Source organism: Peribacillus sp. NPDC101480, from assembly GCF_050277335.1.
In the GTDB taxonomy this organism is placed as follows: domain Bacteria; phylum Bacillota; class Bacilli; order Bacillales; family DSM-1321; genus Peribacillus.
In genome coordinates this window covers 634,387-692,057 of record NZ_JBNNSB010000002.1, presented here as the reverse complement: position 1 = coordinate 692,057, position 57,671 = coordinate 634,387, and the positions used below count along the sequence as shown (strand labels likewise).

General features: G+C 34.1%; 32 protein-coding genes, 3 pseudogenes and 1 riboswitch (2 of these 36 only partly in view). Of the genes and pseudogenes, 31 read left to right on the top strand and 4 right to left on the bottom strand.

What is annotated here, in order from left to right:
- Nucleotides 1–109: pseudogene (locus ACQKMF_RS10735) on the bottom strand (tyrosine-type recombinase/integrase) (its annotated part extends 98 nt beyond the left edge of the window); the annotation flags it as partial.
- Between the two features lie 1,509 nt (nt 110–1,618).
- Between ACQKMF_RS10735 and ACQKMF_RS10730 the strand changes: the two are divergent.
- The 3 genes from ACQKMF_RS10730 (at nt 1,619) to ACQKMF_RS10720 (ending at nt 3,078) form a co-directional block, all read left to right on the top strand.
- Entirely contained in the window at nt 1,619–2,290 is a 672-nt protein-coding gene (locus tag ACQKMF_RS10730) for a hypothetical protein (RefSeq protein ID WP_427573037.1), read from the top strand.
- 315 nt (nt 2,291–2,605) lie between these two features.
- Entirely contained in the window at nt 2,606–2,764 is a 159-nt protein-coding gene (locus ACQKMF_RS10725; RefSeq protein ID WP_427573035.1) for an SEC-C metal-binding domain-containing protein, read from the top strand.
- A gap of 32 nt (nt 2,765–2,796) precedes the next feature.
- On the top strand, nt 2,797–3,078 hold the full coding sequence (locus ACQKMF_RS10720; protein WP_427573033.1) for a RyR domain-containing protein: 282 nt from the start codon (nt 2,797–2,799) through the stop codon (nt 3,076–3,078).
- 99 nt (nt 3,079–3,177) lie between these two features.
- Here the strand turns inward: ACQKMF_RS10720 and ACQKMF_RS10715 are convergent, their stop codons facing one another.
- Both ACQKMF_RS10715 and ACQKMF_RS10710 read right to left on the bottom strand, forming a co-directional pair.
- A complete protein-coding gene (locus ACQKMF_RS10715; protein ID WP_427573031.1) occupies nt 3,178–5,022 on the bottom strand; it encodes a TIR domain-containing protein in 1,845 nt (614 codons plus the stop codon).
- A 27-nt stretch (nt 5,023–5,049) separates the two neighbouring features.
- A complete protein-coding gene (locus ACQKMF_RS10710; protein WP_427573029.1) occupies nt 5,050–6,957 on the bottom strand; it encodes a hypothetical protein in 1,908 nt (635 codons plus the stop codon).
- Between the two features lie 813 nt (nt 6,958–7,770).
- On the opposite strand from ACQKMF_RS10710, the gene ACQKMF_RS10705 reads away from it, so the two are divergent.
- From ACQKMF_RS10705 to gloA2, 26 genes and pseudogenes are all read left to right on the top strand, one after another.
- Nucleotides 7,771–11,181, top strand: coding sequence for a tetratricopeptide repeat protein (locus tag ACQKMF_RS10705; RefSeq protein ID WP_427573027.1), 3,411 nt, complete (start codon nt 7,771–7,773; stop codon nt 11,179–11,181).
- 965 nt (nt 11,182–12,146) lie between these two features.
- The gene (locus ACQKMF_RS10700; protein ID WP_427573025.1) at nt 12,147–12,716 is read left to right on the top strand and encodes a toll/interleukin-1 receptor domain-containing protein; all 570 of its coding nucleotides are present in this window, start codon (nt 12,147–12,149) and stop codon (nt 12,714–12,716) included.
- Nucleotides 12,717–12,755: 39 nt separating this feature from the next.
- Nucleotides 12,756–13,211 (top strand): hypothetical protein, encoded by a 456-nt coding sequence (locus ACQKMF_RS10695; protein WP_427573023.1) that lies wholly within the window; start codon nt 12,756–12,758, stop codon nt 13,209–13,211.
- A gap of 795 nt (nt 13,212–14,006) precedes the next feature.
- The gene (locus ACQKMF_RS10690) at nt 14,007–14,237 is read left to right on the top strand and encodes a hypothetical protein (RefSeq protein ID WP_427573021.1); all 231 of its coding nucleotides are present in this window, start codon (nt 14,007–14,009) and stop codon (nt 14,235–14,237) included.
- 789 nt (nt 14,238–15,026) lie between these two features.
- Nucleotides 15,027–17,477, top strand: a complete 2,451-nt coding sequence (gene dpdA / locus ACQKMF_RS10685; RefSeq protein WP_427573019.1) for a tRNA-guanine transglycosylase DpdA — start codon at nt 15,027–15,029, stop codon at nt 17,475–17,477.
- Between the two features lie 199 nt (nt 17,478–17,676).
- On the top strand, nt 17,677–18,495 hold the full coding sequence (locus ACQKMF_RS10680) for a hypothetical protein (protein ID WP_427573017.1): 819 nt from the start codon (nt 17,677–17,679) through the stop codon (nt 18,493–18,495).
- 100 nt (nt 18,496–18,595) lie between these two features.
- On the top strand, nt 18,596–19,507 hold the full coding sequence (locus tag ACQKMF_RS10675) for a queuine tRNA-ribosyltransferase (RefSeq protein WP_427573015.1): 912 nt from the start codon (nt 18,596–18,598) through the stop codon (nt 19,505–19,507).
- A 75-nt stretch (nt 19,508–19,582) separates the two neighbouring features.
- Complete coding sequence (locus ACQKMF_RS10670; protein WP_427573013.1) at nt 19,583–20,338, top strand: hypothetical protein; 756 nt, start codon at nt 19,583–19,585, stop codon at nt 20,336–20,338.
- Entirely contained in the window at nt 20,319–23,057 is a 2,739-nt protein-coding gene (locus tag ACQKMF_RS10665; protein WP_427573011.1) for a hypothetical protein, read from the top strand. The genes ACQKMF_RS10670 and ACQKMF_RS10665 overlap by 20 nt, the downstream gene beginning before the upstream one ends.
- Nucleotides 23,058–23,702: 645 nt before the next feature.
- Nucleotides 23,703–23,879: a hypothetical protein gene (locus ACQKMF_RS10660; RefSeq protein ID WP_427573009.1), complete on the top strand. Its 177-nt coding sequence runs from the start codon at nt 23,703–23,705 to the stop codon at nt 23,877–23,879.
- 278 nt (nt 23,880–24,157) lie between these two features.
- Nucleotides 24,158–24,463 (top strand): annotated as a pseudogene (locus ACQKMF_RS10655) (ATP-binding protein); the annotation flags it as partial.
- Nucleotides 24,464–25,080: 617 nt separating this feature from the next.
- The gene (locus ACQKMF_RS10650) at nt 25,081–28,386 is read left to right on the top strand and encodes an SNF2-related protein (protein ID WP_427573007.1); all 3,306 of its coding nucleotides are present in this window, start codon (nt 25,081–25,083) and stop codon (nt 28,384–28,386) included.
- A 1-nt stretch (nt 28,387) separates the two neighbouring features.
- On the top strand, nt 28,388–30,949 hold the full coding sequence (gene dpdF, locus ACQKMF_RS10645) for a protein DpdF (RefSeq protein ID WP_427573005.1): 2,562 nt from the start codon (nt 28,388–28,390) through the stop codon (nt 30,947–30,949).
- Nucleotides 30,950–30,976: 27 nt separating this feature from the next.
- Nucleotides 30,977–31,810 carry a hypothetical protein gene (locus ACQKMF_RS10640; RefSeq protein WP_283917771.1) on the top strand — a complete coding sequence of 278 codons (834 nt, stop codon included), beginning with the start codon at nt 30,977–30,979 and terminating at the stop codon, nt 31,808–31,810.
- A 5-nt stretch (nt 31,811–31,815) separates the two neighbouring features.
- The gene (locus ACQKMF_RS10635) at nt 31,816–34,971 is read left to right on the top strand and encodes a hypothetical protein (RefSeq protein WP_427573002.1); all 3,156 of its coding nucleotides are present in this window, start codon (nt 31,816–31,818) and stop codon (nt 34,969–34,971) included.
- Nucleotides 34,958–35,614: a hypothetical protein gene (locus tag ACQKMF_RS10630; RefSeq protein ID WP_283917773.1), complete on the top strand. Its 657-nt coding sequence runs from the start codon at nt 34,958–34,960 to the stop codon at nt 35,612–35,614. Before ACQKMF_RS10635 ends, ACQKMF_RS10630 begins: the two co-directional genes overlap by 14 nt.
- A 27-nt stretch (nt 35,615–35,641) precedes the next feature.
- Nucleotides 35,642–40,147, top strand: a complete 4,506-nt coding sequence (gene dpdJ / locus ACQKMF_RS10625) for a protein DpdJ (RefSeq protein ID WP_427573000.1) — start codon at nt 35,642–35,644, stop codon at nt 40,145–40,147.
- Nucleotides 40,140–40,655 (top strand): phospholipase D-like domain-containing protein DpdK, encoded by a 516-nt coding sequence (gene dpdK, locus ACQKMF_RS10620; RefSeq protein WP_427572998.1) that lies wholly within the window; start codon nt 40,140–40,142, stop codon nt 40,653–40,655. The genes dpdJ and dpdK overlap by 8 nt, the downstream gene beginning before the upstream one ends.
- A complete protein-coding gene (gene dpdD / locus ACQKMF_RS10615; protein WP_427572996.1) occupies nt 40,640–42,931 on the top strand; it encodes a protein DpdD in 2,292 nt (763 codons plus the stop codon). Before dpdK ends, dpdD begins: the two co-directional genes overlap by 16 nt.
- 153 nt (nt 42,932–43,084) lie before the next feature.
- Nucleotides 43,085–43,127, top strand: a riboswitch (PreQ1 riboswitch).
- A 34-nt stretch (nt 43,128–43,161) separates the two neighbouring features.
- Nucleotides 43,162–43,842: a 7-cyano-7-deazaguanine synthase QueC gene (gene queC, locus ACQKMF_RS10610; protein ID WP_427572994.1), complete on the top strand. Its 681-nt coding sequence runs from the start codon at nt 43,162–43,164 to the stop codon at nt 43,840–43,842.
- 3 nt (nt 43,843–43,845) lie between these two features.
- Nucleotides 43,846–44,328, top strand: a complete 483-nt coding sequence (gene queD, locus ACQKMF_RS10605) for a 6-carboxytetrahydropterin synthase QueD (RefSeq protein WP_283917778.1) — start codon at nt 43,846–43,848, stop codon at nt 44,326–44,328.
- Nucleotides 44,321–45,049, top strand: coding sequence for a 7-carboxy-7-deazaguanine synthase QueE (gene queE / locus ACQKMF_RS10600; RefSeq protein WP_427572992.1), 729 nt, complete (start codon nt 44,321–44,323; stop codon nt 45,047–45,049). The genes queD and queE overlap by 8 nt, the downstream gene beginning before the upstream one ends.
- Before the next feature lie 134 nt (nt 45,050–45,183).
- Nucleotides 45,184–45,723 carry a VUT family protein gene (locus ACQKMF_RS10595; RefSeq protein ID WP_427572990.1) on the top strand — a complete coding sequence of 180 codons (540 nt, stop codon included), beginning with the start codon at nt 45,184–45,186 and terminating at the stop codon, nt 45,721–45,723.
- Nucleotides 45,724–47,098: 1,375 nt separating this feature from the next.
- Nucleotides 47,099–51,058, top strand: coding sequence for a DEAD/DEAH box helicase (locus ACQKMF_RS10590; protein WP_427572988.1), 3,960 nt, complete (start codon nt 47,099–47,101; stop codon nt 51,056–51,058).
- Nucleotides 51,059–51,074: 16 nt separating this feature from the next.
- Complete coding sequence (locus tag ACQKMF_RS10585; RefSeq protein ID WP_427572986.1) at nt 51,075–52,904, top strand: phospholipase D-like domain-containing protein; 1,830 nt, start codon at nt 51,075–51,077, stop codon at nt 52,902–52,904.
- A gap of 1,317 nt (nt 52,905–54,221) precedes the next feature.
- Nucleotides 54,222–54,608 (top strand): SMU1112c/YaeR family gloxylase I-like metalloprotein, encoded by a 387-nt coding sequence (gloA2, locus tag ACQKMF_RS10580; RefSeq protein ID WP_141995014.1) that lies wholly within the window; start codon nt 54,222–54,224, stop codon nt 54,606–54,608.
- A gap of 244 nt (nt 54,609–54,852) precedes the next feature.
- Here the strand turns inward: gloA2 and ACQKMF_RS10575 are convergent, their stop codons facing one another.
- Nucleotides 54,853–56,070 carry a cytochrome P450 gene (locus ACQKMF_RS10575; protein WP_427572983.1) on the bottom strand — a complete coding sequence of 406 codons (1,218 nt, stop codon included), beginning with the start codon at nt 56,068–56,070 and terminating at the stop codon, nt 54,853–54,855.
- A gap of 374 nt (nt 56,071–56,444) precedes the next feature.
- On the opposite strand from ACQKMF_RS10575, the pseudogene ACQKMF_RS10570 reads away from it, so the two are divergent.
- Together ACQKMF_RS10570 and ACQKMF_RS10565 are read left to right on the top strand one after the other, a co-directional pair.
- Nucleotides 56,445–56,726: pseudogene (locus ACQKMF_RS10570) on the top strand (VOC family protein); the annotation flags it as partial.
- Between the two features lie 602 nt (nt 56,727–57,328).
- Nucleotides 57,329–57,671, top strand: the start of a protein-coding gene (locus ACQKMF_RS10565; RefSeq protein WP_427572981.1) for a DUF1796 family putative cysteine peptidase. Its footprint extends 350 nt past the window's final position; 343 of the gene's 693 nt are visible here — the first part of the coding sequence; it begins with the start codon at nt 57,329–57,331; its stop codon lies beyond the right edge, outside the window.

The following is a 57,671-nucleotide window of genomic DNA, read 5'->3' as shown; positions in this document are numbered from 1 at the left end:
CTGAATGCCCTAATCTTTCTTGAATCTCCTTTACGCCTGCCCCAGATTTAATGAGAAGGGATGTATGAGTATGTCTAAAGCTGTGGGGGGTAATATGTTTGTCTACATCCAAATGAGGCATCAGAAAAATTTATAGCTTTGGAAGTTGGGAAACAACAAATAGTAAACCTTGCAAGAATTCTTTATTATACTCCTGATGAAAATATAGTTATTAAAGAATTGATTAGAATTGATCCAGACTTTTTATTATTAGCACAAGAAATGTTACGACCCAGACGGTAAAAGGCTGTAAATAATGTTCGCAGCATGAGGGATACATATGCTGTATGTACCCTCATGCTAGTAATACTATTACAAACCTTGCCAACTAATCAAAGGGTACCCACAATGTGAGACCCCTTTCCCCAACAATAAATAGAGTTGTCACACCGTTATAGTGGATGATTATTCTATAATTAAGAGATTCGATAAAAGGGGTTTCTTACCAACCGGATTTAGCTAATTCTATGAATTATTTAAAATAGTTAAAAAATTATAATTTAGAAGTAATCTTAAATGATGAATCCGTTTTTAAAGTAGAAATACCAAAAATATATGAGAATTCAGTTTCTATACCTATTATTTCAACTACTAATGAGTAGGAAGGCGATATTTATTGTATTATTTCGAACTCAGATAAAATAAACCTTTACAAAAAGTTCAAGAGAGAAGAGATACATTACTTTAAAGATGAAATACTAGGATAGGCAGTTTAATAGGTTCTTTCTAACAATCGTGTTATCGAAGTTATGATTGCACAATTTGAATGGAGATAGGTGTGTCCAATTGACCGCTCCTCCTACTTATTTCCAAATCTCATATGCGTCCTAAAAGAGAATTTGAAGGCAAAAGTCTGACGTTATAATCCTGAATTGTTAAAAGAAACAGATATAAAAGTTTGTATCATATAAGAAAGTCACTTAAAGTTCCCTATGAAAAAGCTTATTAATAGTACAAGAGGGTATAGCAGGAATAGTTCATCAAATTCTAATTCATAAGTTATACGGTAAATATGGTGATTCTGTAAATCATATAATTCCAAGGTAAAAGGGGGAATTTCAAGTTTTAAAAATTGTGTTTGTGCATGTAAAAGGTGTAACAGTATAAAATCTAATTTAACTCTTGATGAATTTTATCATTATAATGAACCAGCAAATGGAAAAATAAATATTCAAGAGTTGTTTCAATTACAATTTATAACAAGAATAGTAAGTTTAGCAAAAAATATGTTGATTATAATCAATGCTTATCTCCAAGTGAGGTTGGAAACATTAAAGCATGGATAGCAGACTTCGCTGTAAGCTTTCAAGGGTTGAAAAATAACATATTACATGTTTGTGATGGAGCAACAGGAAGCATGCACTAGCTTGTTATATAAAACCAATAATCTCATAAACATTATATTTTTTAGAACTTGGGAGAAAAGTCTCTCTTTTGTTAGTTTTATATTGACGAAAAGAAAAAGCAGATTGTATATACGGTACATTAAACCAGGTTCAAAAGATTAAGAACTATCTAATATCTCTCCTGCTAAATTATTTAAATTAAACACCAAAAATATTATAAGGGTGTGTTACAAATGACAAATTTTGCAATTAGGATTCCGAGTGCTATAAATAAAGTTATAAATAATTACCTTCATTTCTTTGGTAAAGAATATGGCTATGTTTATTCTAATGTTTTATTTAGAGATGGGACAACTTTTGTAAATGTAGATCATTATGGAAGAGTAGTTGTGCGTCAAGAAGAAGCCATTGAAAATGATAATGAAACTTATAGTTTACCATCTGAGTTACCTGTTGATGGAAAAGAAGTCAAGTATGCGTATTCCATAGTCTCTTCGCATAGAGCAGAGTGGGGGTTAATATATTTAAAGTTTTATGATAATACATCTATTTTATTTCAAATGTGGGGTGACCAAGAAGAATTACCTAAAGAAGAATATTATTTAGATGTTGATCATAATGAAGTACTCTTTGTGGATCTAGTTCTTGGTGTTTATGGAATGGAAATAGTGAACCAGAACCTTTTGGACATAACGGTAGAACTGACTCTCGGTGATAATACTATTGTTCGAGTTATTATACCAACTGATAGTGAAGCAAATATAAAGGAAATTACAATTAATTCTATAAGTATTGTTGAAAAAGGACATACTTTTAATCTTATTGAGAATGATATAAGTTTTAAAAACTTTGAACATTGGATTCAAGACGAATTAAATTATCTTGTAAAAAAAATAAGATCTTAAGCGTTTTTCCGATAATTATTCCTAATATAGAGCCGATATACAATATTATAGAGAAGCAAAAGAAAAAGCAATAGAAATAAAAAATTCGATCATCTATACTGATTGTTCCATTGGTGAAGCTTATATCTATTTATTAGAAAAGGATGAGCGGACTGTTATTAAACTGTATGAAGAAGTATTGAAGATTCTTCAAAATACGAAATCAGTAGAATTGAACATTAACACTTTACCGGTCCTTCTTGACTTAATGAAAAAACAGGAGATGTGGTCTGACGTACTAAATATTCTTGAAACCTGGAGAAGTAATTTCTCAGAATGGGGGAAAACTCTTACGTAACATGGTGTGAGCAAAAATATCAAGAATATTTAAAAAAATCTTACGTAGATTTTATGAAAAAGAAAAAAGGAAGAAATGATTTATGTTATTGTGGAAGTAGGATAAAATTTAAAAGATGCCAGGGAAAAATTATTTAATATCTTGCCTTAATATGAGGGGATTTGATTTGATGAGTTATCGCCCAAAACCAATAGACACTAGTAAAGTTACTTTATCGGAGGAAATACTAGAATTAACAGAACATTTAGCAGAACATACACATGATATTTGGGCTCAGCAAAGAATGGATCAAGGCTGGACTTATGGTGAAAAAAGAGATGACGATAAAAAGCTTCACCCGTGCTTAATACCATATGAAGAACTGCCGGAGAATGAAAAGAACTATGACCGAAATACTTCATTAGAAACATTAAAAGCAATATTAGCTCTGGGATATCGGTTTGTAAAATAATTTGATTATATAAATTCCCCCTTGGAATAAAAGAGTTTTGGTTTCTCCGCTACTCTTGATTCAAAGGGGGGGTATTGTATTTTAATTGGCTCTATCCCCTTAATTTATAGCAAAGTGATCATGCATATCAAATAGGATTGGTAGTCGAATCATTCTGAAATTATCCTCTATTTCCATCCTAATCTCAAAATCAATATGAGGATATTGGATCACTTCTTCGTAGAATTCCAGTAATTCCATTGATTGGCCAGCTTTAATTTTTGCAATTATAAACTGTTTATCGGCTAGCAAATCTTTTAAGGTCGTCCAATCTTCATTTTGAAGGAGATGCTGATGGAAGTGAGCTACCTGATAGTCTAGTAATTCTTTTGTTCCTTCAAGATATTGTTTTTTACAATGCTCCATAAGTTTCTGTTGGCCATTTTTTTCAACAATCCAATAAGGGTAACTCCACTTTTTATCAATCAGCCAGTCCTTGATACTTTTATGAAATGGCTCGATGGTGTCTTCGTTTGAATAGAATAAGCTACCAATTCCCTCCAAAATCTCTGCTTCTTGATACTTATCCCAGTTAAGTATTATTCTTGGAATCTCAATAGGAAGCGGACCCAGTGCAGCCATGACTAATTCAAGGAGTGGGCGGTAATCTCTGTTGTAAACAACTTTGTCTGGAAATTGCCGCTCAAAGAAATTTAAGTAAATCATCTTTAAGCCAGTCGGAAAAGTATCAAGATTGTCTAAATGAAGGTTCCCATTCTTTAGTTCCTTTATTACTTCCGTTATGTAAAGGAATACTCCTTCACTTTTCTCGATTAATTTAGCGATTTGGGTTTCATTATACTGGAGTCCATTCATCTCTAAATTTTTCTTTAAATAGGATTCAATATCGTTAATATTGTTTGTATCCATTGTATCTAATACAAAAGGCTTAAGGTTGCCTAGACGACGAACAATATCCGTTTCTGGTCGACTGGTAATAACAAGCCCTAACCAATTTGGGATTTTATCAAATTCTTGTCCAATCACATGCAACAATTCAGAGATTTCCTTAGCTTCATCAAGTGCATCAAGAATTAATACACAACGTTGCTTTTGAGGGGCAATGTTGTTCAAAGGCTCTATAAACAGATAGTTGAAAAGTCCGACAGTATTTTTTTCGGCAATACTGTCTTGCCTTAAGTTTGGAATACTCTGGAGTTCCTCCATATACTCCGGTATCTGGGTGGCTAAGTAATAGGCTAACGAACATAGGGCACGTTTGGGATTCCTGCGGTCGCTGTCATTATGCTTGAAAAAGTGAACTCCGACAACGCTTTTCGATTCTAGAGATAATTTTGCAGAAAACGCTGATTTACCTACACCCGCCTGTCCTTTTACCCAAAAGACGCGAGACTCATTTTGGTTTTCCAACCAATCCTGGAATTGATTGTACAGCCAATCGCGCCCTATAAATCCTTCCATATGCCTACCGATTTCACCCTTATCGTCCATGGCAGCTAGAATGTCTCTTAAATGTGTAAGTTCACCTTCGAAGCCTAGTTTATAATTTCCATTTAACACTTTGCAGAGCTCTTCAAAGCCTTTTTGGTATTGCTCTTTCTGCTGATAACTTTGTAAATCCAGCCATTGAATTCGTGCAATTGGAAGAGGGGGTTGAATTTGCTGGACCATAATTGGCACAATATCTTTCCCTTGAAATCTTGCATAGCTGATTTCGTCTAAACAAACACCATCTGGTCGTCGCATTGAATGAGGTGTCATTAAGACAATAATCCAGTGAGATTGACCAATCCCCTTTTCGATGGAATGGTCCCAATAATTCTGCACTTTTATTCTTTTTCCATCAATCCAAACATTAAAACCGACTTTTTCTAAATCCACACTTAACTGTTCTGCTAAACATGCATGCTCATCATGTCCATAGCTTATAAACACATTTTTCATTTTACTTCCCCCAAGAACCGTTCTTTCTTATTCTTTTATTAAATCTTTTCCTTGTGAATTGTAGAAAATTTTTAAATATCTAATGTTGTCTCGATTAAATTTCTTATAATCCTCAGAAAGCTCATCCCATGGGATTAGAACCTTATGTAATTTTAAGTTTTCTAGTTCATGTTTAGGTAAAGGGTTGTCTATTGCTGTGACTTTCCATCCTCTTAAGAAATGAAAATCCTTCCATCGTTCATGCTCTACGATTGCTAGTGAATCAGGCTTGATATATGTCTCGATATACTCAGCAAACCCAGCATCATCAAGGATTTCATTTTGATGTCTAGGGTCTTGTTTTGGTACAGATTTTAGGCCTAATAACATCAACTTTGTATCATTATGGAGCATTTGGTATCGGTTTGACTCCTGTTTAAATGCATTAAGTTCTTCCCAATCCTTGTCCCATTGAGTTCTTTTCCCTTCATCTTCTTTTCTTTTCAGATATTTGTTATGGGCTTCTTTTGCTAATTTCTTAAGTCCTTCATTTAAAACATAATCACTATTTAAGACTTCTCCAAGCATTGCATATCGTTTTACCTGTTTATAGGTATCTATATGCTCATCCAACCAGTTGCTTATTTTATTATCGTCTTTCATCTTCAGAAAAATAGGGACATTCGGGATTTTCTCCATTAATTCGATTCCTTCGATCATATCAATGAAATCATCCTTTAGGGAAAGATAGACATGAGTAATGGGTACATCTATTTGATTTAACTCATTTAGTAATCCTTGATAGATTAAATCTACCTTTTTAAACTGAATGTTCGCCAAATCACGAGACTTCTTCGCTAAAAAATTCCATTCTTTTTCTACCCTTTCAATATTGCGATCCAAAATGGTAAAATGCATTTTTTCTTTTGTTAGGAAGTGGCCAAGATTCAGAATATGGAAGGCAAGGTGTTGATTTCTTTTTCCAAAACCTATAAATAAAACATGCAAAGGTTCTCCATCTTCTTTTCGAAGTTGGGTTTCATACCCTATGTATAAAGGATAGTCACTTAACATTTTTTCAGCAATTAACATGGAAGTAGAAAAATTATTGGATTTTACTTTATACCCACCTTCTTCTAAGAGTAAATTTTCGTATATTTGCAACGTTTTGGCATGCTCTAAATGCAATAAAATCGGTAGTTGTTTACCATTTTTTGGTTTGGCGATGGAACGAACTGAAAGATAGTTTTCGAGGTTTATGGAATCATCCTCATCAAATAAAATAAGATAGCTAGCTTTGTTGATGCTGTTTTTATATTGAAATTCTGATGATTCGAATGAATCGATTTTTATTATTGGTACACCGAGATCGAAGAGTTCCTTTTTGTTTTCCTCAGAAAGGGATTGGTCGACTACGATTACTCGATGTCTATCTTCTTTTAAATTTTTTATAAGAATGTAAGATTGATAGTTATACCCAAAAACAAGAATATGGCCACCAAAATTTCGGTATAGCATCCCTTTTACTGATGTTCCAAAGTATTTTACAAACAATTTAGTAACGGTTGCAAAAGAAAATAAAAAAGCTGTCCAACGTGCAATTTCAATAGGTAGCGGGACGTTTCCAAACTTATTGGCTGCTGTGTTAAAAACCGTATCATAATCTAGGAAAAAGAGCCTGATTGTCGAATAGACTGCATTGAATCCTGTGTGTTTATAAGGTGGTACTGAATACTCATAAAAACCATAGATTCCATATGCTAATGTAAACATTAACATTGTTCCTTGAAAGAAATACTGCTTTAAGTACCAATAAAAGAATGTAGTTGACCAAGAAAGGCCTATAAAAATTAAAATAATTGTATTATTATCAAACCAATTTTTACAGAATCCAATGATTCCCACGACTGTTAAAATAATTGCTAAACTAAAGTGATATATCTTAAACTTCTCCAAGTTGTATTCCCCACTTATTTAATTTTTTTATCATTCTAAAGGGCTATATTTTTTTATGTATATCCTAGATCAATAATTGTTCAAGGTCACCATAGCGGTATTTCTGACATAATCTTTAACCTGTTCTATTAGAGGATCATAGGGAACTAGATTAGGATGTTCCTTTTTCCGGTCATTCCGCTTGGGTCAAAAGTCCGACCATTTATTCTTTGTTGTGACCATATTTCATCGATGTTTTTTGCAATCTATTCTCATAATTCCAAAAATTCAAAGGTTTAGGTTTATAGTTCATAGTACTCGAGGAGTTCCTTCCCATATTTATATATGTGAAATTATCTCATATTTCACATATATAAATATGGTTTTTTTGTATTTTTAGTATGCAAGACTTAGCTTAAGTATCACCCTTTTAATGAGTGTTTACTATAATTTAATATCACTTCCATAGGGACGTTTCCAAGAACAGTGAATATTAACCATTGATAGAGGGAGTATAACATGAGTACACTGGCAGAAATGCCTATGACATGAAGCACCGATAATATCTGACACAACCGAACCAATTTTGATGTTGGCTCCTTCTAGGACTTCCTGAATCAATTCACCAGAAATTAGAAGGTTATGAATTTTATTTGATATTTGTTAATTGAAAAGCTAAAAACCTATTCCTTGAACGGTATAATTGGAAAAGATTTTATAATAGGGGATAAATGGATTTCACCGACATGATCGTAAAAATGATTGATAGTATTATAACCGTGGGGCTATTGTTTGAAAGTAAAGAAAATAAATAAATAATAAGGGGCAGCAACCGTGCATAATTCTAATTTAGTTAGAGTGTTTATTAGTTCCACATTTAGTGATTTTGAAAAAGAGAGAAATGCCTTACAAGATAATGTGTACCCACGCCTTCAAGATCTTTGTGCTCAAAGAGAGGCAAAATTTCAAGCTGTAGACCTTAGGTGGGGGGTAAGTGATAGGGAAGCTATTTCCCAAAAGACTATGAAAATTTGTCTGGAAGAGTTAGATCGGTGTCAAAAACTTTCACTGCGCCCCAATTTCCTGATGTTGATCGGTGATAGATATGGGTGGCAGCCGATTCCTGAGGAGATTCCATCCAAAGAGTTAAAAGAAATAGGAACAATTATTAGTAAGGAAGATCTATCACTGCTTCAACATTGGTATAAGCAAGATAAGAACTATGTACCTTCACTACATATTCTTCAACCCCGAGCAAAAAATGATACAGATAATCCAAATTGGGATGAAATTGAACAAAAACTCAGAGATATTTTACGGCATGCAATAAAAGACCTGGGATGGCAGGATAATGATGAAAGGTGCCTCAAGTATTTTGCTTCGGCAACAGAAATGGAAATTGTAAAAGGGGCATTACAACCCATGGATGCTTCTCAACATGTTGTTTGTGTCATGCGTACAATTCAAAATTTAAAAAACGTCGAGAAAACAGATTCTGTAAAGCAATTTATTGATTTAAATAAAGAGACAGGAAAACATGACAGTTATGCCAATTTCCGTTTATCTGAGTTAAAAGAAAGGATAGAACATAAGTTTTCAGATCGTATTCTTAGATATAATGCTAAACGGAGTGGAAAAGGACTTACAAAAGGGCACCTAGATCAAATGTGCGATGAAGTATATGAACAAATATCCCATATTATAATCTCACAATTAGAACTAAAAGGAAAAAAAGGTGATACACCTAATGAAATAGAAATAGAAATGCATAACAAATACGCCCAGCAACAGGCTCAAGATTATGTAGGCAGGGAAGTTTCTCGCCAATTTATACAGAAACATATTAATGAAAATCTAAACCCGTTAGTCATTTCTGGATCTAGTGGAACGGGGAAAACTGCACTAATGGCAAAAGTCAGTGAAGGGGTTAAAACTTCCTTTAAAGATACGATTATATTACGTAGATTTATTGGGGTGAGTCCATTATCATTTGAAACCAATGCATTGCTTGAAAGCATATATCAAGAATTAAAGCAGGTGTATTCTCCACTTCTTAACAGCATTAAAGAAAACAGAGAAAATATGGATTGGGATGAATGGTTAAAAGAAATAAGAAAACTAATCACAGCGCATTCAGAAAAGCGTGTAGTGCTGTTCTTGGATGCTGTTGATCAACTACACCATTCATTAGAGATTCTAAAGGGAATTTCCTCAATTACTAATTTGAAGGTTGTATTCTCCATTACACCAGACCTAATTAAATATATAAAAACCCTCCTCCCTGATGTGTATCTTTATAAATTAAAGGAGATGGGGAAAAAAGATGGAGAACTTTTGCTAGACCACTGGTTACAGAAGTCACAAAAAATGTTACAACCTCAACAGCGTTTGTACTTGCTTCAACAATTTCGTCATTGCCCAACACCCCTATATTTAAAACTGGCTTTTGAACATGCAAGTAAATGGCATAGTTGGGAAAATGAAAATAAGATTGAACCATCAGTCCATGGAATCATCAATGGTTTTTTAGAGCAGTTAGAAAACAAACATGGAGAAGTGTTAACTTCAACTGCGCTATCACTTTTAGCGGTATCCTCTCAAGGATTATCAGAACAAGAATGGCTATCTCTCATATATAAAAACAGAAAGATCATACGAGAATTTAAAGAGAGATATCCTCTTTCTCCTAAAACTTCTGCATTGCCATTTCATGCATTTTCAAAATTATATTTTGATCTTCAGCCTTTCTTAATAAAGAGCGATGAAGTGGCACTACATAACTTTATCCATTCACAGTTTCAGGAAGCGGTAGAGGAAAAGTATTTAAAGGATAAGAAAAAAATTCGAGCTATCAGGAAGAAGTTAATAGAATTTTTCCTTATTAATGGGATCACCGATCGAACTGTTTTCGAATTACCTTATCTTTTAAAGAAAAATGAAGAATGGGAGCAACTTGCCGATCTACTAATCGATGAAAAATATATAAATCAGATTAGTGATCAAGGGAGATTCTATAGCGTATTACATGACTGGAAGGATCTTGAAGAAAACTCTTGGATACAAAGGGAGGAATACTTCTCAACAATCGTAAAAAATGTGGAGAACTATCAAGATGAATATTTAAAATTTTATGCTGATATCTTTTTTTTCAATGGCTCTTTTGATGAGACCTTGTTACTATACGACAAACTAATTAAACGTCAGGAAGGTAGCGAGAATAAAAAAGAACATGCTACTTTATTATTTAAAAAAGGGATGGTTTACAAAACAAGTGGTGGGGATCTTAATCAAGCGTTGTCATTGTATGCAAAAAGCTTGGAGATTTCTAGAAACATAGGGGATCAAGAATTAGTAGCCGTATGTCTCAATAATCAGGGAGAAATTTATAGAATAAATAATCCGGAAGCAGCACAGAAAATGTATGAAGAGGCTCATGCTATAGGGGTAGATATAAACGATAAGGAATTAATAGCTGTAACTTTAAATAATCGGGCATTAATCTTCCATGAACAAGAAGAATTAGATAATGCCCTCCTTTTATATGAAGAAGCGATAAAAATAGTATTGGAGATAAAAGATCCCGATAAGTATTGTACATATTTATATAATTTGGGATGTGTTTACTATTTAAAAGGAGATTTAGATCAGGCACTAATTCTTTTTCAGCATTCTTTAGAAATCATGAGCGAAATCGGCTTAGGGAATCCCTTTCAAGTTTTGGAACGTCTGCGGCATATTGCTATAGTATATAGAGAAAAAAAGCAATGGAAAGAAGCATTAAAAATAATTGAAATTATTGACCACGTTCTTCTTGAAACAGAAGACTTTGATTTATATATTACTTGCCAGTTTGAAAAAGCTGATTTTTATATGGAACTAAGAAGATTAGAAGATGCTTTAGATTTATATGAGGATTTAGAAGAAGTATTAGAAGAACAAGAGGAATGGGATACATTGGTGAGTTGTTTGTGTAAACAAGCACAGATTTACGCTCAACTGGGAAAAATGAAAAAATCTATGGATGCATTTTTGAAGAGGCAAAAGATTATACCAAAAATGGGTAATCAACAGATTCGTGATTCATTTTTACAGGTGACTCAAACTCCTTTAGAAGGACGCATTATAGGTAAAAAGCAGAATATAAAGTCGAGAAATATAATTCAGTCACCTATTGGTCGAAATAAACCATGTCCTTGCGGTAGTGGGAAAAAATATAAAAAGTGTTGCTTTCTTATAGGAAAATAAAAGAGTAGGTATATTGATGAATTAAGTATTTCCTTCAGGAAATTAAAAATAAACCCCAAAACGAAATTCCTGAAAATAGTTTGTTATTAAAGTATATTGATTTAGCTCCTTTTGCTAGAGTAACTTTTACAATAGGCTTATTATCTTTAACTGGAAAGAGGAGGTTTACTTAAACCTCCTCAATTAGTTGTTTTCTACTTAAAAAAACAAATCATCTGGTCACATGGTCACAGATTAAATGGTTTTATATTTAATTAGATGAAATTAAATGATAAATAATTTGTTAAAAAGTGCATTAAATCAATACTTTCGGCATTTTATATTACTTAATGTAATCAAAAAAAGAAATCTTTCCGCTTACTTCAAAACTGCTTGAGTTTTGAATACGTTCATTATTGGCTGGAAAATGAGTTGATAAAGTCCCGAAACCGTTTTATAGTTGAGCTAAAAATGGGTGAAGATATCTTGATCCACAATTATCGTTCTGCCATGAAGCCAGCATAGAATTTGCAACTAATGTTAAATAAACTTAGCCCTCTCTCCATTATTTATGAAATTGAATGGGCGACATGATGTAATGATTCAAAAAGACAAAACCAGTCACACCAGTAACTTCGCACGACAGCATAATATCCTCCTTAATTATAACGAGTGGGTTGATTTGCATTGCCATCTTTATAACTTAACCACTGCTATATCAAGCATATATTATAATTACTTATATGGATTATGGTTCGCAAGTATTTTTATAAGAAACAGTAGCCGACTTAGATTCCCTACTTTAATGAAAAATCAAAATTTTTAAATGGTGGTATATTGGTTTGGAAAATCCAAAAATAATTAAAGTAGGTTGTCCCAGTTTAATGTATGAATACAAATATCAATATCTTATAAAGTCCCAACTTGGCTAATAGGTATTACTAGAATATAATGGTAATAGATTAGAATGAATGAGAGGGATACTTTTGACTGCCAAAATTGTAGTAAGCCATGCGACAGCAGACAAGCCTATTGTTGAAGCTTTTGTGGAATATCTTAGGCTAACATTAGACTTAAAGAGAAATGACATTTATTGTACATCTATTTCAGGAACAATTCCTACAGGTGTAAAATTTGTTGAACACATCAAGGATCATATAGAGGGAGCACAAATAGTTCCACTGTTGTTGACTGAGAACTACTTCAAAAGCAGATTTTGCTTAGCTGAACTTGGGGCTGTATGGATGATAAACAAAAATATTTATCCTATCCTTATGCCACCTTTAAACTTTGATGTTCTTGACAGTACCCCCTTAGCTGGGATGCAGGCTAAGCGTATTAGTAGTCCTGATGATCTGATTGGGATTGCGGACGAGTTCTACAATATGGGGATTATGGAGACAGCACCAATAGTTACTTTAATATCCCAAAAGGCTAGAGAATTTTTTGGAAATATTGATGGGATAATGGCTCAAATTAAAACTAAAGAGGAGCAAACAGTCTCACAAGAGGAATATGAAAAGCTAAACCAAGATAATGAAATGCTTCTAAAATGATTAACTGAGCAATCAGTACAGTATGAAAAACTTGAAGATATGCTTGAACAAATCAAACAGGCTAAAGACAAGAAAGAAATAGCAGAAATCGAAATGAATAATATGCCTTTATGGAAGCAGTTTGTGCATCTGAAGGATGATACTAGAGCAGTTCTACAAAAATTGGATAAAATTGTACAAAGCGCATTATTCTATGATGTTCGTGGTGAGGAATATTGGCCTCCGATGCCTACATATAAAGAAGAAGTCACACAACTAGAGTCACGCGAAAGAATCTTTTTTGACTACTCAGGTGGTGGAGTCACAGCTAATGAAAAATACCCCGACATTGGTAATGCAGTCGGAAAGATTAATGCTTTAGTTAGTTTCATAAAAGCTAATCATGATATACTTGAGGATACATTTCTACAAGAATATAACATACCTTTGAGTCATAAGTCTGCAGACTTTTGGGAAGATGTGTTACATGCGAGCATTGTTTTAAGGGATAGATAATTGTGTCTTATCAAAAAATATTTAAGGTTGGGTTTCTTTGCAACTCGCCTTAAATTTATGTAAAGTCAAGTGCAATATATTAAGGAAGTACAAATAGGATGTTATTAAGGATCAACAATTATTAAGTAAATTAAAACAGCTTACCAAAAGAAAAATCTTTTGAAAGCTGTATGAAGAAGGATGCTGATTAAATTCAGCTCCTTTTTTTAGGCTTGTTAGTCCATGCAGATCCACCTGTCACCACTCTAAGCAGTATAGCTGGTAACAAATAGAAGAATAAAAAGGAGAGTCAGGTGATGGACAGGAGTTAAAGCAAAATGAAAAAGATGTAGTAACTTTTATTGTCAAGGAATTTGCTGTTACTATGCGAGAACCTAATTTTGAAATATGGGAAAAGAAATTGCTTGATAACCTAACACTAACTGAGTTATTTTGTTATTTAGGTAATAGAACTTTGTTATGGATTTGTTCGGATCCCCAATTTTCATAAACTGGAAGATCTAATCTGTGTTAGTTCCCTAATGTGTCTGTATTTTGGCTAATAAGGGGCAGTTTGTCCCATTAGCTCAGGTGGATAAAGTATACGCCTTCTAAGCTGTGGGTTCGAATCCCTCATAGGTCATCTGAACGGCGGAAGCATTGTTAAACAATGTTTTTGCCGTTTTTAAATACCCTCAAAATATGCTAAAAAGCAAGCGGGGGAAGGATACGTTGCATCTCAAGGGAAGAGGTCACCTTTAAAGTAGTTTTAAACTGTTGTTTAAATATGTTTAAAATATTTTAGGGGGCTTTTTTATGTCTAGAACAGCTAAAAGAGGACAAGCAAAATTAACTCGGAGTAATGTAGATACAATTAGTAAAGGCGAAATCTCATATGAATTATTCAATATTTATACAAGAAGCATTACTCACTTATCCAAAGGAATACACTTCATTTCATTTCCAGATGAAGTGAATGATACAATTAGAGAATTGATGAACACTTCAAAAAGGACCAAATTCAGCACCAGAACAATCCTAACGTGAAGGATAGTGAAAAAGGTGAAAGGCGTGTCTATCGCCACTGTAAACTCCATTCTTAGGCATATGAAGGCATTCTACTACTTCCTTATTGATGAGAAATATGTTGGAAGCAATCCATTGCTTAATATCAAAATTTAAGGAAGTAAGCGAAATTAAATCACTCAGTATCTAGAACAGCCCGTCCAACGCTCATATGCAGGGTTTAGGATACGTCATGATATTACTTTTACTTGATACAGGTATGAGTTTTAGTGAAGCGATTGGTCTTAGAATAGAGGATATAGTCCTCAAAACGAATGTGATTGAATTAAAAAGTGCTACTACGAAGAATAGAAAACAAGATATGTTCCGATTACTCAAAAAACAAATAAGATAATTAGAGAATAGCTTGCTGAAAAAGAAGAATTTTTCAACGCAAGTATTGAGATGGTAAGGAAATATGTCAACATTACAGACAAGAACATCTTTTCTCAACATAATATTTAAAATATAGAAATGGGTAAGAGTTACATTTCCAGAATAAATACCATAAAATTATTTTACTTTGGTTAGCCATAATATGAATTTTTTATAATCCCATGCAATAACATATTTGCTTTTAATTCAATTTTTTAGTAAAATAGATAATTCATTTATTTTTCATGCAAATAATTTAAGATTAGTTTCTTGAATTTTATATCATTGTTAAATAAATTTAAAATTAACATGTATGTTCACATAAGTTGGAGTAATACTAAATGTGGGATATAATATTTAAGTTGAAGATGTCTACTACAAATGAGGTTACGCACTATGATAAAGAATATCCTTAAAACATTGATAATTACTTCATGTACTGGTGAAAAAAGATTTAAACCAGAGAATGAATTAATACAAGATGATTTTAAAACAAATGAAACATTATCCAAAAGAGAAAAAGAACTAGAAGAATATGAATCAAATGCATCTGACTTATACACTGGAATGCAACATTTAAGATTAATGGAAGGGATTGACTTGTTAAGAGAAAATTATGGAAATGATATAGTTGATTTATCCATTATATCAGCTGGTTATGGATTAATTAATGAAAAGAAAAAAATAGTTCCATATGAAGTTACTTTTAACAATATGAATAGTAAAGAAATTAAAGAATGGTCTGACCATTTACAAATCCAAAATTCAGCGAGTAATGAATTTAGTAAGTATGACTTAATCATATTTTTATTAGGTGATAAATATATAAGGTCGCTTCAACTTCCAATTAAAGGGTTAAGTGTAAATCAAAAACTAGTGTTTCTTGCTAGTAAAACCAGTAAAAAATTTATTCCTGATAGTAATCCATACTACTTTTTAGAAGTAGGACAAAATGATGCAAAAGAATTTAGTTATGGTTTAGTTGGACTAAAGGGGTTTTTGTTTAAACTGTTATCTAAAGAGATAGTAACCCACGGAAAAGATTTTCTAAATGAAATCTATAATAATCCAACAGTAATCATGGATGCCTTAAATAAGTACAGAGTAAAAGATAATAGTAACCATCAGCTATCTTTATTTAATGAAAAAGAAAATGATATACAATCCTCTAACAAGAAAATGAAAGATAAGAAAAAGAAAGATACCCAATTAGCCCAAGTAAATATTTCTATTCCCGAGTCTCAATATGCTAAGAACTATGGATTACACAATCTTAAATTCTTTATGCCTGAAAATGATGATAGAGTGGATCCTAATTTTAATTTTATTACAGAAGAACATACAAAAGATAGAGACCCTATTTCTGATGATGTTTATGCACATGAAATATATGATAAACCAAACTATGATGGAGTCCTTATTTCTAAAATAAATATAGATCAGACAAAAACTAGAAAAGAGCAAATATTAAATGCTGGTGGATTGCATAAATTCTTGAGACTTCCTAATAACATTCCATTATATGGTGATTGTGGCGCATTTAGCTATATACAGAAAGAAAAGCCACCATATGAAACAGATGAGATTCTTGACTATTATGAACAGATGGGTTTCGATATAGGTACAAGTATTGACCATTTAATCATAGGGAAAATTGCTGATAATGAGGAAATGAGAGAATTCCGTTATCAATTAACATTAAAAAACGCCAATGATTTTATTGAAAAACATAAAGAAGGTAATTATACATTTATTCCATCAGGAATTGCTCAAGGGTGGGACGTTGAATCATATCGTAACTCCTTTACAGAACTAATTAAAATGGGCTATCGTCATATCTCCCTTGGGGGACTTGCACTTGCAAAATCGGAGGAAATATTAGAAATCTTACATGCGATTGCACCAATTGTGCCAGAGTATCTAGAAATTCATTTGCTCGGTGCTGCAAGATTAGATTATCTTGATGTATTCCATAAACTTGGAGTAACTTCTTTTGATTCTACCGCTTTCTTAAAGAAAGCTTGGGGAGGAGCAACTGGAGGAAATTATTTTACTCAAGATAAAAATAAATACGCGGCTTTACGTATCCCACAGGCTGATGAAAAGAAGAATGCGCGTGTTAAGGAACTTGTAAATAGAGGAATTGATACTATAGATGGTTTTATTAAACTTGAACAAAAATCTTTAGGGAATGTGAGAGAATTTGATTTAGGAAAAATAGACATAACCAGTACGGTTGAAACTGTACTTGAATACGATTCCTATTTTGAAACATTAAAGGACTATAAACAAAAATATAAAAAGGAAAAAGCCATAAGAGATAAATATATTTCTGAGAATTTAAATATAAGTGAGCAAGAATTAGATCGTATTGAAAAGGACTTATTAAAAATATTGAAAGAAGTAAACAAAAAGAAAGAAATCATCGGAATGGAGGAATATCTTTTAGGAGATGTAAGCTTCCATTCACTTATTAGTAGGAATGAAGCTCTCTTTAAAGATGCTTTAGATAATGTAACTTTAGAGCATATGAATAAACTTAGAATTGTAGAAAAGGAAGCTATAGAGGTAAAGAATTTGCCTTTATTAGAAGCAACATTAAAGGATTTCTTTGTTGAAAATTTTGATCGTATATATTCAACTAATAAATTAAGACCGCTTTACCATGAAGTATTAACTGACAAACCATGGAAAAGTTGTTCTTGTTCTGTCTGTAGAAATGTAGGTGTTGAAGTAATTATTTTTCGGGGGAATAATAGAAACCGGAGAAGAGGTTTTCACAATACGTATGTTTTTTATAATCAATTAAAGGAAATTGTTAAACAAAAGGAAGGATCATTCTCTTGATCTTTCCTTTTTTACTTTTAATTTTACCTAACAATAGGGAAACATGTTTATCCCAAAAAAGGATTAAAAAAATATCTATAGAAAATAATATATAATAAATGAAATAATATTTTATTAAATTATTGTACAGCAATAAAGTGTATATTACATGGTAGAAGTCCTTGCATTTTTTAAAAAAATTTAAAACATGGTGATAAAATTGATTAGTTTAGAAATAAGCGGTGTACAGAAAATAGATATAAAAGAAAACAAGTCAATATATAGTTATATTGCTACCAAAGAGGAAATATTAAGTTGGAACATAAGAGAGTCAAAAAATCCGTCCTACTATTTGGATGGATTAATAATTATTATATGTAAAACTATAAATGAAAATAAAGAAGGTGTACATCTTACTATTGAGATAGTAGATCCGATTATTATTAGCAAATTTACGAATAAGGAAAGGCAAGAAAAACAATACCTAATTTTCAAAGTGGAAAATTTACCGGAGATACTTCTTAATTCATTCATTAAAAGTAGTAAACTTAATAATTTAGTTGAAATGAAAAGTACTAACTTGAGTAAAAATTCATTAAAACTTATTACCTATTCTTCACTCGAAAATTTAATATTCGAAATTTTTGAGTTCAGTAATTATTCAAATACAGATGAACTTGGTAGTTTGTTCAAAGACTATTTTGAGCAATTAATTAAAGTGAATGGCCTTTACTTTCCAAATAGTTTACGTGAAGTTCAGGAAATAAAAGAGAAAACAGTTATACATAATTTAAACTCTTGGTATATACTTTTATGCTTTTTTAAAGAACAATTGGAAGATAATGTTGTTGATATTCAAATACCAAACCTAACAATGGAAATTAAATATAAAAATTGGACTGGAACATTTTTTGACCGAGAAAACCCAATATGGGAGGAACTTTATCCTAATTCCAGAAAAAATTACCCTTCCAAAAAAATCAAAATTAAAACTTATAACCATTGGAGAAAATTAACTAAAGAATTGCCTTCAGAATAGGGCAATTTTTTTATTTGGAAATTATCTTTAATAATTCCAACTATAGGTATATAATTAGTTTATCACGTATCTTCACGTATCATTTAAAGGGGTGGGTAATTTGGATTTTTACGTTAGTTGGTCACATAGCGATGCTATATTTAGTGATTATTTTGATTCTTGTCCAATGCTAATTTCAGCCATTCCAGAAAATAAAAATACCCTTAAAAGATTTTCTAACTATCCAAGTAAGTTAATCATTGATTCCGGGGCATTATATTATGCCCAAAAAAAGGGGATTAAGAGCCTAAAAGAAATAATGGACACACAGATGTTTTTAATCGATTCTATACCTGATACTCTCCCAATTAAAATAGTACATTTAGATGAGCCTTTATTAGATAAAAATTCATTATCTGAAAAATATGACTCCGTTGAAAGAACGTTATTTAATGCTTTGGAACATATGAAATTATTTAATTCTATTAAATCTCCTAAAAATGTTTCAATGATTGGTGTAATACAAGGGTATGATTTTCCAAGTATTCAATATTCGATTCATGAATTAAAAAAAATGGGGTATACCAGTTTTGGCTTAGGATCATTATTAAATAAATCTGCAAAAGAACAAATTAAATTTATAAAATATGCCTCAAGTTTTGTTGGACCTGAGAATTTACATATATTTGGGGTTACCGGAATTGAACAAATTAAACAAATGGCAAACTTGAAAATAAGTTCGTTTGACTCGAGTCGACCCACTATGGCAGCAGCGTTCTTTCAGGTAATGTATAGTAACCCTTTTAGAACTTATGTAATATCATCGTCTAAAGTAAATAAACCTCAAAAACGCATAGAAAAACCATTAAATTGTAATTGCCCAATATGTTTAGTAAATCCACACGACATACTAAATATCTCCCATCGATATTATATGAAGAAGCGATCTGTTCATAATTATTACCATCTAGTTAAAACAATTGAAAATATAAACAATGTAGAAGGAGGAAATATTGGTTACAAGCCTGGGTAGATCATTTGTCTTGTTTAAGATTATTTTTATTTGGACTAATAGTATCAAAATATTCTACGAAAGGTGTGTAGAGAAATGTCATTGTTCCAGATTTGTTATGGGCCAGAAATTCATTCAGTATTTCATACCATTCAAAAGTACCCTAATATTAGAATGAGTGATTTAGTAAACAAATTTCAATATAAACCTGAGGGTGACATAACTTCGTTAATAGAAGCAGTTCTTCAATTCTTACAGGCATTAGAAGTTATAGATATTGACAAAAACAAACAAATATCTACAAAAGAAACTCGCTTGGATTTTATAGACATTCATCTTCGTTTTAGTACGATTGAAGATAAATTAAATGACCCATCAAATCCTAATTATGTTTTTACAACAATGTTCTTTGACCTATTTGTAAAAGCTAATACTCTATTTATTCATGATTTACATTTTGAAACAAATAATAGATTTAAAAGTATCTCAATAAGTCAAGAAAAAATTAATGCGTGGAAAAGGATTATGGAATACTTAGGCTTGGGTTATCGCTATAATGGGGGGTTCTACGCTCTACCTCAATATAAGTTAATTAAACATTTAATAAATTATATTGGGGATTGGGAGGGTCCACTTCACCTATTTTTTGAAGATAAAATACACCCAATAATACCATGCGTATATAAAGGAAATGTATACAATGGAGTAATTTATAGTATCTTAAATTTAAATGATTCTCACAAAATCCAGTTAACAAGAAAACAAGATTTACCATTTCAGGCTTATGGTGAAAAGAAGGAATGGAATTGGATTACAGTAAGGAGTGAGGCGAGTGTTACCTTGTTTAAATAAAAGTTCTATCAAAAACCTATACAATACGGCCGATGAGAGATACAATTTTTCACCTGAATTTTTTCGTGAGACACATTATCCTCAAGTTTTGAATAGATACTATAAGAATGAATTAATTGAAAAAATGACCGAAGCTCAATTACTAGAAGAACTTGAAGAAGATCACTCATATGGAAATAGAGTTTTTGTGATTTTTGGTTCTACTGGTTCAGGTAAATCAGAGCTCTTATGTTGGGTTAAAGATCAGTGGGAATTTAAAGGAAACACCAGGCCGATAATAAGAATTTCACGCAGTGAACTTAATCCACAAATGTTGGTAAAGAAGTGTTATGAGTCAGTCGGTCTAGAAATGCAAGATATAATAATAGATGAAAAGAAATGGGATTTATTAATTAGTAAACCCATTACCATTATTAATCAGATGGTGTGGACAACAATGTCGGAATTTTTCGAAAATGATGATGAAATTGTGCCGGCTACTATGCTACTTAGACCAGTGATTGAAAAAAACATTTTAAAATTCAGTAGGCAAATAAAAAAGGGTAAATTATCAAATCCTTTAGAAATAATCACAGAACAAGAATTTTCACTATTAATAGAGAATACAACTTTACCAATACAACTTAGTTATAATAAGTTAAGAGACTCTTTATTAAAAAAGTTGGACCATTTCTTATTCCAAGGAACGGATATTATAACTATATTTAAAAGATTATCATCAATTCTCACAAAACAAATGATAAGGCCTGTTATTCTGATCGATGATCTTGTTCAATCGTTAAATCTTTATTCTGCAGAAGTTTTGGATTATTTTATTACTCTTGAAGAAGGAAATTGGGACGTCGTTATAGGACTAACACCAGGGGTAATAGAGGGGAATAATTTTGAGACTGGTTTAAAAAATAGAATCAAGAATTTAGATACGATAGATGACCGGGTTAAAAAACTTTGGTTATCAGACGAATCAGGGAGAAATTCTTTTTCCATAGATCGAGATAAAGCGTGTAACTATATAGAAAATTATTTGACTGCATTAAAGAAAGCGAACGGATACGAGTGCTCCAATAAATGTAAACACGCTAAGACCTGTACTAGTCTTCTAGTGGGCCCAAAGACAAGTTTAAAAGAAATCCCTTTAAATCAACCTCTAATACAGCGTATCTATGACGCTGTACCAGACGGAAAAGGTTTATTAAGGTACATGGTTATCCATTTAAAAGAAATCCTTTCATTTTTTTATAGAAGAATGGACAAAGATTCAACGAAAATTAAACATTACTTCTACAGAGATGTTTATGCCGAACATGAAGATACTCTAATTAAAGTAATAGCTGAAATGTATGCAGATTCAAAAAGTAAAGATATTACCATCCCAAGTGAATTACTTAAACATTTTAATCCCAAATATAATGATAATATTACAGTTAAACTTAAAGTTATAAACACATTTACAAATAATGTATTTGCAGAAGAACCTACATTAAAGAAAAGTCCAAAGGTAAACCATATTAGGGATTGGATAGAAGGTCAAAATGTAAATGACCAATTACTTGAGCCAGTTAGAGCGGGTGTAGCAACAATTTTAAATGATGTTGTAAAAGGAACTTCATTTGGACGAGACTATACACCAAGAATGACTAAGTCCACTTCTACTATTCAAAGAACAGAGATTATAAATAGGTTTAAGTATCCTATTACTTTTAAAGAAAATAATAAAAAGAATCAAGTGGTTGTTCAAAAACATTTCAGCCTGCTTAACATAGCCAATTATCAACAGACAAAACTTCAAGATAGATCTGAGATATTTAACGAAATAGCTAATAATCATAATGTGGCACAATGGATTTATCTCGGAGAGAAACTTAAAGATCAATGGAATTTGGAGATAACGCAGGAATTAGGAATGGAATTGGAGCATTTTGCTTATCAATTAAAAAAATATATAACTAAACTTATTAAATTGGGTGAAAGCGAGTGGATTTCTCAAATTGAGTCACCTATTTCACCTGACATACAAGAGAGTGTAGAATTATTATTTTTAGATTGGTTCTCTTTGCGGGATAATATGATAGATTATTATAAACTAGATTTAATGAAGGAAGATTTGAACTTTGAAAAATGGTTATTAACCATAAATCCCTCAAAAGTATTAAATAAATATAGTTTAAAAAATGTACCACTTCAGACCTTCATTTTAAACTTACAAAGAAACATAAAAACCTCTTTTCACCAAGTTATTCCTATAATAGAAGAGAAAATAAAACAAATGAAATCATTCAAAGATTTTATTAAGATACATTCCGAAAACTATTATGAAAAGCTAATGGAAATTATTCATACTGACTATGTAGATGAAATATCACTAGATTACTTACTAAGATTAGATGATCTAGAAAAATGGTTTTCTAGCAACCATGAACAATATTATAAAGAATGGAAGAAACAACGACTTTTAGAGGAAAACATAAACAACATTTTGACATTGCTAGAAGGGAATAACGCTCTTTCCTACAATATTGATACAATTGATAAATTTCAACATTACTTGGTAAATAAATTAAATATAAGGAAACAAGTTTCATATCATCTACTTAACCTTATTGAACATGGTCATACGCAATTACCTAAAAAACAATGGAGAGGTATATTAAAGGAATTGGATGAACACTCGCCACATCTTTTTGAGAAGATTTTAGTTCAAATTTCTATTAGAAAGTAAAATAAGAAAGGAATTTTAAAATCGTTAAGCGCGGGTAGACTATACTTCCATTTTAGGAAGTTATACTGAAAATTTGAATAAATAAATTTCAGACTATTCTTAAATTTATTTAAAAACAGATGGATGTATCCATCTGTTCAGACTGTCGACAAATTCGAAAAAATCGAATCTCCTGACAGTCTTTTTTTTGTTTAATTAAGAAATGAGATTTGATGAGGTGATGAAATGTTAACGAAAAATACACAGTTCAATCGTGATCAATTAGTAATAATAGCGTTAGAACAACTTGTGCCTGCTAGCCTGCACAAATTAAAAAAGCCACTTGTCAACATTCCAAAATACACATACACTTCCTGTTGGGACAAAGAGCGCAGGAGGTATTGAGGAGATGTTGGCAGTGCCGAGATTAATTATATCAGACATGAAGCAAACAAAAAAGATAGGAACTATTCGGAGATTTCAAAGAGATTAGGGAGGGATCCCAGAACAGTAAAGAAGTATGCAGAACAAGAGGATTTCAGTCCAGAAGTTAAACCAAAACAAGATAGACCCTCTCCAGTAATAGATCCATTTAAAAAGATTGTGGATGAATGGATATTGGAGGACTTTAAACAAAAGAAAAAGTTCCGGAGAACAGCTAAGAGAATGTGGGAACAATTAAAAGAAGAGTTTGATTTTAATGGGTCTGATCGAACAGTCCGGAACTATGTATCAAATCGCAAGAAAGAACTAGTAAACGAAGCGAATCAAGCAGCTTTACCACTTGAGTCAAAGGCTGGTTCGGCGCAAGTAGACTTTGGGGAAGCTCCCTTCAACTATTAAGGTGAAGAAATACATTGCCGTATTTGGTTCTATCTTTCCCTTACAGTAACGCCTTTTATTTTCAAGTATTCCCCTCTCAAAACCGAGAGTGCTTTTTGGAAGGGTTAAAACGTATTTTTCACCATATGGGCGGAGTTCCAAAAACGATAAGGTTTGACAATCTTTCAGCTGCCGTTAAGAAGGTATTGCCAAATGGAGAACGGCAGTTAACGGAGGAATTTCAAAACTTCGTTCTTCACTATGGGTTTGAGTATGAATTTTGTAATCCCAATAGTGGCAATGAAAAAGGGACGCTTAATAAGCTGTTCAAGCAAATTGAGAAACTTGATTTATTGATTTTGGATGAACTTGGTTACATCCCGTTACATAAACAAGGGGCAGAATTATTATTTCAAATCATTTCTATGTGTTATGAAACAAAGAGTATTATTATTACGACGAATCTACAGTTTGGTCAATGGAATCATGTCTTCGGGGATCCAATCTTAACGGAGGCAGTCTTTGACCGGCTTATTCACCATTCACATTTAATTGTATTTAATGGCGATAGCCATCGCTATAAAGAGTCAGTTACACCGAATTAATATAATCGTTGGCAAGTGGATACATTTTTGATTGCCGTTTTATGCATTTTTTGCTTGCCAAATACAAATAGGGGGCTGTCCGAAAATAAAGGTACATTGGAGGAGTTCCAGAATCACTTAGTCCAGCAACTGAAAGTTCAAAACAGGTATATCGTCATATACTCAACCTAATTGAACAAGGACAAACTGATCTTCCTAAAAAACAGTGGAGAGGAATTTTAAGGGATTTTAGATGAATTTGCTCCTGAGATATTTGATACGGTAACAATTAAGATGATCATAGAAACAAAATAAAAAGAAAAGAAAAACTCCTAATTTCTAGTTATAAACTAAGGCTTAGGAGTTTTTTGTTTAATAGAATACTGATTGGAAATGTTGTTTTTACGATCTCTAATCATACCTTTGACTAATTTTTTACAAAAATAGATATGAACTAACAATTAGTTCTACTTACCAGTATAATTATATCTGTATAAATGTAGCGTTCTACATTCTTCTTATTTATTTGCTAGGTATAATTACTATTTTTTAAAATTTTCTGTGTTATTCTCTATATATAGAATTAAATTATATTAAACTAATAAAATTTGAAGTTTTATTAATAAGGTGGAGAATTAATGAATAAATTAATAGAAGGCATGTATGTCCGATGTCCAATTGATAATGAGCATCCAGAATTACCACGACGTTTTGCATTGGGGCAAGTAATAGAAGTTAATGAACTAATGGATGAAGTAAAAGTGAAATTTTACGAAATAAATCCACAATTAATGATCACCACCCTATATCAAATAAGTGACACACAATCATTTCCTATCAGTGATGTGGTACACTGTGAAATTTACATGAATACTGAGATTAAGATTAATTCAAAACAAACAGGTTCAATTATTAATAAGGCAGAATCTAAGAAAAATGGATATTACCAATATTATGTGAAATTTATTCAAGGTGGCAAAAGTTATATTGAGGTATTTACTGAAGAAAAACTTTTAGTTCCATTTTCTGCTAGTAATAGTGATCCTATATATCAATTAAAAAGTTACGAGTTCCATAATCCAGTATGGTACCATAATCGTCAAGTTGTTTCGGGGGCATTACACACTTTAACAAACGCTACTTTTGGTTTTGAAACACTAGTTGGTTCTCGTGTGTTCCTCATGTCACATCAAGTTGATACAATTGTGCGTGCAATCTCAGAAAACCCTTGTCGCTTTATGTTAGCAGATGAAGTAGGACTTGGGAAAACAATTCAAGCAGGCGTTATAAAAAAAGGTTTAGAATATCGATTGGGAAAGATGAAAGTCATTATTATTGCACCAGAATCTCTCGTTTATCAATGGAAAAATGAATTGTATTACAAGTTTTGGGAAGAAATTCCTGTCTGGACGGAGGGCGACTTAAATCCACCAGATCAAATGATCTTTCCACTAGAAAAAGTGAATACAAATGAAGGTATAAGGGTTCTTCGGGAAAAATGGGATTTATGTATCATTGATGAGACACATCGTTTACTGAACTTAGAAGCGGAATATAGCATTATTGAGAGATTAAGTAAACGAGTACAACATCTATTACTACTGAGTGCTACCCCGATACAATCACGTAGAACGGAGTATCTTAAACTATTAAGATTGTTGCAACCGGAAAAGTACTCAAAAATAAGCAGGGTAGAGTTCGACCAATTAATCGAAAAGCAAGCATATTTGAGTGGGAAAATCCATGGCTTAGTTCGTGACTTGGACGATTACGATGAGGATGTAGAATTTTTTATTGAAGAATTAGAAGATGTAGTAGAAGAATTAAATGACTCTATTTTAGAAGGTCTAGTGGCTAAAATTGATGTTAAAACTGAGGATCAGGGTTTATCTGATGTGCGATTAGTACTAGCCTATATTGCTGAACACTATCAAATAGAGCGAAAAATTATTAGACATCGCCGTAAAGAGTTGGGTGAAAAGCTAGCGAAACGTTCTTCTGAATTGGTTAGCTACGATATGAAAGGTGCAGACGAATTATTCTATGAATTTGAGTCCTATGATAAACTATTGGACTATTTAAGCGAGTTTCCTGAAGAGGATGCGAAATATAAAAAATTATTTCTATCAGCTATGTTTAGTTCACCTTTTGCATTGGAATCTATCTTAAATAATAGAAAAAGAGTTGTAACAGAAAATGGATTTAACGCAACTACTGCTGTCATAACGCGCTCTAATACGTCAATTATTGAATCTACTAGGGTTATAGCAAATGAGAAAAATCTATTAAATGAATTATGTGAGACTGTTTCACAATGGAAGGCCGCAAATACACTTGAATTAAAAAGATTTGAAGAACTTTATGATGAACCTGATAAGATCAAAGGTCGCTTGATGAAAGTATTGGATTATATATCTGAGTCATTAAGTGGAAAAATTGTCATATTCACCTCTTGGAAAGAAACATTAACGGAGGTAAAGTCCGTTTTAATTAATAAATTTGGTGAAGATTCGGTACGAACTTTCCATAGTGGAATGAGTGATCAAGAATTACAGCGATCTGTTGATGATTTTCAACAAAAACCTAATTGTCAATTTATGATATGTGATGAACTCGGTGGAGAAGGTAGAAACTTTCAAATTGCCGATGAGGTCATTCATATCGATTTACCTTGGTCGCCTTCGATGTTGGAGCAACGAATTGGGCGATTAGACAGGATTGGTAGAGAAAAAGAAGTCCTATCAGTTGTGTTTGTGACTGAGGAATCAGTAGAATCTGATTTATATAGCTTATGGGATGAGGGACTCAATATCTTTAAGGAATCGTTAAGTGGGCTTGAGATTGCACTTGGAGATATAAATGAACAGATTGATCAAGCCTTAACAACAAATATTCGTCATGGGTTGTCTGACGTTTTAGAAACAATGCAATCTACTTTGGAAGATATGCGAAAAAAAGTGGAGATTGAACGTTATTATGATATGGCACGCCAACTTGATGAAAATGTCCAAGAGCAATTAACCAATTTAATTAATAAATTTGATGGAAATAATGGTGAATTGCTTGCGAAAACCATGATGTCATGGGCAAACTTGGCTGGTTTAAATGGAAAATCAGGAGAGCACGGTGAGGTTACAGTGTTTACCCCAGAAGGCGTAAGCTTAAGATCAATGAAAAATACATTATTGATCCCACCTTTTAATATGCAAGAAGCTCATAAACGCTCAAAACGAGCGGGTGAAGTAAGAGGAACATTCAATCGTAGAAAAGCAGTGGAACGTGAAGATCTCATATTTTATGCGCCTGGAGAACCTTTCTTCGATTCCATTGTCAATAATGCTAGTTCATCCGACCTGGGTAGATGTTCTGCCTTTTATCGGAAGAATACAGGTGTAAATTGGAAAGGGTTTATCTTAACTTGGTCGGTTTCAATAGACCCTAGTGAATTATTAGATAAAAACCAAGAAATAGAGAATCTTGTACTGGCACAAGGATATGTTCCACTTGAACAGTACCATACGATACATGGGTATGATGAACTCGATCAATCGATTGATACCGAAAGAATAAGAATTATTCTTTCTTCCTATGGTAGTACTCATAAAGCAGAACATTTGGGGAAAAGAGGAAATGGTAGAGTCACACAGTTCAAAGAACTTTTTCCTAAGGATGAATGGATTCCTAAGGTAGAGCAGGTATTTGAACAAAGTTATCAAGAGGCACAACAACTATTATCAAAGATGATAGATGTGAAACGTGCTGAAACTGATTTCCAACGTCGTTTAGATGGAAGAAAGGCCGCTAATATCTTTTTTAATAAGATAGATATTAAGGATGTAGAAGAACTCGATGAACTATCAAATATTTATAATTCTTTATTAGAAGGGTTAAAACGTCCGAAAATAACATTAGAATCTGCTGCATTTGGGTGGTTGGTGGAATAAAATGCGAAATGCCTTACAAATAACGGAAGAAATGTTGTTAAAAAAAATCACTCCTATAGAGGGATTTAAGCTAATTCAAGAGTGGATTAAAAGTCAAAAGGACCCAAAAGAAACTTCGAGAGCCTATAGTATTCTGCGCTTAGCTCGTTGCTTATTTAAGATTGAAAATCAGCATATAACGGATACATGGCGGGATGCGGCTGGTCATCTGCGCCAAATTATTCTGATGTATCATGTCGGTTTTCTTTTACATGAAGATTTTTTAAAGCAATTTTTTAAATTAAGAAAGGAATTTGGTTTTACCATTGATTATGCAGGTGAGATTAACTGTAAGTTATCACTTCCAAGTTGGTTAAACCATGCAGATAAAGTGTCAAGTGTATACGATCTAGAGGCGAGACGTAAAACAAAACGGCGTCTAGGTGATGGAGTCCTTTTTCAAGCTACAGGGTATGAAGAATATGTGTCGAAGGAACAAAAAGCATTGGTGCGAGTAAGTATGACGATGCAAGAAGGTGAAACCCTTCTTGCTTGTTTACCAACTGGCGGTGGAAAAAGTCTTATTGGTCAACTTCCTGCCTATTTTGCGACAAAGGGAGGAAGAATTCATGGTGGTGTAGCAAGTGCAGGTACAACCATTGTTATTGTACCTACAGTTGCTCTTGCTATTGATCAAAATAGAGCATCTAGGAAATACTTTAAGAATGCACGTAGTGAGGGACATTGTCCACAAGCCTACTACGGTGGAATATCTGAAGAAAAGAAAAAAATTATCTATGATGGAGTGAGAAACGGAACAATCCCACTTCTTTATACATCACCTGAGGCCGTTATTAATGGAGCACTGTATCCAATCATTATTAATGCAGCTAAAGAAAATCGAATTAACCGTTTGGTGATTGATGAAGCACATATCGTAGTAGATTGGGGTAGTGCATTTAGAACTGACTTTCAGTTATTGTCTGTCTTTCGGAAGAAGCTTATGGAGGCTAGTAATGGAAGGCTTAAAACGATCTTACTATCTGCTACGATAACTGATGCAGCTGCGTCGACACTTACAAAGTTATTTTCTGAAGACAATAACCTAAGTGAGTTTCGAAGTGATGCCTTACGTTATGAACCTATATTCTTTTTAGATCGACCAGTAAGTGAAAATGAAAGAGAAGCACGTATTCTTGAGATTATACCACTATTGCCAAGACCACTTATTTTATATGTTTCAAGTAAAGAGAGCGCGAGAGAATGGGAAAAAGCTATTCAGGTATCAGGGTTCTCTTCCATTACTAAGTTTACAGGTGAAACAAATAGTGAAGAACGTGAACAGATTCTTGAAAAGTGGAATTCGAACTCCCTTGATATGATCGTTGCTACATCGGCTTTTGGTATGGGTGTAGACAAAAGTGACGTCAGAACAGTTATTCATTGTTGTATTCCTGAGAGCATCAATCGGTTCTATCAGGAAGTTGGTCGTGGAGGACGAGATGGTTATGCGTCTATTAGTTTACTTAGCGCAACAAAAGAGGACGAACTTGTTCAGTTGAATAAAAGTGCCGTTCTAACAGTTGATAATATGGTTGAACGTTGGGAGAGAATTCGTCGATCAGCAAAGGAGTTTACAGGTGATTCCTTCTGGGTCGATCCCAATTCTCGGCCTCATCATTTGCGTAACCAAGAAACAGGTGGGCCTAATGCGAGTTGGAATGAAACAACCATCCTGTTCTTATATCGTCATGGACTACTTGATATTTTGGATATAAAAAAACGTGACAAGGATCAGCGACGTCAACTGCTAGTAAAGATGATTGACGTCGAATCACTCAGTGATCGTGATTTACTAGATGAAAAAATAGAACCTTTCAGAAAGTTGGAACGTGAACGTTTTAACTATGAGTTTGAAAAAATGAAAAGTATGGTAACGGATGTTGAATATGAATGCTTTAGCACTTATTTTCAAGATATCTATCCATATGCAAGCGATACATGTGGCGGATGTCCGGCATGCCATGCTGAAGGAACATTACCTTTTCAATATCCGACTTTGACAGAAGTAGCGATAAATACACAAGATAAATTAGTTCCCTTAGAGGGAACTTTAAAACAATATTTAGGTGGTTATAAAGAACTGTTTCTATACTCTAACAAAAAGTTTACCAATGAGTTCATTTTAAATATTGTAAATGGAGTGGTTAATTCAAGAGTACAAGCAGTAATTATCCCCAAATTGATAGGCGTTTCAAGAAATCATTTTGTTAAGAATTTACCAAAAGAAACTCCACTTAGTTATTCGATTCTTGAGATGGATGAAATTGAACAACAACCACATATGTATAGTTTATCAGGAAGCATTGCAATTATTTATCCAGATCAAGAAAAGCGGAGTGATTGGTTATACCACTGGGCCGTTAATTATCAACAAAGAGGCGAAAATAACCGAGTCATTCATATTGCAAAGAAAGATTGTTTTATTCATTCAGAGCAAAAACAATTACAAGAGCTACTTGATGGCTCCTTATGTAACATAGAGCAGATTTTTATAAATGAGGATGAAGAAGATTGGTTTTAAAAATTTTAGTAAAGGATGGTGATTAATATGCCATTTATACCACGTCTAGCTAACACGATGATGCCTAATAGGGTTTTAGCTTTATGCCAACTTGTAGCTTATAAGTCTTTATCTAAACAACAATTATCAGATTTACTTCAACCAAACCATTTAAACAATGCTAAATCTCAATTCTCAGATGTATTTAGGTTGGCAAAAGAAGGCCGTTTAATTGAAGAGGATAAGACAATAGACAAAGTGAATCTATTAGTTAACAAAAAGGATATTGAAACACCAACTACGTTTCGACGTCTAATTTCAAGATTAGCCTTATCTAAATCAGATCTTATGTTTTATAAGTTTACGAGTTGGTACTTAATGCGCGGAGCAAAGGTTTTTGGAGAGTCTAGTAAAAAGCTTGCAGATGAATTTAATAGTGAAATGCAATTTGAAAAGGATTCTCCAAATGAATTTAATGATACCAACATTAATGCATGGAAATCATGGGCATCTTTTCTTGGGTATGGGTTTCTAAATAGTGGAGTTGTCATTCCGAATACAGAAATCCGTTTAGCAGATTTACTGATGGAAAATAAAGGTCTGACAAGAGGCCAGTTTATTCCATTTGCTGAATTTATGAAGTGGCTTTCTACCACATCACGAGAACTTGATGGTGGGGAAATTTTTAATAATAGTAAAGGGGCAGGGGAATTACCATCTCAAACTTTGACATTAGGTTTATCTTCAGGTTTAAGAGCCCTACATGATCATAAAATTATTGAATTACATTATCAATCAGATGCCTTGGATACATGGTTCCTAACGAAATGCAATACTCACGAAATCGTAATGGAAGTATCAGAAATAAAGATTAGGCGGTGATATATATGAATAATCCAAATAAAGAACAATATTTGGACAAAGTGGCCGATGTGATCCGAACGGATGCTACGAATATTGACGAAGTTAACTTCCTTGCTACACATACACCCTTTAAAAAGTTAATACATGTTACGAGCGGAATTAAAGAAACAGGAAAATCAGAAATGGATGAGGAGACATTCTTTCGGAAACAAGTATTAAACCGTCGAAATGATCACCAATTTATTATTGTTCAAGGGGATAATGGAACAGGAAAATCTCATTTTATCCGGTGGGTAAAGGAACGATATGAGAAATCAGTTAATTTAGATGAAGAAGCCGTACTATTCATTTCTCGTTCACAAAGTACGTTAAGAGGTGCTCTTGAACAAATTATCAATTCAGGAATATTCGAAGAAAGTGATACGATTGATAAAATTAAAAAGTTGATTTTAGCGAATGAGCATTTAAAAGAAAGTGATTTAAAACAAAATATTATTCATCAATTCGCGATCGCTGTCCAAGGTGATGAGGAGACAGCTAGTTTACCAAGTAAAATCAAGAAAAACTTATATGCCTTTCTTGTAGAACCGTCTATTCAAGAGTTTATGTTCAGGGAATCGGGTCCAATTGAAAGAATTAAAATGAGATTAGCTGCTGAAAGTTCAAATGAGCGGCTAGATGATATTTCTCCACGCTTTAAGGCAGAAGACTTTGTCATAACAGTTGATTTACTTCAAACCTTTAGGCAATCTGATGCATCGAAACGTTCTATGAAGCTGGCTGAATCTCTTTTTAATAATGAAAATCCTGCTCAACTTAGACTGGATCTTGCTAACTACTTAAATCAATTTTTAGAAACAGTTGTCCAACGCTGTGCCAATTTAAGAGGTTCAGACTTAAAAGACGTATTTCAGCAACTTCGAAGAGAATTGAAAGTAAACAATAAAAACTTAACGCTATTTATTGAGGATATTACTTCATTTACAGGAATTGATCGTGCATTGGTTGAAGTGCTAGTCACTGAACATAAAGGAACAGATTATAACGAAGAATACTGTCGACTTCTTTCCTTTGTTGGGATTACAAATGAGTACTATAAGACTACGATTCCTGATAATCTGAAAGAAAGGGTAACAGGTCGAGTTTTAATTGATAAGGCTGCATTATTTGATGGTAATCAAATTTCAGAAATGGCTGCTCGATATCTTAATGCCATTTATATAGAACGCAGCCAACTTGTTAAATGGGTAGATAATGGAGCAGATGAAGGATCGCTTCCGATTTCCGCAGAATACAAAGATTTTGAATGGGCTAACTTTCATTTGAAAGATAAGCGTACGTTAACATTGTTTCCTTTTAACAAAACAGCTTTAGAAAACTTTTATCATGCATTAGAAAATAAAACACCCAGGAGATTTTTGAAACATGTTTTAACGCATCTATTGCAATTATTTTTTGCCAATGATGAGTTTCCACCTAAAATTATTGAATTAACAAATGAGTTTCCTCATTTATCTAATTTCAAGGATGTCATCACATCAAAACGTATAATAGAGAACAAGGAACCTCAACATAGCGAACGATTGACCTCCTTCTTAAGAGTGTGGGGAAATGGTACAGTCGATACGGTTCAGCATAACAATGAAATGACAGTTGGTGGATTGTCAAAAGATGCCTTTTATGCTTTTAGTTTACCCTTTATTGCAGATAAAAATCGAGTGGTCAAGCCACAGGTTGAACCAACTGTAACGATCCCCCCTACTGGAGGAGGGAAAATTGATCGTCCTCCTGATCCAATAGTTCCGGTGGTCCTACCAATAGCTAAAAATCCTGGTCAAGATGCATTTGATAAGGTTGTTTCAGAACTGGAACAGTGGATGAATGGGATAGGAAAGATAAAAAGTTATTCCAATTTCAGGGAAGACATTTACAATGCCTTTATTGATTTTATTGATTGGGAAGCGGAGAATATTTCTTCTCGTTTAGTTAGCGACCACTTTCAAAGTCGGAGAATTCATATCGAAGGTCAAACCGTATCAACAGCAGGCAGTGAAGTACTATTAATAGAGAAAAAACCTTCTACTTACTATGCGCTATTATCGATGGCCGCATGGCGACATCTCGGGAATAAATCATGGGATTTTGAGAGTAGCATTGATTATTTACCTGGTTTTTATAATTGGCTTCATGAAGAAAAAGAGAATGTAATAGCTTATATAAAGTACCCAAAAGAAGTGACGAATCGTGAAAAATGGGAGTTTTCAAAATGGGTTCTTATAGCAAATTACCAATTAACAGTATTATCAGGGAATCTGAACCGAAGTGACATGTCTTCTTTAAAAATTTATGAAGCTTTATTTCAGCAACCACAGATTCCGATTGAGGAACATCGCTCTTCAGAATGGACATCTATGCAAAAGCGACTTAATAACTCTGGGACCAATCGACTAGTTCAGACAAACTACGATTTATTAAAAAGCATGTATAACCGTGTCCAAGGAAAGATTACTGATAAAACAGGAGTTCATTTTATTGATGCTGCAAAAATTTTAAAAGAAATTAAACTTCTAAAAAAACAGAATTGGGATATGGAGAAATTAGAATTACCTGATAATACTCTTTATAGAGAATCGACTCGATTTACGTCTTTACAACTATTAGATCTATTGAGAAATGGATTACCTCTTGCAATTAAAGGAGAATGTAATTTAATTCAGGAGAGAATAAATAGCATAATGAATTATATTGGTTCTGATGAAACAGTGGATCAATTATTTAATGAAATGCGGGATTTGTTAGGCTATTTCAAAAGTATTAACGAGGGTTTTGTTAGTGAAGATTTTAGTTCTTTACAAAAACGTGATTTAAACCATGAGCAGCTTCTTTTTCAATTGAAGTCATTAAAACAAGTGGAAGAGTGGGATAATGACCAGTTATTAGTAGGTTTAATAACCGTTCCTCATACACGAATCGTTGAATATATCAAATTGTTTGAAAAGATGGACCGATTGTTAAAAAATAGATACGATAAATTTGATGAAAAGCACAAAAAGTTAGATCAAAAGTTAAGAGAAGGTCAAACGAAACAAGTAATTGAAGATACACGCAATTATTTGGAAAAATTACGTAATGATATTGAAGACATCCATAAGGAGGTGTCATCAAATGTTATTAGATAAGGTTATATCGACTCGTAAGTTAATTGAGCAAGTAAAAATAGAGGAAGATAGGTTGAGTAAGTATGAAGATTATCGAGAATTTAGTCAAAAATTAGTCGATCAATCAAGTGCATATTACGAGTTTATTAACGCCATTAAAAGCCTTGAAGCGACATATCCAGAAGAGTTTATGAAACCTGATATGTCCAAAGTAATAGAAAAGATTAATGAATTACTTGAAACCTTTGAAAACGACCCTAAACAAAATAAAATTAATTATTTAACGAAGGAAATAGATAATTTTAATACCGAATGGCATGAAAAATGGACTAAGTTCGCATCCTCAAAAAGTCAGGATGTAATCCGAGGTTTATCCTCTATTAAACAGGTGGCAGGATTGGATACCGATATCAATGATATTATTCATTGGTTGGAAGTTCTGACAAATAAGTGGCCAATATCTGAAAGAAATCTACAACAGTTTACGAGGTATCTTATTCGCGCTAGAGAAAAGTTAACGAATATTAATGCGTCACCTGAGGTACAAAAGTTTCTTGATTCAGTGGCAAATAACAAAGCAACCATCAACGATGTTACTCCAGAAATAATCCGTTGGTTAAATGAAAATAATTTTTCAAGTAACTTAAAGATCACATATAAATAATTTTGTCAGTTAAGTGAGGTTTCAATAATGGAACGCACCGATTTAGATAGATTAGCAGAAGAGGTATTAACACAATTAGAATTAGAAGAAAATAACTTGTTAACGTGGGGGATCATAGGAGGATCTTTTAATCCGTTACTTAAGGTAGAAAAGATTATTGAGTCTTCTCCCACTCAATTTATAGGAGAACTATGGTCAAAATTAGAAGATCAAGGTATTAGATCAAGTGATATCATCAATAATCTGGTGGATAGAAAATTGTTGTTTAAAGGGAAGACGGGTTATCGTTCTCGTTATGCTGAAACAGTTCGTCTCTTATATTTGCTAAAACAACGTTTTAAATTTACAGATTGGTTAAGTGCACCTAACTTAGTTAGTAACATAAAAACAAATTTGAAGTATCGGAACTATCCAAAGCGTGATCAAAATTGGAATCAAATTAGGAGCAAATTAAGAGATGAACAGTTTGCTCCCTTTATTCTATCGGCACTTGATGAATTATTAGAACATGGTAACTTGAAACTCTCAGTGTTTCAAGTTGAATCGTTATTGCATCTGTTAAAAGAAGGCAAAAAGTCAACTGAAGGTGGAACGATCATTGGAGCTGGAACAGGGTCAGGGAAAACGAAGTCGTTTTATTTACCTGCCTTTAGTCAAATTTCCCAATCTATTAAAGATGATTCACGGACATGGACACGGATGTTAGCAATTTATCCTCGGACAGAATTGCTGAAGGATCAATACAGTGAGGCTTTAAGTGAAGTATTAAAATTAAACAATTTATTTCATTCGCAGTCCATTCGTCCAATATCTATTGGATGTTATTATGGGGATACACCTGACCATGCAGAGGAAGTACGTTCCCATGAAAATCGAAAATGGCAAAAGAAGCAAGATGGTTATGTCTGTCCATCCTTAGTTTGTCCAAATTGTGGTTCGGATTTAATATGGAAAACAGTTGACTTGGAGAAGGTAATAGCAACAAATGAAGATCAATATGAAAAACTCTATTGTACAGGTGCAACTTGTCATGTCATAGTTGAATCCCAAAATATTATTTTGACAAGAAAACGGATGATAAGACAACAACCTGATATTCTATTTACTACTACCGAGATGTTAAATCGAAAACTATCAAGTGGTTATGATCAACACCTTTTTGGTATTAGATCAGATCGAAAGCCACCATTATTTGTTTTATTAGACGAAGTCCATATTTACAATGGAATAAATGGTGCCCATGTTTCTTATGTCTTGAAGAGGTGGAAAAATCTAGTAAAAAAATATGCGGATTCTCGGTATGGAATTCAGTTCGTTGGTTTGTCAGCAACATTACCAAATCCACAATATTTCTTTTCACAATTAGTAGGTATTTCAGAAAATAGTTGTAAGTACGTAACTCCAAATCCCGAAGATATGACCGATGAGGGTATGGAATATAATCTTGTACTTCGTGGGGATCCATTTTCCAGTACTGCTCTATTATCAACATCTGTGCAGACGGCTATGTTACTGGGAAGAATGTTAGACCCTCTTGGTCATTCAACTTCGAATGGTGCCTTTGGTTCCAAGATCTTCGGTTTTACGGATAAATTAGACGTAATTAATCGTTGGTATCATATTGAAAAGAGTGCAGAAGAAGATCTTGTATTAAGCCAATATCGTGATTGGGAAGTAATCAAAGAAGAAGCACCACAGCTTGAAAAAACAAAAAAATATCAATTTAATGCAGGTCAGGTTTGGGAACTAGCCAAACGAATTGACCCTGTAGGTCTTCAGAATCCAATGAAGATTGCTATTACATCTTCACAATATAAAGGTGTTGATTCAAAAGCAAAGTTTGTCGTCGCAACTAGTACTCTAGAAGTTGGATATAATGATCCAGCTGTAGGGGCTGTTATTCAACATAAGGCACCAAGGAATTTAGCATCTTTCTTACAACGAAAAGGTCGTGCAGGTCGTAAGCGAGGAACGAGGCCTTGGACAGTAGTAGTTGTGTCATCCTATGGTAGGGATCGGTTTGTCTATGATTTTCCAGAACAATTATTTAGCCCCAATTTACCAGACTTATCTTTACCCGTTAGGAATGTATATGTTCAGAGAATTCAAGCTGGTTTTGCCGTTATGGATTGGTTTAGTGTTCAATTAAAACAACAAGGGTTTAACCAACCGATTTGGAATGTTCTTTCACCACAATATAAAAGTTATCAGAGAGAACGACGTGTGATTTCTGATCTAGTTATGGATATTTTAGATGGAAATGATCAAGAGTTTATTCTTTTTATGAAGTCTGCCTTACAAGTAGATGAAAATCATCTTAATCGGTTGTTATGGACTCCTCCGCGCTCTATCATGTTTGATTTATTCCCTACTTTGTTAAATCATCTATCCATGGATTGGGCAAGACAAGAGGGGAACAAAGAATTGCCAACATCACCATTACAGGGGTATGTTCCAAGAAACTTATTTTCTACATTAGAAGTAAATGAATTAGAATTATGGATTAACAAAGATCAGAAAAGAGTTCATTATCAAGCTTTACAACAAGGAATTAAAGAATTTGCTCCAGGGAATGTTTCAAAGAGATATGCCAAGGCGGAAAACATTAAGGAAGCACAATGGTTACCAGTTTCTTTAGATAAAGAAATCATTGATATGAAAGAGGGAAATATTGTTGGCAGATTTATCAATAGGGTAGAAGAAAATGATGACCGCATTGACGTTTATTTACCACTTAAATATGAACTATTACAAATCCCTTATGAATTAAGTGACAGGACAACAGGAATATTGGATTGGAATGTAAAGGTTTTAACAAAGAATCATGCAGAAACAGAAGTAGAGGTTGACATCCCTTTATTATCTCAATCAGCATTAAAATCATTCTTTACTAGGATACATTTATTTTCGTCTAATGAACTTCAAACGGTAACGTTCACGCGATATGCAACCAAATGTAATGTTGAAATTAAATATAAAGATGGAAAATCCGAGAGGAAAGTCTATCATTTTACGTATGGTTCAAGTAAAGGCCAAACGGCTCTTGGTTTCCAAGTTGATGTCGATGCTATTGTATTTAAGTTAGCTGATATAGACTTAGAACAAATTAAGTTTCAACCAGAATGGGAACAGCTTTTGACAGAATTAAGACCAAGATTCTATCTGGATATGCTTCAGAATGATTTAGAATTAGCGAGCCAGTTATCCATTTTTGAAATCGAATGGCTTTGGCAAATATGTCTGTCCTCAACCATTGCGACTTCCGTTAGTAAACAATGTGGCATTAAAGAAGCGGTTGAAATCTATAGGGAACAGGTTAAGGCCATTTCTTTACGAGCGCTTAATGTGATTTTTCAATCTACGGCCGTAAAAATAGAAGATAATGACCAGGCAGAAGAAGCCAAACTTTATAAAAGGTTATTATCCCATCTGGATGATGAAGGAATTATGGAACGTTTTATTGCACGTCTTGACTTACTTTATGTAGATATAACCGAGGATGAAGCCTATTATCCGTGGATTATGGAACGACTGCAAACAACAATTGCAGCGTGTATAAAACAGGCAGTTGAACAATTATTACCTGATATCAATACAGAAGATATCAATATTGATATAAAGGATCATCAAATATGGCTTTCAGAAACAGACTCAGGTGGAATGGGGGTTATTTCTAGTATTGCTTCTGCAATGAGTAATGAGCCTAGGTTGTTTGAAGATTTATTCTTTAAAGCAGTTGATGATTGTCCAAGAAACGACATTTCTAAAGGATTGTCTTCTATCGTTGATCATTTTAATGATCCTGACTTTTATGAGACCATTTCTATTATTCGGAAAGCAACCAATTTGGATGAGCAAAAACAGCAACTTGAATTACTTCGAAAGCAATTAAGTGACCGTGGTATCACGCCAAATCGTGAATTATTTGTAAGCTTTACAACGAAATTGCTTCATAATAATAATAATCAAATGACGGATGAATTAATGAAAGATTTACAAGAGTTGTGGCGTCGTGAGGAACGACGATTAGAATGTAAAATTGATCTGCGTGTATTTACTGTTGCTTGTTTGCGATTGGATGACATAAAAGTACGGATTGATTCTATTCTTGAAAATCTATATTCAAGCGGCAACTATGATGAAAAGCAACGTCTATTACTTGTCGAGACTCTTTTATGGAATGACTGTAATGATTCTTGTCCTGAATGTTTGAATCTATATAGTCCATATCAATCTTTTGCAAAGCCATCACGCCTATTACTTAAGTCGGTAAGTAAACCAACAAAGATAACCATTGATTCAAGTAAGGCTAATTGGAGTGAAAGATTAATGGAACTATTAAAAAAGGGTAACCAAGTTTGCGTATGGACTTCATTTGAGGAAATGGAAGAATGTCAAAGGATATTAATGGATATCATTCAAACCCCAATTGATTTTGATTATGAATTTTATTATCCGTATATCTCAGGTGTTCATAGTAAAGGTAGTAATTGGTTGTTTGATGTTCGAGTGAGGGAGGTAACACATGCATAATCGTACCATTCGCTCCCATAATAGTTCAGTAACGTTAATAGATTGCTTAGCAACTATTTTTTCACTAGAAGCTGTACTACCAAGTAAAGAGATTTATTTGATATCGCCTTTTTTAAGTAATTCACCTCTTATACGGAATAGATTAGGACAATACTCTGATTTGTTTCCCATGATAGAAGGGAAAATCATCTATCTTTCAGACATACTAAATACTTTATCTTGGAAAGGATCTAAAATCCGTATCATATGTGATCCTAATCGAGTAGAAACAAAGAGGTTTATTAGCCAACTAAATGAAGTTGAAATAAAGAAATTAAATAACAATCACGAAAAAGGTCTTATGACTAGCCATATATATCTACATGGTTCAATGAACTTTACGTTTAGCGGTATTAATATTAATGGTGAAAATATTCGTATTACAAGTGATCGGTCTGAGGTCAATCAGGCTTTGCTAGCAGCACGTACTAGATGGGAGGAGGCTGAGGAAATATGTCACAATCATTAAAAACCAAATTCCTTCTTCTGCTACTACAAGTAAATGGTGTAAATCCTTATCATTTATCCGTTAACGGGAATGAGTGGTCAGGGAAAAACGATGAATTATTAGGGATGATTAAAAGGTTTTATGAGGATAACCCTGCTGTTCTTCCTTTTAGGAACAACCAAAAGGAGACTTTTTGGTTTTTGTTTGCACATAAAGATTATTTATTAGGACAACATGTTCGTGAATTAGATCACTTTTTGTTACCTTATCATTGTACACCACTAAATGATGGAAGAAAGTTAAACTATGATTCGGAAAAAAGATTGGGCCGAATCGGGCATGAACTATTTCCTGATGGTTATTACGCTTATGTATCAAAGGTTGAGCAGGAAGAAAATATTTGGGGGAGACTTCGGTTATGGAGGAGGCTTGATGACCGTCGACCGAACATCTCATATGACGAGTTAAAGGTAAATGCATTCACATTACGAAGCAGATTTTATCAAGCGATTGTTTTACAAAAATGGGAAGAGGCGAAAAGCTATTTAAATACACTTCAGCAAGGAAAATATTTGAGTGATGAAAATTATAAATTTTTAACGCTTCTGTGGTTAAGTGCCCAAGGTAAGTGGGATCGAATTTGGGAATCTGATGATTTTGAGATCTTGGCTGGATTCGGTAAAATACCTATTCAAGTTCATATCGCTTTAATCCGAACATTTTATCAACGCAAATTATCTAAATCGGATATTCTCGGCCGATATGATTTGTCAATGAAAGCATTTAAAGAATCACGATATAAGCTTGGAACACTCTTACGTTCACAGTTGAGTTTAGATGAGGAAACTTCTATACGTGTATTTGCTTATGAAGCAGCTTCTAAAGGTCAGGAAGATAAACTGGAGCGCTACCAAGAAAAGACCAAAGATGAGATCACTAAAGATATTATTGAATTCCTCTTACTTTATGTACAAACGAATAAAGAGAAGCCGATAATCTCCATTAATGATAAATTAGAACGAGCCAAACAGTGTTTTACTAATCATGAGTATGAAGATGCTTTTCTTCTTCTAAATGGAGTTGATCTTTCTATTGATAAGGTTCGTTTGCTTGCAGGAATTTCCATTATGGAAGAAACAGAGGAAACGTGCTCTGTTGCATTAAAGCATTATGAAATGCTATCTGAACAGGAACAACGGCAGTTAATGAAAGAACCGCAATCTAAAGGATGGATGATCTACTTACTTAATCTACAAAAAGAGAATGAATCTTTATTAATAACGACTGAGACAACCGATCGAGTGGATTGGTACAACTGGTTTTATAATTTTATACACACTTCTGATTTTGATCTTTTAGAAGAGCATTTAACGACGATAGATGTTCAACAAGGGAATATCAATTGGTCCATTACGTCTCTTAGTAATCTATCAGAAATAATAGCTACGATAGGAATAGAGTCTCTCTCATCCATGCAAAAATCTCTTTTACAAACAGCATTGCCTATGTTTGTTACAGAGTTAATGCAAGATGATTATTTTCCTAATGAAAAGGCGAATGAATTATATGAATATACGCGAGAAATTCTCTGTATTCATGGGAAACGAAATGAAAATAATACCGGCTTTTTATTAAGACTAACGGAAGGTTTATTGTGCTTAGAGATTTCCAAAGTTCATTTATATTGGAATCAAGTCGAATCATGGTTTAATGTATTCCCAACAGATCGATTATCATCATATGTGCTAGAATCTTTAGAGCTATTTAAGGAATACGGACTTGGTGATGATCTCTTACAACCAGTTTGGACAAATTGGGTTGGATCTCTTCTTGATAGAATAGCTAACCAAACGGTTATTCAATCATGGATTGATTTAGGAAACAGAATATCTGCTAATTCTTCCATGATTGATGCATTAAATGAGAAGATAACTTCTAATAGAGATATGGATCTATTAGAGGTATTACCTAATATGTCTATTACCATCTACTCTCTACGTGAGAAACCAGCACAGCGAGCTGCACAGCGGATTACAAAGAGAAATCCAAATGTTAAAGTAAAGGTCTGTACGGATAGTAAATTGACAAATGAAGCGAAAGCGTATGCTCGAAACTCAGATTTAGTTATTCTCGTCACAACTTGTATGTCCCATGCATTAACTTTTGGGATATCACCTTATTTAGATGATAATTTATTATATTCTCGAAGTTCAGGGGAAACCGGAATTATAGAGGCATTGGAGGAGTATTGTCAAGAACAGTATGATAACCAAGTTATGTCTAGTCATGTAAGCTAAATTATTATTAATTACTAGGTAATTGTAATGAAATTGAAAGTGCCTTTACCAATAAAGGTTGATGATTTTTTTAGTAACCTAAGTTGTAGCAATAATTAAAAAAAATAATTCTATCTCAAATTATGATATAATATTTATAGAGAAACCGCTCTCGCGGTAGAGGTTCTAGCTACCCTCTTTAAAAAACTAAGGAAAACAGTTCTGCTTTCTTAGTAGTGCTGTTTTTTCTATTGAAAGGAGTTTTACAATTGAAAAAAGATAAAGCTATCGTTGTGTTTAGTGGAGGACAAGATAGTACTACGTGTTTATTCTGGGCATTAGAACAATTTCAAGAAGTAATTGCTGTTACTTTTGATTACAATCAAAGACATATTACTGAAATAGAATGTGCAAAAAATATAGCAAAAGAACTTGGTGTAAAGCATCATATTTTAGATATGGGTTTACTGAATCAACTAGCACCGAATGCTTTAACAAGAGATGAAATTGAAGTGAAGGATGGGGAAAATGGCGGCAGCCTTCCATCGACCTTTGTTCCTGGTCGAAATTTATTATTCATGTCTTTTGCTGGTGTGCTAGCTAGCCAAGTTGGTGCGAAACACATTGTCACTGGGGTTTGTGAGACGGATTTTAGTGGATATCCAGACTGTCGAGATGTGTTCGTTAAATCATTAAATGTAACACTTAACCTTTCTATGGATCAGCAATTTGTGATTCATACTCCATTAATGTGGTTGAATAAAGCTGAAACATGGAAGCTAGCAGACGATCTTGGAGCATTTGATTTTGTCCGTGAAAAAACTCTGACATGCTATAACGGAATTGTTGCCGATGGTTGTGGTGAATGTCCGGCATGTAAGTTACGGAAAAACGGCTTAGACAACTATTTGAAGGATAGAAAGGGGCAATAAATAATGTACGGTTTTCGGATTGTTGAAAAGCTCCAAAAAATAGATGAAGATATAAAACGTAACCAGTTAAAGTACCATAATAAACGCGTGATGGTTAGTAAGGAATTCACCTTTGACTCAGCGCATCATTTGCATGCCTACGAAGGAAAGTGCAAAAATCTCCATGGCCATACTTATAGAGTTATTTTTGGACTGAGCGGATTTGTTGATGACCGTGGGTTAATGATTGATTTTGGTGAGATCAAAGAAATTTGGAAAAACGAAATTGAAATATTTCTTGATCATAGATATTTAAATGAAACACTGCCACCGATGAATACCACAGCCGAAAACATTGTCGTGTGGATTTATGAAATAATGTCCGATGCTTTGAAGCAAGAAGAAAGACAGATTAAATACAAGGATGCTAGATTAGAGTTTGTTCGATTATATGAAACTCCAACAGGTTATGCTGAAGCAAGACGGGAGTGGATAGAGGATGAGTAAAATACCAGTAATGGAGGTCTTTGGTCCAACTATCCAAGGCGAAGGCATGGTCATTGGACAAAAGACAATGTTTGTTCGAACAGCAGGTTGTGATTATTCTTGTTCATGGTGTGATTCTGCTTTTACCTGGGACGGTTCTGGAAAAGATTTAATAAAGCAAATGGACGCAGAAGAAATTTGGAAAGAACTTGTTTTACTCGGCGGAGATGGTTTTTCTTTTGTAACAATATCAGGTGGGAATCCTGCATTATTAAAGAACCTAAGTTACTTAATCGACCTTTTAAAAGAAAACAATATAAAAATTGGTTTAGAGACACAGGGAAGTAAGTGGCAGGATTGGTTTTTGCATATCGATGAATTAACAATTTCTCCAAAGCCACCAAGTTCAGGGATGATTACAAATTTTGATATACTTGATAAAGTAATTGACAATCTAAAGGAAAAAGACCCTTCACATAATGTAAGTTTGAAGGTTGTTGTTTTCGATGAGATTGATTACAACTATGCTAAAAAAATACACCTTAGATATCCCAAAACTCCATTCTTCCTACAGGTTGGAAATGAGGATAATAAAACAACAGATAATCAACATTTGGTAAATCAACTTCTACAGAAATATGAATGGCTTTTAAATAAAGTCATGTTAGATAATGAATTAAAAGATGTAAAAGTATTACCACAACTGCATACCTATATATGGGGAAATAAACGAGGAGTTTAGTTTTTTTATTGAAACAAACTGAAAAATCCAGTTTATAACTTTATAAGTTTGAGGTAGAATATTACTAGGAACATACGTTCCTATTTTAAAAGAGAAAATAGTTTTAAATTTATATATTAAGATGGGGTGATTAGTTGAGAATAATATTATACTTAGTTGCTATTATAACTGCAAACGTTGTTACTGCTGCATTTGCTCCTTTTCAGCTTGGCGTATTCATAATCCCAATGGGCACTTTCTTAATAGGTGCTACTTTTATTTTTCGAGATTTGGTACAGAACAAATATGGAAGAAAGAAAACATATTTCTGTATTGCTATTGCTCTTGCTTTGTCAGCTTTAGTATCTTTTCTATTAGGTGATACTTTATTGATTGTCTTAGCATCATCCCTGTCATTTGTTATTGCAGAAACTACTGATACTGAAATATATACTCGTTTGAATTTACCAATGAGTTGGCGAGTATTATATAGTGGTATTGTTGGCGGGCTATTAGATTCTGTAATATTTGTAATTATAGGTTTAAGTCCAATTGGTGCGAACTTTATACCTTGGGAAGCAGTTCCATTTGCAATTTTTGGTCAGATTATTGTTAAAACGGTTATCCAGGGGATAGCTGCCATTATTATTAATGTGATTTATTACACATCTAGAAATCATACGGCAACACCATAAGATATACCACCTTGAGACTTATGGTAAAAGGATTTAAACTATTTTTTGATTGTTTAATAGAAGATGGACAGAAGTAAATTATTTTAAACACTGATAATTATACTGAACTCTCTAACATTTGGTATATAATTCAGAAATCCCCGAATCTACTCGATTTGGGGATTTTTCATAATTTCCGCAAATATCTTAACGTAAATTATTTATCCCCTTAACCATGAACATTTTATTGTCTGATTTATTTACCATATAGCAAATTAAATCAAACCTCTTTTATAGTGCAAAATATGGAAAGGGAATATTTCCAATAAATTGCCATTTTATTATTTTCAGTGTCCACAAAGCCGATATTAATTAATTTAATATAATTGAAAAAATAGAATATATTAATCATAATAAAGAAAAAAACGTGCTTATGTATAGGTATTATGGCATAATAGGTAATAAAATTACATATTTTGTGTATTGCAAAATAGAAGTGCAGAGCTTTGAAGTTAGAGTCCTGCACTTTGTTGCCAACCACCCCAAGTCCCTCTACTGTATAGGTGTCGAATCAATACAGAGTGGAGGATTACGAAAGGATGCTAGCAATGTCTGATATTAATTGTATCAAACACCTAAGGAACAAAAGAACAAAAAAGGACTATCTAATTGTTATTGCCCATAAAGGAACTACTTGAGGATTACAATCGATTCCTAGATGATGAGCGGGAAACGTGTTTTATGCTAAACAAAGACTTCCTATATAAAAAGTTCAATGAGGCTGTGCCCTTATATTAGAGTATCAAGATAATTTTGCTTTCCATAAGAAATAAGCTCAAAGAGACTAAGCCTCTTTGAACTTATTTTTTTAGAAAACGTATTGTCTATGCCATTCAATATATCTGAGATGATTCAGTTCAAGTTCTATTCTTAATCTCATGATTAATACGCAACAATTCATGATTTATTTTGTTAAAAAGCGGAGAAATATAGGGGAAAGGGCAGGCAGAGACATGGGACAGGCACCGTTTCCCTAGATGTTTAGGATTTATACTGCATTTCTTTTGTTTATATTACTGAAATATCACAAAAGGTTTCATATAACCTACGAATCTCTGTTTTATGGGACAGTAAACCTATAACTGTATCCTTTTTCCCACCGGACCCAGACACGAACCCGGACCAAACGATGAGCCCGACCGCTTTACCCTTAATCTTCCATTTGTCGAATGTTGTCGCGAATGCACGAAAATTAGGACTTATCATGTAAAATACTAGTTATATAGCTGATAAGTTTAATAGGTAATAAATACTGAACATTGTATGTTTGAGTGTTTGAAGTGTTTACAGAAAATGGTAGGACGAGGTGCTGTCCCCTTTGAGAGGAAGAATTGGTATGTTAGATGCGAAGGTAGAGTCACAACCGTGTTATATTAACTTAACCAAAAGAGCTTTGTCTGATATAAATGAGAATTTAGGGTATAGAGATGAGTTTTTTAGTGTGCGAACGGATAGAATTATTCACCTTCTTCTTTCCTCCCAGGATTCATTTCTTGTACATATTGAGAAAGCGACTGGTAGAACAGAAGAGGAGTTATATGTAAATCTCCATTTTGATTCCACGGAAAATAAGGGAATCATGAAATATGTGAAGGATCAGACGTTTAGTCTGTATGGAGTGGTAAAGGATGATGGATTGCTTGTTACGGGAATTAAGATTTTACCTTTTGGAATAGGTCAAGCAAATAACCGTCGGGTTACGTCCACACTGCATTTCTTCATTAATGAACGAAGTGCTACGTCCTTAACAGTAGAAACGCTAGAAGCAATCAAGAATCTCCCGTTTGCAAAAGAGCAGTCGAAGTTTGTGAAGAGTCGGCTAGAGAGCTGGGAAGTGTATCTCGATATGATTGTGGAAAAGGCAGAGCAGGACGAGGTGACGATGGATTTTCAATCTGCTAGGTTCACTGAACACTTACGAGAATTGAATATTCACTGTCCTTCTTTAAGAGGGCAAGTAGCTCGAAGGGATTTAAAGGGTGCCGAAGTGTCATTGCTGTGGGAGGATGACGGCAAGGACGAGGCAGATGAAAAAATCGGGACGGTTCGACGTTTTGATTTTGATAAGAATATTGTAGAGATTGAGCTTGATGAGGACTATGTGGAGCTCGCTAGGCAGAATAAATGGACGCCAGTGACAGCGGGGCTGGTGCATATTAGTAATCATGGTGGTTTAACACAGGCGAGGAGATTAAGAGGAGGATTTCGTGACCTGCAGAATGGTGTAGCGAAAAACCCGAATTTGGAGTACTTGCTATTTGAGGAAAATCCGGTGATGGATACATCTAGCAATGTGCAAAGCTTTGAATTTAAAGAAGCGATACAAGATAATTTAAACCATTATCAGCGTGCTGCAGTAAAAGGGGCATTAGCAGCAGAGGATATTTACCTGATTCAAGGGCCTCCTGGGACTGGGAAAACAACGGTCATCGCCGAAATTTGTTATCAGAATGTGGAGCGGGGTCTTAGAACATTAGTTGCGTCTCAATCAAACCTAGCAGTTGATAATGCACTTAGCAAGCTACTTGCACACCCTAAGGTCCGGATTCTCCGTAAAGGGCGCACAAAGAGTATCGAAGAAGAAGGCAAGAAATTCATCGAAGAAAATGTTGCAGAAACTTGGAAAAAGCAAACGCTGGAAAACATTCAACTTGATATTAAGGACATTGATCAGTTAATTGAGGAAAAGAAGAAAGAGATTAAGAAAAATCAGAATGTCCTGAAGTACAATGCAGAAAAACTAGCAGATATCGAAAAAGCACCATTGGTCAGAACGAAGCTGTTTCGATTACAAAATGAACTGCGTCACATCCAAGACCACGTGACTCAATTAAAGAATAAAGAAGAAAAGCATGAGCTAACGGAAAAGGAGCTCGAACAGAAATTACAGCAGGATTCCCATGAAGCTGCGCAACTTAAAGTGTTACTAGATAATTGGGAAGAAAGCAATAATTTTGATGAGAGGAAGGCTACTCTTCAGAATCGAATCAATCGTCTACGAGTAGAAATCGAATATCTCGAAGCACAGGAGTCTTTCGACAAAGCATCAGAACACTATAAAGAATTAGATTCCCAGTTAGAACGGCTGAGGAGACGTGAGAGAGAAATAGAGGATATCCTAATGGAAATTCCTCGGATGCATGATGTGGAGATTGTATCTTTTATTAATAGTAGAAGGTATATCAATTCTCCTGCGATTTTGCAAAAACAAATGCAACTATCTGAGTCGATTCGTATGGTTAATCAAGAAGAAGCTGGCAAGACACAGTTAGCGAGTGATAATGATACTTTTTCAAGGCTAGAAAAGCAATTAGATATTGTCATTGGTAGGCAAAAGAAGGTGCTCGTTCAATATGGGTATGATACAGAATTAGCAGAGACACTAGGTGGATCCGATGAGTATCCACATACAGACCTTATGCAGCTTGTTCCTCGTCTGGCAAATCGGATGATGGCATTCTCAGAGCCTTCTTTTCTACAAAACTTGAAATGGAAATTCACGAAAAAGCTCCCGAAACAAGTGGAGAAGTTAATAGAAGAATACAATCAAAGTATTGCTGCTAAAAAGCTACTAAAAGAGACGGTTGAGCGCAATAAACTGCGAATGGTGGAGATGAGAGAGGCAAAAAGTAAGCTTCCTCTTTTAACCGTGGAATTGCTGGAAGCACTAACTGATTATTATAAGCAAGTAGAAGTGAAGATAGAGAATGAAATCGGCGTTATCCATTTTGACATGGTACCAGGTAAAAATCAGGTGAAGAAGTGTCATCAGTTGTTGATAGAGTTGAAAGGAAAGTTGGATGGTGAGGAGCCGAGTAAAACTGTCTCTGAGTTAAGAAGATTAGTAGATGTTGCGGTGAGAGAGTTAACGGAGCTAGGAACAGAGGAGCAATATAAAAAGAGACTCATGATTCAGAAGCAGGAGAAAGAGTTTGCTTGTGAAAAATATGGGGTGCAGCTAAAAGAAATCACTCGTGAAGTGGAGGGGTTGGGCTTTAAGCTAGCAGAACTACTGCCAACTCTAGAAGACCTAGTGAAGCAAGTGGAAGAGAATCAGAAAATAGTTGATTATTTAAGTAGTATTAACGTAGAAAAAGAGAAAATGATGATTGATAAGAAGAACCAATTGATAAAACAGAGAATGGAGAGGTCGGATAATCATATTACAGCCTATATGAATCAACGGATGATGAAGGTTGAATGGTCGAATATGCTGCAGGATGCAAAGGATTATGACCTGAGAGAAATTAAAAAGCTGTATATTAAGCATGCGAATGTGATTGGGATTACATGTGTGCAGTCTGCGAAGAAGGATTTTGCTAGGGATTACCCAGATTTTGATGTGGTCATTATTGATGAGGTATCAAAGGCGACACCACCTGAACTGCTTTTACCGATGCTAAAAGGGAAGAAGGTCATTCTGGTAGGGGACCATCATCAGCTACCACCACTCATTGGACAGGAAACATTGGATGAAGTGATTGAGAAAATCCCGAATCCACAGAAAAAGGATGAGGTCAAAGCCAACCTGCAGGAATCTCTGTTTGAGCGCTTATTTAAAACTTTGCCAGATCAGTATAAAAGCACTCTCCGGATTCAATATCGAATGCATGAAGATATTATGGAAACAATCACTCAGTTTTATGAAGGGGAAAGTGAGGCAGGTTACGGATTAAGATGTGGGTTAGAAAATTCTAATAGAGAACGTGACCATTATTTAGACGGACAATATGTGAAGCGTGGTCAGCATATTATGTGGTTTGACCTACCGCATGAAGAGGGATTTTTTGAAACGAAAGAGAAGGGGATGACAAGTCCTTATAATGGTGCCGAGTTAAAAATCATCTCTGAATTGTTAGTCGACCTAAATGCTGCTGTCGACAAAGCAAAACAAGAAGGTAGAATCTCAGAGGATGCAACGAAGAATGTTGGTATCATTAGCTTTTACGGGGAGCAAGTGCGTAGATTAAGGCATTTAGTAGATGATCTTAAAGTAGAGCATCTCAAGTTTCGGGTCGGGACCGTCGATAGATTCCAGGGGATGGAAAGTGAGATTATTATCGCAAGCTTTGTACGTAATCATAGCAATAAAGAAGAGGATATTGGTTTTGCCAATGATTATCGTCGTTTAAACGTTGCGCTATCAAGGGCTAAAGAGCTATTAATTGTAACTGGAAGCTCAAAGATGTTTACTGTGCAAGCAAAACGAGCAGCAAGTAGGAAAATGTATACGAGGGTTATTGACACCATTCGTTTTAAAAACGGTTTAAGAGATCACAAGGGTCGTGTGAAATAGAAGGGATTGATTAGCGTTGTTATGGAAACTATGGGATGATTCTTCCACAGATGAATTTCAGGAGAGAATGCTCCATCAGGCGATAGAAGACAAAGAATATCTTCATATATTGGGGACAAAGGAATGGAAAATCCCGATCCACTATTATCACGTCCAGGTGACAGCATCGACGAAAACAAAGATTGATATGTTAAAAAAGATGGTTATGTTCTCCTTCTTAAATATGAATATTAGCCATCTGGATGAATTGAGCGGGTTTTTACATGTTGATACGTTATTTATCGAGGATATTGTTACGCAGATGATGGCGACAGGTGTGGTGGAAAAGGTAGATAGTGTGTACAAACTGACGAAAATTGGTGAAGAACAATTCAAAGCTGGAACCATTTTGAGTGAGCCAAGTACAGAGGTTATTCCATTTGAATATAGTGTGTTAAATCAGAATGCGATACAAGAGGAACCGACGAATGTAATGGTAAAAGAAGATTGGGAGTTAGATTTGTATCGTTATTCCAATGAAGTTGCCAATTTAGCGGGGACTATTTTAGAAGAAGATAAGCTTCGAGAGTACGTTCAAGAAAGTGGCAAAGTGTTTGAAGTCGGGGGAAATGAAAAAATCATTTCTAAGATTGAGCCCATTACTTTACAGGCTATGAAATTTGCGAAGTGTATCGAGTATCAATTGTACGATTTACTTGAAAACAAATTGTATGCACGTATCTGGAATGGAGCATCTGGTAGATGGGATGAACGTTTTGAAGAGGAGATTACTAGACTTGAAGGAGAAGCGTGGAAGTCTCATCATGATCAAGCGATTATCGAAAAATTTCCGGAGCGATATGAATATCTAAGAGGTAGATTGAAGGCTTTTCACAATAAGGGTAATAAAAATCAAAAGGTACTCGATATTTTAAGAGGGAAAGATATTCGAGCCCGGTTCATCAATTCCTTTTCCGAAACAAAACGAAAGATGCTCATGGTCTCACCGTGGATATCGGCAGTAGTAGTCGACCGAGATATGCTCTCGAGATTGCAGCAATTTGCTAAACAAGGAAAGACCCTCTATATCTCGTGGGGAATTGCGAAAAACATGGAGGCTGAGGACCGTAAGCCTAGTCCGGCGCTACTTAAAAGGCTGCAGGAGATTACCCATGAAGATGGCACACAGGCTGTGTTTGTTCGATGGTTTGGCAATCAGCATAACAAGGAAATTGTGGTAGATGCAAGAACACATTTACTAGGCTCGTATAACTGGCTGTCTTATCGTGGGGAATACAATATTCGCCATGAATCTGTCGTGGTGATAAAAGAAGAAAAAGTAATTAAGGATACGACTGTATATATTGAAGCGAAGTTTATTAACGCGCTAAAACAGGATTTAACAGCTCTTTTAAGCAATGTGAGCGCGCAGGTTGAACCAATTATCGTGAAAAATTGGATGAAAGAGCTCATTATGTTAGACAGCTCACTTGAAAAGAGAAAACAGCTATCAGATCAACTAATGGAGCATCTACGAAACAATGGACAAGTTGAATTAATACATGAACTTGCATCCCTATGGGCTCGTTATGATGTGGAAGACTTTGGTGTGCGTTCGTATTTAAGTGAATTGTTAAATGAAGAGAATTTTGACTTAGCGAAGGAATATTATGCGCTTTGTCAAAAGCATATAAAAACAAGCCCTATCTCTGAGTGGGAGAAGGCTCCTGAGTTATCGGAATATAAGGAATGGTTTGCAGAGCAGAAGGTTGTGGGGAAGACGAAGCCACAATTACAAGAGAAACCTACTCCGAAAGGTAATGCTAATGGGAAGAAACGAATACCGAGGAGTAAGAAGAAGAAGTAAGTTAATGGTGTCCCACTTTTATAGGTGGCCATTCATTAAAACTATTTAACTGTGTTTATTAATTTTTTCTGGAGGATAATAAGGGATAATTATTTGGATATGTAGCGAGGATAAATTGAATTGAATCGTTATAAAAAGAATAAACCTAAATACTTATTATTGACTAAGTATGGATTAGTAGAAGAATGTTTTTCCAGTACATAGATATATAGAAAGAAGTAAAAAGATAATGAACGATCCACATAAAGAAGAGTGTAACTGCTAAACTAAATTGAACAGTTTCTGACAGATAAAAATGAACACTTTTTGCCCGATATCATCTCGGCTAAGTTATGATGGGATTTTAACATCATTGTTTAGTTGAGGGATTTGAAAGGAGAAAAAACTAAAATTGTTAATGCAGGTTTATCATCCACACTTCAATTGTTGAAGGGGATGGGGCTGGTTTTGATATACAGTCGTATACAACAGATGGAAAAGTTAAATTTGATAGAAGTTAAAACAACTACTGCAGAAATTCAGACACCATTTATCCTAACATGTATGAGAAAGAGTAAAAAATGATACAAGTTACAATGCAAGAATGCTTGCTGGTTATGTTTGGGGTTGGACATCCGAAAATAGGGAAAATGGTGAAGTAAGTGATGAGAAAAAAACCGGAATATAATTTCAGTTCATTATGAGAGTTTGTTCATTAAAGATGCAATAGTCATTCATTAATAGAGTGGCTAATTGTATTGGAATTATTTTTTATCTCATTTTTTCTTTTTTTGTCTCATAATTTAAGATTACTCTTTGGAATGAGATACAATAAATAAAAGCCTCTAAAATGGCACTAGAGGCTTTTATTCTCTGTTTATAGCTGATGTACAGGAAGAACAGTGAACAGAATAAAATGAGATTGCCCTTACTAATATAATGTGAAGATTACGTGAATTGGTTAATGTAAAAAGCGAAGTTTCTTAAAAATACATATACGGTCTCACTATCACAAGATTACTTGGCGTTTTGAGATATAATTTTGTGTATTTTTATAACTTCCTATAATCAATCTTATGTAAAATCTCTTAGTCTTAAGTTGGATAACTCGTTTACCCGGATACCACTTCCTAAGAAGAAGGATAAAATCACAAAATCACGTTCCTTAATTAATCTAAATGGAGGAGTGTTAAGACCTGTATTTGGTGAAAGGGAAATGGATGTACCAGTATCGTGCAGAAGAGTCCGAAGGAAGCACTGAAATCTAATTTTTAATTAATGGATAACTTTGGTAAAGTTAGATTATAAAAATAACCAATCATCTTAGGGAGGAAGCAAATGAAGGTAAAAAAAATACATCATGTAGCTATAATTTGTTCCGATTATGAAAAATCAAAAAACTTCTATGTAAACATTTTAGGATGTGATATTAAGCAGGAAACATATCGGGCAGAAAGGAAGTCCTATAAATTAGATTTAATGGTGGGAGGGGAATATCAGTTGGAATTGTTTTCATTTCCGGATAGCCCCCACCGTCCAAGTTATCCAGAAGCAAGAGGGCTTAGACATCTTGCTTTTGAAGTAGAAGATATTCATCAAGCTATTGAAGGTTTAGAAAAAGAAAACATTCCAGTCGAACCTATCCGTGTTGATGAGTTAACAGGAAAAAGGTTTACTTTTTTTTGTGATCCGGATGATTTGCCTCTTGAAATATATGAAAAGTAGCAATTACCAGAAGGGATATGCATATTTCGATACAAGAAAAGACTTTCATCAAGGTGCCCTAAAACCAAAATAGTATTTAAAACGAAAATGGCAATCATTTTGTGATTTCCATTTTCGTTTCTTTATTTTTTACGTCATAAAATCCGAATTATATATTTGGTTTTTATCAACCTAGTGCAGTATTATTTCTAATAACTGGAATAAATATAGGGTGTTCGTTTATATTCTTAGGAGGCAAGGCTCATTATCTTGTGAATTTTAAAGGAAGACTTTTCACTCCAAAAACGAACGGACTTGGAATCGCCTTCAGCTCAGTCCCTTTTACACCTTCCAATTTTGCAAATGTACTTAATAGTGTCACGAGAGCTACTTCTGCTTCTAGACGTGCAAGCGGGGCACCTAAACAAAAATGAATACCAAACCCGAAACTCAAATGAGGATTTAATTTCCTTTCTAACGTAAACCGATTAGGTTCTGCAAACTTTTGTTCATCCCGGTTTGCCGAAGCGACCCAGCAAATTACTTGTTCCCCCTTTTGGATTGTTTTGCCCCCAACTTTGACATGTTCCTTTGTAACACGGCCAATTGCCTGTATTGGAGGATAAAAACGTAGTGTTTCTTCTACCAATTTTGGTATTAAAGGTAGATTTGTCCTAGCTTGTTCTTGAATGTTTTTATCTTCTGTCATATAGCGTACGGCATTTGTAATTAAATTAGTTGTTGTTTCATTTCCCGCAACTAATAATAAAACACAGAAAGATAGTACCTCTTCTTCTGTTAATTTTTCCCCATCAATTTTTGCTGCTAATAATAGCGAAATTAAATCTTCTTCAGGATTAACTTTTCTCTCTAAAATTATTTTTTTGAAATATTCTTTAAGAAACCCACTTCCTTCCTTACGTTTTTGTGCCATTCTTTGGAAGGCTTCATTTGAATTATCTTTGGCGCCTGCCACGAGAACATCAGAATAGGTTTTAAAAAGATCCCGATCCTTAGCAGGGACCCCCAATAATTCGGCAATTATTATGACAGGCAACGGACCAGCAAGGTTATGAACGAGATCCATAGTCACCTTCTCATTAACTTGATCGAGAAGGTAATGTGTCACCTCTTCGATTTTATTTTTTAAATCCTTCACTGCTTTAGGAGTGAATGCCTTGTTCACTAAGTTTCTCATTTTCGTGTGTCTAGGAGGGTCCATTGTCAAAATGCTTCCTTGAAGAGTTCCAGACCCTCGTTCCGATGAAAACAGTTTTGGATTTTTTAGAATATAATGTACGTCCTCATATCGAAACACATCCCAGCAGCTTCGAGCCTCATCGTACCTTACAGGAGTATTTTGTCGTAAACTATTAAAGATTGGAAAAGGAAATAATTGATCTGCGTTCGAAGCAATTTCGCTCATGGGGATGAGATTAGCATACTGCTCCACTGCGCTTGTTGATTTACGTTCTTGTGTCATGGTTTCATCTCTCCTTTTATTGTGACTAATATTCATACAGAATATAGTCATGAACCGGTTCATTAACTAAGATAACAAACTCGAAATTTGGTTTCAATTGACATAAATTGAGATATTTTTCAATGAGAAGAAAGTAATAACTCGGAAAATTTGATTCACCACCTATTGAAATACTCTTTTGAGTTTCATAGCTTCTCGTTAAAGGTCATGCCGCTACCCAAAGTCATGCCAGCAGTGTAACTATATTTACTGCACCCTTATCCACTAATATTTTAAGTCTGCTGCTGAAGTTTTTACCTTAAGCAATGGGTGGGTTTCTGAAAAGGGTGTTTCAATCTACTGATGCTGGGTACAGTTAAGGGAAATTTCATAACTATCAGGCAGAAAGGAAGTCCTATAAATTGGATTTAATGGTCGGAGGGGAGTATCAGCTGGAATGGTTCTCCTTTCCTAATAGCCCCCATCGTCCAAGTTATCCTGAAGCAAGAGGACTTAGACATCTTGCCTTTGATGTGGAAGATATTCATCAAGCGATTGAAGAGTTAGAAAGAGAAAATATTCTAGTCGAACCTATCCGTGTTGATGAGTTAACAGGAAAAAGGTTTACTTTTTTTGGTGATCCGGATGATTTGCCTCTTGAAATATATGAAAAGTAGGAATTACAAGCTTGGCTAGGAAAATGCGTGAAACTTTAGGACATGAAGTTTTTTGGGAGGTAAAACTTGGTTGAATTCAAAAGCTGAAAAGCGGTTGAAATGCAATATCGCTACACTAGTGTTATTCGGTAGATTCATGATTTCAGCACTATTACGAAAAAGGTTATTGACCCTACAATAAAAGGTGGAAAGGGGGCAGTATTTAGGTTAGGCAGTCTTCTCCATTAATATTGTTTGCATTCCCGATATTTCTTTAAGATCCCAACGGTCCACTTTATCCAAGTAGGGCTTCTTTTATTTTTCCGAAACATAAAAAGGGCTGTTAGTAATCTATTAAGTACTATACAGATTTCCAGGAAGCTTCATAAGATATAAAAAAGGAGGTACAAGCATTGAAAGAAAAAATAATTAACGCGGAAAATAACCGTTTCCGCTTAGTAACAGGTACATTTCCTGATAAAGAAACCGCCTAATGGCTGAAGAGCTGAAAATTCGTTATGGCTGGATTGTCTATATAATTCCGGAACAAAGTGAAAAAGACTGGAATTAAAATTAGTTAACTACCAAAAGGATTTGATGAAATAGGGAAATTAGTAGAGAGGATGACTGAATTGAAATTACAAGATATAAAAGGATCTTATGATGTAATCATTAGCCTAGGCAGTTGGTGTGGACCTTCTCTTAATTTAAGGCGGCATAATTTGAGGCGGTTTTCGTTTCCTCTTGATTGGGTTGTATCTAACTCACTCCCGGATGTAAGCAGATTATTGAAGAACAGATTTGTCGGATTTATGGACTTAAACAATATGAAGCAGGTAGATGGCATCGCTTCTTATCTTGATGATGGAGATGCGGTTTTTTCTGATGAAGGCGGTAAGCAGCAAGACGCCTATTTTATCCAAGATACCTATTATAATATTATTTCAGTCCATGATTTCCCAATAA

Excerpts from the sequence above, each read along its gene's own strand:
- ACQKMF_RS10630 (WP_283917773.1), top strand. The coding sequence starts at position 34,958 with ATGTTATTAGATAAGGTTATATCGACTCGTAAGTTAATTGAGCAAGTA.
- dpdF (WP_427573005.1), top strand. The coding sequence starts at position 28,388 with ATGCGAAATGCCTTACAAATAACGGAAGAAATGTTGTTAAAAAAAATC.
- ACQKMF_RS10670 (WP_427573013.1), top strand. The coding sequence starts at position 19,583 with ATGTCATTGTTCCAGATTTGTTATGGGCCAGAAATTCATTCAGTATTT.
- ACQKMF_RS10640 (WP_283917771.1), top strand. The coding sequence starts at position 30,977 with ATGCCATTTATACCACGTCTAGCTAACACGATGATGCCTAATAGGGTT.
- ACQKMF_RS10725 (WP_427573035.1), top strand. The coding sequence starts at position 2,606 with ATGGGGGAAAACTCTTACGTAACATGGTGTGAGCAAAAATATCAAGAA.
- ACQKMF_RS10715 (WP_427573031.1), bottom strand. The coding sequence starts at position 5,022 with ATGAAAAATGTGTTTATAAGCTATGGACATGATGAGCATGCATGTTTA.
- ACQKMF_RS10720 (WP_427573033.1), top strand. The coding sequence starts at position 2,797 with ATGAGTTATCGCCCAAAACCAATAGACACTAGTAAAGTTACTTTATCG.
- queD (WP_283917778.1), top strand. The coding sequence starts at position 43,846 with ATGTACGGTTTTCGGATTGTTGAAAAGCTCCAAAAAATAGATGAAGAT.
- dpdK (WP_427572998.1), top strand. The coding sequence starts at position 40,140 with ATGCATAATCGTACCATTCGCTCCCATAATAGTTCAGTAACGTTAATA.
- dpdJ (WP_427573000.1), top strand. The coding sequence starts at position 35,642 with ATGGAACGCACCGATTTAGATAGATTAGCAGAAGAGGTATTAACACAA.
- queE (WP_427572992.1), top strand. The coding sequence starts at position 44,321 with ATGAGTAAAATACCAGTAATGGAGGTCTTTGGTCCAACTATCCAAGGC.
- ACQKMF_RS10660 (WP_427573009.1), top strand. The coding sequence starts at position 23,703 with ATGTGGGAACAATTAAAAGAAGAGTTTGATTTTAATGGGTCTGATCGA.
- ACQKMF_RS10690 (WP_427573021.1), top strand. The coding sequence starts at position 14,007 with ATGTCTAGAACAGCTAAAAGAGGACAAGCAAAATTAACTCGGAGTAAT.
- ACQKMF_RS10635 (WP_427573002.1), top strand. The coding sequence starts at position 31,816 with ATGAATAATCCAAATAAAGAACAATATTTGGACAAAGTGGCCGATGTG.
- ACQKMF_RS10695 (WP_427573023.1), top strand. The coding sequence starts at position 12,756 with ATGCTTGAACAAATCAAACAGGCTAAAGACAAGAAAGAAATAGCAGAA.
- dpdA (WP_427573019.1), top strand. The coding sequence starts at position 15,027 with ATGATAAAGAATATCCTTAAAACATTGATAATTACTTCATGTACTGGT.
- gloA2 (WP_141995014.1), top strand. The coding sequence starts at position 54,222 with ATGAAGGTAAAAAAAATACATCATGTAGCTATAATTTGTTCCGATTAT.
- ACQKMF_RS10590 (WP_427572988.1), top strand. The coding sequence starts at position 47,099 with ATGTTAGATGCGAAGGTAGAGTCACAACCGTGTTATATTAACTTAACC.
- ACQKMF_RS10650 (WP_427573007.1), top strand. The coding sequence starts at position 25,081 with ATGAATAAATTAATAGAAGGCATGTATGTCCGATGTCCAATTGATAAT.
- dpdD (WP_427572996.1), top strand. The coding sequence starts at position 40,640 with ATGTCACAATCATTAAAAACCAAATTCCTTCTTCTGCTACTACAAGTA.
- ACQKMF_RS10575 (WP_427572983.1), bottom strand. The coding sequence starts at position 56,070 with ATGACACAAGAACGTAAATCAACAAGCGCAGTGGAGCAGTATGCTAAT.
- ACQKMF_RS10730 (WP_427573037.1), top strand. The coding sequence starts at position 1,619 with ATGACAAATTTTGCAATTAGGATTCCGAGTGCTATAAATAAAGTTATA.